The 57,671-nt window shown below is 70.1% G+C and carries 45 protein-coding genes and 2 tRNA genes (3 of these 47 cut by a window edge); 39 read left to right on the forward strand and 8 right to left on the reverse strand.

All coding sequences use genetic code 11. The annotated features are described in order from the left end of the window. Window positions 1-89, forward strand: the final stretch of a protein-coding gene (locus ABZY45_RS01950; RefSeq protein ID WP_356735106.1) for a DNA-formamidopyrimidine glycosylase family protein. Its footprint begins 733 nt before the window's first position; the window shows 89 of its 822 coding nt (coding positions 734-822); the start codon falls outside the window, past its left edge; its stop codon occupies window positions 87-89. 19 nt (window positions 90-108) lie between these two features. Here the strand turns inward: ABZY45_RS01950 and ABZY45_RS01955 are convergent, their stop codons facing one another. Continuing rightward, the gene (locus ABZY45_RS01955; RefSeq protein WP_356735108.1) at window positions 109-1,341 is read right to left on the reverse strand and encodes a GNAT family N-acetyltransferase; all 1,233 of its coding nucleotides are present in this window, start codon (window positions 1,339-1,341) and stop codon (window positions 109-111) included. A gap of 105 nt (window positions 1,342-1,446) precedes the next feature. Between ABZY45_RS01955 and ABZY45_RS01960 the strand changes: the two genes are divergently transcribed. Then, window positions 1,447-2,592, forward strand: coding sequence for a PP2C family protein-serine/threonine phosphatase (locus tag ABZY45_RS01960; RefSeq protein WP_356735110.1), 1,146 nt, complete (start codon window positions 1,447-1,449; stop codon window positions 2,590-2,592). Between the two features lie 255 nt (window positions 2,593-2,847). Here ABZY45_RS01960 and ABZY45_RS01965 read toward each other — a convergent pair whose 3' ends face one another. Continuing rightward, window positions 2,848-4,026: a cation:proton antiporter gene (locus tag ABZY45_RS01965; RefSeq protein WP_356735112.1), complete on the reverse strand. Its 1,179-nt coding sequence runs from the start codon at window positions 4,024-4,026 to the stop codon at window positions 2,848-2,850. Window positions 4,027-4,188: 162 nt separating this feature from the next. Between ABZY45_RS01965 and ABZY45_RS01970 the strand changes: the two genes are divergently transcribed. Continuing rightward, window positions 4,189-4,689 carry an HD domain-containing protein gene (locus ABZY45_RS01970; RefSeq protein ID WP_356735114.1) on the forward strand — a complete coding sequence of 167 codons (501 nt, stop codon included), beginning with the start codon at window positions 4,189-4,191 and terminating at the stop codon, window positions 4,687-4,689. Window positions 4,690-4,737: 48 nt separating this feature from the next. Here ABZY45_RS01970 and ABZY45_RS01975 read toward each other — a convergent pair whose 3' ends face one another. After that, window positions 4,738-5,901 (reverse strand): acyltransferase family protein, encoded by a 1,164-nt coding sequence (locus ABZY45_RS01975; RefSeq protein ID WP_356735116.1) that lies wholly within the window; start codon window positions 5,899-5,901, stop codon window positions 4,738-4,740. Window positions 5,902-6,390: 489 nt separating this feature from the next. Between ABZY45_RS01975 and ABZY45_RS01980 the strand changes: the two genes are divergently transcribed. Continuing rightward, window positions 6,391-6,585 carry a hypothetical protein gene (locus tag ABZY45_RS01980; protein WP_307127038.1) on the forward strand — a complete coding sequence of 65 codons (195 nt, stop codon included), beginning with the start codon at window positions 6,391-6,393 and terminating at the stop codon, window positions 6,583-6,585. A 226-nt stretch (window positions 6,586-6,811) separates the two neighbouring features. Further along, the gene (locus ABZY45_RS01985) at window positions 6,812-7,159 is read left to right on the forward strand and encodes a DUF1330 domain-containing protein (protein WP_356735118.1); all 348 of its coding nucleotides are present in this window, start codon (window positions 6,812-6,814) and stop codon (window positions 7,157-7,159) included. A gap of 100 nt (window positions 7,160-7,259) precedes the next feature. Here the strand turns inward: ABZY45_RS01985 and ABZY45_RS01990 are convergent. Next, window positions 7,260-7,333 (reverse strand) — tRNA-Gly (locus ABZY45_RS01990). Between the two features lie 188 nt (window positions 7,334-7,521). Here ABZY45_RS01990 and ABZY45_RS01995 point away from each other — a divergent pair. From ABZY45_RS01995 to clpX, 5 genes are all read left to right on the forward strand, one after another. After that, window positions 7,522-7,598: transfer RNA gene (locus ABZY45_RS01995), tRNA-Pro, on the forward strand. Between the two features lie 150 nt (window positions 7,599-7,748). Continuing rightward, entirely contained in the window at window positions 7,749-9,146 is a 1,398-nt protein-coding gene (gene tig / locus ABZY45_RS02000) for a trigger factor (RefSeq protein ID WP_356735120.1), read from the forward strand. Window positions 9,147-9,454: 308 nt separating this feature from the next. Continuing rightward, window positions 9,455-10,060, forward strand: coding sequence for an ATP-dependent Clp protease proteolytic subunit (locus ABZY45_RS02005; RefSeq protein WP_030625849.1), 606 nt, complete (start codon window positions 9,455-9,457; stop codon window positions 10,058-10,060). A 67-nt stretch (window positions 10,061-10,127) separates the two neighbouring features. Further along, the gene (locus ABZY45_RS02010; protein WP_104785645.1) at window positions 10,128-10,811 is read left to right on the forward strand and encodes an ATP-dependent Clp protease proteolytic subunit; all 684 of its coding nucleotides are present in this window, start codon (window positions 10,128-10,130) and stop codon (window positions 10,809-10,811) included. 156 nt (window positions 10,812-10,967) lie between these two features. Continuing rightward, entirely contained in the window at window positions 10,968-12,263 is a 1,296-nt protein-coding gene (gene clpX / locus ABZY45_RS02015) for an ATP-dependent Clp protease ATP-binding subunit ClpX (protein ID WP_145801542.1), read from the forward strand. Between the two features lie 73 nt (window positions 12,264-12,336). Here clpX and ABZY45_RS02020 read toward each other — a convergent pair whose 3' ends face one another. Next, entirely contained in the window at window positions 12,337-13,341 is a 1,005-nt protein-coding gene (locus ABZY45_RS02020) for a hypothetical protein (RefSeq protein ID WP_356735123.1), read from the reverse strand. 136 nt (window positions 13,342-13,477) lie between these two features. Between ABZY45_RS02020 and ABZY45_RS02025 the strand changes: the two genes are divergently transcribed. The 18 genes from ABZY45_RS02025 to ABZY45_RS02110 all read left to right on the forward strand — a co-directional run bounded on the left by ABZY45_RS02025 (window position 13,478) and on the right by ABZY45_RS02110 (window position 41,441). Next, window positions 13,478-16,099, forward strand: a complete 2,622-nt coding sequence (locus ABZY45_RS02025) for a valine--tRNA ligase (RefSeq protein ID WP_356735125.1) — start codon at window positions 13,478-13,480, stop codon at window positions 16,097-16,099. A gap of 122 nt (window positions 16,100-16,221) precedes the next feature. Then, on the forward strand, window positions 16,222-17,745 hold the full coding sequence (locus ABZY45_RS02030) for a folylpolyglutamate synthase/dihydrofolate synthase family protein (RefSeq protein WP_356735127.1): 1,524 nt from the start codon (window positions 16,222-16,224) through the stop codon (window positions 17,743-17,745). Between the two features lie 3 nt (window positions 17,746-17,748). Next, window positions 17,749-18,117, forward strand: coding sequence for a DUF4233 domain-containing protein (locus ABZY45_RS02035; protein WP_356735129.1), 369 nt, complete (start codon window positions 17,749-17,751; stop codon window positions 18,115-18,117). Window positions 18,118-18,202: 85 nt separating this feature from the next. After that, window positions 18,203-18,616, forward strand: a complete 414-nt coding sequence (gene ndk, locus ABZY45_RS02040) for a nucleoside-diphosphate kinase (RefSeq protein ID WP_014156293.1) — start codon at window positions 18,203-18,205, stop codon at window positions 18,614-18,616. A gap of 293 nt (window positions 18,617-18,909) precedes the next feature. Beyond that, complete coding sequence (locus tag ABZY45_RS02045) at window positions 18,910-19,929, forward strand: rod shape-determining protein (protein WP_145801547.1); 1,020 nt, start codon at window positions 18,910-18,912, stop codon at window positions 19,927-19,929. Between the two features lie 97 nt (window positions 19,930-20,026). Next, window positions 20,027-21,085, forward strand: a complete 1,059-nt coding sequence (gene mreC, locus ABZY45_RS02050) for a rod shape-determining protein MreC (protein WP_356735132.1) — start codon at window positions 20,027-20,029, stop codon at window positions 21,083-21,085. Between the two features lie 11 nt (window positions 21,086-21,096). Further along, a complete protein-coding gene (mreD, locus tag ABZY45_RS02055; protein ID WP_356735134.1) occupies window positions 21,097-21,759 on the forward strand; it encodes a rod shape-determining protein MreD in 663 nt (220 codons plus the stop codon). 103 nt (window positions 21,760-21,862) lie between these two features. Further along, window positions 21,863-24,040 carry a penicillin-binding protein 2 gene (gene mrdA / locus ABZY45_RS02060; RefSeq protein ID WP_356735136.1) on the forward strand — a complete coding sequence of 726 codons (2,178 nt, stop codon included), beginning with the start codon at window positions 21,863-21,865 and terminating at the stop codon, window positions 24,038-24,040. Beyond that, window positions 24,040-25,230 (forward strand): rod shape-determining protein RodA, encoded by a 1,191-nt coding sequence (rodA, locus tag ABZY45_RS02065; protein ID WP_356735138.1) that lies wholly within the window; start codon window positions 24,040-24,042, stop codon window positions 25,228-25,230. Before mrdA ends, rodA begins: the two co-directional genes overlap by 1 nt. Window positions 25,231-25,281: 51 nt before the next feature. Beyond that, window positions 25,282-26,808 carry a CYTH and CHAD domain-containing protein gene (locus tag ABZY45_RS02070; protein WP_356735140.1) on the forward strand — a complete coding sequence of 509 codons (1,527 nt, stop codon included), beginning with the start codon at window positions 25,282-25,284 and terminating at the stop codon, window positions 26,806-26,808. A 50-nt stretch (window positions 26,809-26,858) separates the two neighbouring features. Further along, the gene (locus ABZY45_RS02075) at window positions 26,859-28,784 is read left to right on the forward strand and encodes a TIGR03960 family B12-binding radical SAM protein (protein WP_356735142.1); all 1,926 of its coding nucleotides are present in this window, start codon (window positions 26,859-26,861) and stop codon (window positions 28,782-28,784) included. Between the two features lie 437 nt (window positions 28,785-29,221). Further along, window positions 29,222-30,001 (forward strand): TIGR03936 family radical SAM-associated protein, encoded by a 780-nt coding sequence (locus tag ABZY45_RS02080; protein WP_356735144.1) that lies wholly within the window; start codon window positions 29,222-29,224, stop codon window positions 29,999-30,001. Window positions 30,002-30,230: 229 nt separating this feature from the next. Continuing rightward, window positions 30,231-34,484 carry an Rne/Rng family ribonuclease gene (locus tag ABZY45_RS02085; protein ID WP_356735146.1) on the forward strand — a complete coding sequence of 1,418 codons (4,254 nt, stop codon included), beginning with the start codon at window positions 30,231-30,233 and terminating at the stop codon, window positions 34,482-34,484. A 341-nt stretch (window positions 34,485-34,825) separates the two neighbouring features. Continuing rightward, window positions 34,826-35,944: a DegT/DnrJ/EryC1/StrS family aminotransferase gene (locus ABZY45_RS02090; protein ID WP_356735148.1), complete on the forward strand. Its 1,119-nt coding sequence runs from the start codon at window positions 34,826-34,828 to the stop codon at window positions 35,942-35,944. Further along, on the forward strand, window positions 35,941-36,960 hold the full coding sequence (locus tag ABZY45_RS02095; protein WP_356735150.1) for a Gfo/Idh/MocA family oxidoreductase: 1,020 nt from the start codon (window positions 35,941-35,943) through the stop codon (window positions 36,958-36,960). The genes ABZY45_RS02090 and ABZY45_RS02095 overlap by 4 nt, the downstream gene beginning before the upstream one ends. Further along, window positions 36,950-38,533 carry a glycosyltransferase family 4 protein gene (locus tag ABZY45_RS02100; RefSeq protein WP_356735152.1) on the forward strand — a complete coding sequence of 528 codons (1,584 nt, stop codon included), beginning with the start codon at window positions 36,950-36,952 and terminating at the stop codon, window positions 38,531-38,533. Before ABZY45_RS02095 ends, ABZY45_RS02100 begins: the two co-directional genes overlap by 11 nt. Next, window positions 38,530-40,161 carry a glycosyltransferase gene (locus ABZY45_RS02105; RefSeq protein WP_356735154.1) on the forward strand — a complete coding sequence of 544 codons (1,632 nt, stop codon included), beginning with the start codon at window positions 38,530-38,532 and terminating at the stop codon, window positions 40,159-40,161. Before ABZY45_RS02100 ends, ABZY45_RS02105 begins: the two co-directional genes overlap by 4 nt. Continuing rightward, on the forward strand, window positions 40,158-41,441 hold the full coding sequence (locus ABZY45_RS02110) for a nucleotide sugar dehydrogenase (RefSeq protein ID WP_356735156.1): 1,284 nt from the start codon (window positions 40,158-40,160) through the stop codon (window positions 41,439-41,441). Before ABZY45_RS02105 ends, ABZY45_RS02110 begins: the two co-directional genes overlap by 4 nt. A 259-nt stretch (window positions 41,442-41,700) precedes the next feature. Here ABZY45_RS02110 and ABZY45_RS02115 read toward each other — a convergent pair whose 3' ends face one another. Next, window positions 41,701-42,303, reverse strand: a complete 603-nt coding sequence (locus ABZY45_RS02115) for an acyltransferase (RefSeq protein ID WP_356735158.1) — start codon at window positions 42,301-42,303, stop codon at window positions 41,701-41,703. 379 nt (window positions 42,304-42,682) lie between these two features. On the opposite strand from ABZY45_RS02115, the gene rplU reads away from it, so the two are divergent. The 6 genes from rplU to ABZY45_RS02145 all read left to right on the forward strand — a co-directional run bounded on the left by rplU (window position 42,683) and on the right by ABZY45_RS02145 (window position 50,484). Beyond that, the gene (gene rplU / locus ABZY45_RS02120; RefSeq protein ID WP_014045903.1) at window positions 42,683-43,003 is read left to right on the forward strand and encodes a 50S ribosomal protein L21; all 321 of its coding nucleotides are present in this window, start codon (window positions 42,683-42,685) and stop codon (window positions 43,001-43,003) included. Between the two features lie 14 nt (window positions 43,004-43,017). Next, entirely contained in the window at window positions 43,018-43,275 is a 258-nt protein-coding gene (gene rpmA / locus ABZY45_RS02125; RefSeq protein ID WP_014045902.1) for a 50S ribosomal protein L27, read from the forward strand. A gap of 138 nt (window positions 43,276-43,413) precedes the next feature. Next, window positions 43,414-44,850, forward strand: coding sequence for a GTPase ObgE (gene obgE, locus ABZY45_RS02130; RefSeq protein WP_356735161.1), 1,437 nt, complete (start codon window positions 43,414-43,416; stop codon window positions 44,848-44,850). Window positions 44,851-45,129: 279 nt separating this feature from the next. Beyond that, the gene (locus ABZY45_RS02135) at window positions 45,130-46,629 is read left to right on the forward strand and encodes a bifunctional cytidylyltransferase/SDR family oxidoreductase (RefSeq protein ID WP_356735163.1); all 1,500 of its coding nucleotides are present in this window, start codon (window positions 45,130-45,132) and stop codon (window positions 46,627-46,629) included. Window positions 46,630-46,853: 224 nt separating this feature from the next. Beyond that, window positions 46,854-48,953, forward strand: a complete 2,100-nt coding sequence (locus tag ABZY45_RS02140; protein ID WP_356735165.1) for a hypothetical protein — start codon at window positions 46,854-46,856, stop codon at window positions 48,951-48,953. Window positions 48,954-49,254: 301 nt separating this feature from the next. Continuing rightward, window positions 49,255-50,484 carry a glycosyltransferase family 2 protein gene (locus ABZY45_RS02145; protein ID WP_356735167.1) on the forward strand — a complete coding sequence of 410 codons (1,230 nt, stop codon included), beginning with the start codon at window positions 49,255-49,257 and terminating at the stop codon, window positions 50,482-50,484. Window positions 50,485-50,504: 20 nt separating this feature from the next. On the opposite strand, the gene ABZY45_RS02150 is transcribed toward ABZY45_RS02145, so the two are convergent. Next, window positions 50,505-51,929, reverse strand: a complete 1,425-nt coding sequence (locus tag ABZY45_RS02150; RefSeq protein WP_356735169.1) for a polysaccharide pyruvyl transferase family protein — start codon at window positions 51,927-51,929, stop codon at window positions 50,505-50,507. A gap of 296 nt (window positions 51,930-52,225) precedes the next feature. Here ABZY45_RS02150 and proB point away from each other — a divergent pair, with 296 nt between their 5' ends. The 5 genes from proB to ABZY45_RS02175 form a co-directional block, all read left to right on the forward strand. After that, the gene (gene proB, locus ABZY45_RS02155) at window positions 52,226-53,344 is read left to right on the forward strand and encodes a glutamate 5-kinase (RefSeq protein WP_356736546.1); all 1,119 of its coding nucleotides are present in this window, start codon (window positions 52,226-52,228) and stop codon (window positions 53,342-53,344) included. 129 nt (window positions 53,345-53,473) lie between these two features. Then, complete coding sequence (locus ABZY45_RS02160) at window positions 53,474-53,959, forward strand: hypothetical protein (RefSeq protein ID WP_356735171.1); 486 nt, start codon at window positions 53,474-53,476, stop codon at window positions 53,957-53,959. Window positions 53,960-54,120: 161 nt separating this feature from the next. Further along, the gene (locus ABZY45_RS02165; protein WP_356735173.1) at window positions 54,121-55,404 is read left to right on the forward strand and encodes a glutamate-5-semialdehyde dehydrogenase; all 1,284 of its coding nucleotides are present in this window, start codon (window positions 54,121-54,123) and stop codon (window positions 55,402-55,404) included. A gap of 75 nt (window positions 55,405-55,479) precedes the next feature. Continuing rightward, window positions 55,480-56,085, forward strand: coding sequence for a hypothetical protein (locus ABZY45_RS02170; RefSeq protein ID WP_356735175.1), 606 nt, complete (start codon window positions 55,480-55,482; stop codon window positions 56,083-56,085). Between the two features lie 487 nt (window positions 56,086-56,572). Continuing rightward, window positions 56,573-57,671, forward strand: partial view of a hypothetical protein gene (locus ABZY45_RS02175; protein WP_356735177.1) — the 5' portion only. Its footprint extends 26 nt past the window's final position; the window shows 1,099 of its 1,125 coding nt (coding positions 1-1,099); it begins with the start codon at window positions 56,573-56,575; the stop codon falls past the right edge of the window. Further along, window positions 57,627-57,671, reverse strand: the 3' end of a protein-coding gene (locus tag ABZY45_RS02180; protein ID WP_356735179.1) for a M48 family metallopeptidase. Its footprint extends 1,098 nt past the window's final position; the window shows 45 of its 1,143 coding nt (coding positions 1,099-1,143); its start codon lies off the right edge, out of view; its stop codon occupies window positions 57,627-57,629. The two genes, ABZY45_RS02175 and ABZY45_RS02180, sit on opposite strands and share 71 nt — an antisense overlap.

Consider the following 57,671-nt stretch of genomic DNA (forward strand, 5'->3'; position numbering starts at 1 on the left):
TCTGCGGTACGGAGATCCGCACGGCGGACCTGGCCGCGCGCAACCTCTTCTGGTGCCCCGGCTGCCAGCCCTCCGCCACGGGCCGGTAGCCGGGCCGGGGGACACCCGTCAGAAGCCGTGCGGGCACCACGGCTGCACGTCCGAGGAGAAGGCCAGGGCGGCCCTCGCCAGCGCGCCGGGCCGCAGTTCCCGCACCAGCCCGGCCGCCGCGAGCGTCGTCAGTGACACCCCGCCCAGATAAGCGGCCCCCAACTCGTTCGCGGAGAGCGCCAGTTCGGGCTCGTCCGCCGTCCGGCGGCAGGTGGGCGCGCCCTGCGCACCGGCGGTCAGCCGCCAACGGCCCGCGTTCCAGGGGCAGAAGGCGTCCTCCACCTCCAGCACCACGTCCACCGGGGCCCGGTAGGCACGCGCCTCCAGGGCCGCGTCCAGGGAGACCAGGCGCACGTACAGCCCGTCCCGCAGCCGGACGTCGCAGCGCCTGACGTCGGAGACCAGCCGGAGCACGGCGTCGTCCGCCGGCCGGTTGCGGCACTCGACGAACGAGGTCAGGTCGACCCCGGCCAGGAAGCGCCACAGGGCCGCGTACGAAGCGGGGTCGAGCGCCGCCAGGTCACGCACCGCCACCGTGCCCCGTGGACCGGCGTCGTCCCAGGCGGGCCTGAGGTGGAACGTGGCGTACCCCGTGACACCGCCGTCCCGCTCCGCGAGGACGCACTGCAAGGGGGAGCCGCCGTGCCGGCGGCTCTCGGGGTCGTTCACGGGCACCCGCTCCCAGCCGGGCTGCCGCAGCGGGGTGCCGGGCCGGTCCGCCGCCAGCCGCGCGTAGACCGCCTCACAGGCGTCGAGGGCCTGCTCCGGTGACGACCTGCGCACCCGGACCTCGTCCGTCCCCGGGGGCAGCGTCAGGCCGACCCGGGAGGTGTCGACGCGCAGGTTCATCTCCGCGGTGGCGGCCCCGTACCCGAACCGTCCGTAGATGCCGGGCTCCGAGGCCAGCAGCACGGCGACCGGCTCGCCCCAGGAACGGACGTCTTCCAGCTGGCGCCGCATCATCGATGTCAGCAGGCCCTGTCGGCGGTGGGTCGCGGCGACACTCACCGCCGTGACGCCCGCGGCCGGCACGGCGGCCCCGCCGGGCACGGTCAGCCGGAAGCTGTACGCCCCGGCCGTCCCCACGCAGTCCGCTCCGTCCCAGTGGCCGAGGGACCGGTGCGGCTCGGCCAGCGCGGCGTACATCTCGCGGCTCTCAGGGGGGAAGGGGACGCCGCCGAAGGCCAACTCGACGCAGCCGAACCAGGAGTCCCATTCCGAGGCGGACAGTGCCCGCAGTTCAGTGGTCATGTGCCCTGCTTACCAGCGCTCCGCCATCCGGGCGACTCCGGTCTCGAACACATTGTCACCGGGTCCCCCTGCACCGGAGGCCTCCGGGTGGATAAGGTCCCGACAATGGCACGTCGCGGAGGAGCAGACACCTACACCGCCCGGTGGCGCAGATCGGCGCACCGGGCGCGTATCGCGCTGCGCCGCTCCGGCGTCGACTACTTCCGCGGTGACGGGTCCGACTGGATAGCCCTGGCCGGTCTGCTGGTCGTCATTCCGGTGATCACCTGGATCACTCTGCTGAACCCGGTCTGGTGCTCACCGGCCGCCCTGGCCCTACCGATCGTCGCGGGCGGTCTGCTGCTGCGGCCGGCCAGTCTCCTCAGCCTCTACGCGACCGCCGCCGCGGCCCTCATCGTGGAGTCCATCGCCCTGGGGCCGTACGCGGAGGGGCCCGCCCGGGTCACGCCCGGCACCGTCCTGGTCGTCGCCGCCTGCGGGTTCTTCGGGCTGGTGCTCGCCCAGTTCCGGGCCAGGGTCGGGGTGCCGTGGCGACGCGGCGGCACGATGCTCTTCGACCTGCGCGAACGGATCCGGGTGCAGAGCGCGCTGCCACCGCTCTCCGACGGCTGGCACCGGGAGATGGCCCTGCGCCCCGCAGGCGGCCAGTCGTTCTCCGGTGACTTCGTCGTCGCGGCCCGTACCAACGGAGGGCGCACCCTGGAGGTCGTGCTCACCGACGTCTCCGGCAAGGGCATGGACGCGGGCTCCCGCGCCCTGTTGCTGTCCGGAGCCTTCGGCGGCCTCCTGGGCTCCCTGCCGCCGCACGGCTTCCTGCCCGCGGCCAACGGCTATCTGCTGCGCCAGGACTGGGACGAGGGCTTCGCCACCTCCATCCACCTCGTCCTGGACCTGGAGTCGGGCGACTACGAGCTCCTCTCGGCCGGACATCCTCCCGCGCTGCAACTGCACGCGGGCAGCGGTCGGTGGGAGGAGAAGGCAGCCGAGGGACCACTCCTCGGGGTGTACGACGGCGCGCAGTTCGACGCGGTGAAGGGTTCGCTGGCGCCCGGGGACGTCCTGATGCTCTTCACGGACGGACTGGTGGAGGCCTCCGACCGGGACATGTCCGACGGCATCGACCGGCTGACGGGCGAGGCCGACCGCTATGTCGCCACCGGCTTCGAGGGCGCGGCCTGGCACCTCATCGAGGCCTGCGCGAAGGACGTCAACGACGACCGCGCGCTCCTGCTGCTGTCCCGCCGCGCCTGAACCGTACGGAAGCGGCACAAACCGCTCGGACGTCAACCAGGGCGTCCACCAGTCACCCGAACGTGAAGTGTGCCGGGTGCGCCGGTTCTGCCCCGCCGCAAGTTGCTCCGGGAGTCCCTGTTCTCGCCCCCGGTGAGCCGTTCCGGGAGTCCGTGTTCTGCCCCCGGTGAGTTGTTCCGAGACCGCGGGTTCCGCTCCGTCGTGAGCCTCTCGGGTGCGCGGGCCCTGCCCCGCGCACCCGGGCCTCACGGTGCCTCAGACCGGCACCGGCTCCTTCTCGGGCTCCTGGTCCCGCGAGCGCCCTCCGGGCAGGATCCTGGCGAGCCAGTGCGAGCGGCCGGCCGCCAGGGGCGACAGCACGGCGAGCAGGAGGACGTATCCGGCGATGAAGGGCGAGAGCCGTTCGTCCAGCCCCGCGCCCGCCGCCATCGTGGCGAGGATCAGCGCGAACTCGCCGCGCGCCAGCAGGGTGGTGGAGATGTTCGCCGTGGCCTTCGGGCCGAAGGTGTAGATCTTCGCCGTGGCCATCCCGGCGAAGACGTTCATCGCCACGGTCACCGCGACGGCAGCCAGCACCGGCCACACGACACTCGGCAGGTCACCGGGGTTGATGGACAGCCCGAACGCGAAGAAGAAGATCGCGCCGAACGCGTCCCGCAGGGGGTGGACCAGCTTCAGGATGCGAGGGCCCGAGGTGGTGCTGCCCAGCATCAGCCCGACCATGAAGGCGCCGATCGCGTCGGCGACCCCGAACCACTCCGAGACCCCGGCCATGAAGACGGCGACGCCGAGGAAGGAGATGACGAGGAGCTCGTCGTCCTTGGTGTTCATCAGCTTGCCGACGAGCTTCGTGCCGAACCGGGCCATCAGGGCGAGCAGCAGCAGGAAGCCGAAGGCCTTCCCGCCGTCGAGCACCGCCGCGCCGAGGCTGTCTGCGCCGGAGAGGATCGGTTGCAGTGCCGCCAGGTACAGGGCGAGGAAGACGTCCTCGACGACGATGATGCCGAGGATCGGCCGCGTCTCCGGATTGCCGATCCGGCCGAGGTCGACCAGGACCTTCGTGACGATGGCCGACGACGAGATGCCGAGCACACCCGCGAGCACGAGCGCTTCCGAGGTGCCCCAGCCCAGCGCGAAGCCGAAGCCGAGGCCCGCGCCGACGTTGAGGGCGAGATAGGTGCCGCCCGCGAGCGCCATCTTGCGCCCGCCCTTCTTCAGGTCGTCGAGATGGAACTCGAGCCCCAGGTAGAAGAGCAGCAGCACCAGACCGAGCGCGGAGAGCATCTCCAGGTCGTGAGGATCGTCGAGGAGGACGACCCCGGGCGTGTGCGGGCCGAGAAGGATCCCGGCGAGGATGAACAAGGGGATGGTCGGCAGTCCGATACGGCCGCCCACGCGGGCGAGAACGGCAGCGGCGAGGAACGCGCCTCCCATGGCGATGAGCGTGTCTGCGTGTCCGATGAGCCCGTCTCCTTCGTTGGGTCAAGAGTGCGTCAAGGAATCGTCAGTAATTAGTTTACCGAACGATTACCTGTGCTCCCGTGGACCCTTCGAGGACACGTCGGGCGGCGGGGGAGGGCCGCGTACAGTCGCCCCATGCCGACCTCGTATCTGACCCTGGCCCAGGTGGAGACGATCGCCCGCGAGGCCCATCGCGCCCAGACCGACAAGGCGGGCCGGCCGTACGCCGAGCACCTCGCCGCGGTCGCCGAAGGCGTACGGCTGCGTGGGGGCAGCGAGGATCAGATGGCCGCCGCCTGGCTCCACGACGCGGTCGAGGACGGCGTGCTCTCCCCGCAGTGGCTGGACGAGGCGCCGCTGCCCCGGCCGGTCAAAGAAATGGTCCTCGCCGTCACCAAGCGGGACGGCGAGGACCTCTTCGCGTACACCGGGCGGATTCTCGCCACGCCCGGAGCGCTGCTGATCAAGGAGTCGGATCTGGCGCACAACGCCGACCCGGACCGGCTCGCGGTCCTGGAGCCGGCGATCCGTACCCGGCTGGCCGAGAAATATGCGCTGGTACGCGGGCTGTTGGGGCTCGACGGAGGTCGGAGGCCCACCGACCGGCGGGATCCGGCCAACCCCGCCGAGGGCTGACCCCCGGACGGCGCCGTCCCCGCCGGGAGGGAGCCGATCCGGACAGCCTCAGCGCCCGGCGGGGCTCCGGCGGAACGCCCACTTCATGTCCGGCTCGGTCGCGAAGCGCAGTACGCGCCGCACCGGCGGGGCACACAGGAGCGTCACGGCCACGGCGGCCACGAGCGAGACGACGACCAGCCCCACGGGGCTCGTGAGCCACTCGTAGCGGTCGAACAGGCCGTAGTAGCCGGCGCCCTTCACCAGGAAGCCGTGGAGCAGATAGCCGCAGATCGTTCCGGCGCCCAGCGCGGTGAACCACATGGGGCGGCGCGGCACCCAGGCGAGGAACGCGACAGTGAGCAGCAGAGCGCAGGCGAACATGGCGAGGGTCATCACGGGTCCCGCCCACCACTGGAAGTCCATCTCCTGGGCGCTGTTGCTGCGGTAGAACCAGCCGAGCCCGATGCGGGGGGAGACCCAGTAGGCGAAGAGCAGGGCCCCTGCGGCCAGCGGCAGGGACAGCATCCGTACCTCACGCCGCCGGATCATCTGGAAGTGCTCGGGCTTCATCAGCAGGCCGAGCACGAAGAACGGCAGGAGCTGGCAGATGCGTTGAAGGTCCAGGTCGTCGGTGATGCCCGGCGTCACCGAGGCGAGCGCCGCGATCGCGAGGGCGACCGGGAGCGGGTGGCGCAGCGACTGCCACAGCGGGGTGGTGACCCGCCAGATGAAGAGAGCGATCAGGAACCAGGTGAGGAACAGCGGGTCGAGCAGGGTGATCGGGGTGTCGTCCACGCCGCCCGCGTACCGCTTGAAGAGCGAGTAGGCGGTCTCGAAGAGCACGTAGGGCACGACAACCCCGGTGACCAGGCGCTTCACCTTGGCCGGACTCATGTCGAACGACCGCGAGAAATAACCGGAGACGAGGATGAAGGCGGGCATGTGGAAGGTGTAGACGACCATGTACAGCGCGCGGGTCGTGCGGCTGCCGTCCATCACCGGCTCCCAGGCGTGGGCCACGGCGACGAGGACGATCGCGAGGTACTTCACGTTGTCGAAGTACGCGTCCCGGCGCTTGGCCGGAGCAGGCGCCGGGGTGCGGGCCGGAGCGGCCTTCGTGACCGTGGACGGCGCCCCCGAGGCCGTCGGGGTCCGCTCGTGTCTGGGCTCCGCCTCCCTGCTCTCGGGGGTGATCGGGGCCCTCTGAATATCGCTCGGAGCTTTGGACATCTCATGCACCTTAGACCCGTTGATCGGTATGCGTAAATCTCTCAAGAGATATCGCGTGTTCCCGCTGATTCGAAAACGAAACTACCGACAACTGCCCGTTACGTAGGCATTCATCCCCCTTAAATGGGGCATATCGGCGGGTGGTTGGTGAGAGTGAATTTCGTCGCACGAACTCCTCGTAAATCGCTGTGAATGAAGTGTGGGGATATGGAAACGATCACACCGGCGATTATTCGAACTGCCGCGCACACAGCGGGCGCACAGTTTTCGCGCACGCCCCGCCGTGCCCGTGCCAGGCCCCGGGGGAAGGCGTTCGCGCCTGCGCCGCACCGGGCGCACGCGGGCGCGAGGTTGGCGTGATCCGGTTGTTTCCCGCCATCACCCGGCAGCAGGTGCAGGGGAGTTGGTGGCACGATGGACGCGACGGAGGTGTGCCGGGCCGCATGCCACCGGGCCGGCAAGGCGGACCGACCAAGGGTGTGATCAGTCGTGGCCATTTCACTGTCTGTGGTGCTTCTGCTGGGGATCGTCCTGGTGGTGCTGATCCGCGGCGGGTCCCTCAAGGGAGGGCCGGCGGTGGTCGCCGTGCTCTTCGGGTTCTTCCTGGCCTCGACGGGCATGGCGCCGTCGATCAACAGATTCATGAACTCGATAGCGGAAACGATCAACCAGATCAGCTTCTGAGAGCCGCGCGGAAGCGCACGGCCCGGCAGGCGGCAGCCCGTCGGGTCACACGCACGGGCGGGGTACGGGTGCGCGAGCATCCCGAACGCCCTTCTCCGGCACGGCCGTTCCCGCGGCGGGCCGGGCCTCCCCGCCGGGCGGCGGCCCTTACCCCTGGGGTAATCGAACCCGGTACGCGGACGTGCCATGCTCCGGCTCGACGGAGCCCAGCCGACCGGAGGACGCCATGACCGCCTATGCGATAGCTCACCTGCAGGACGCCGCGCCGCACCCGGAAATCGCCGAATACGTCGAGCGGCTCCCCGCCACGTTCGCGGCGCACGGGGGCCGTTTCCTGGTGCACTTCGCGCAGCACGAGGTGAAGGAGGGAGCCTGGCCGGGGAGTGTCGTGGTGCTCGCCTTCCCGGGCATCGCCGAGGCGCGCGCCTGGTGGGACTCTCCCGCGTACCAGGAGATCGCGCCGCTGCGCTCGCGCCACATCGAGGGCGACATCATCCTCGTCGAGGGTGTTCCCGAGGGCTACGACCCGGCCGCCTCGGCCCGGGCGGTGCGGGACGCGGTGCCTCCCGCGTAGCCGGCCGGCGTCGCGCCCTCGGGGGCCCGCAGGTGAGAGGCGTCACGAAAACACCCAGGGCCGGATCCGGAGAAGATTCTCGGACCCGGCCCTGAGCCGTTGGAGCGGGCGACGGGAATCGAACCCGCGTAGCTAGTTTGGAAGACTAGGGCTCTACCATTGAGCTACGCCCGCAAGCACCGCGGAACCGGTCGGGAAGGCCCGGCGGATCTCGGTACGCACAGCATCGTAGCGGTTCCGGGAAGGTGCGCGCACACCCGTATCGCTGTGCCGTGTGACGGCCTTGGCGCCGGCCCGGGTGACGGCCCGTGCAAAGCGGCCGACGCGGGGCTCTTCTGCATGTACCCTACGTGTCGCACCGACGGGGTGTGGCGCAGCTTGGTAGCGCGTCCGCTTTGGGAGCGGAAGGTCGTCGGTTCGAATCCGGCCACCCCGACCACCAGCAAGATCGCATTGTGGGAGTCCTCCCCCTTGCCGTTACTATGCAAATTGCGTGCCCGTGTGTCTGATGTACCGGGCTCGATCCGCGAAGCCGCCTCTCGGCGGCCCAGCAGAACCCCAAGAAGTCAGCCACCAAGGAGACCGAACCGTGAAGAGCGCCGTGGAGACCCTGAACCCGACTCGGGTTCGGCTCAGCATCGAGGTGCCCTTCGAGGAGCTCAAGGACAGCCTCGACGCGGCGTACAAGAAGATCAACCAGCAGGTCACGGTGAAGGGCTTCCGTAAGGGCAAGATCCCCAACCGGGTCATCGACCAGCGGTTCGGCCGTGGTGCTGTGCTGGAGGAGGCCGTCAACGACGCCCTTCCGAAGTTCTACACCGAGGCTGTCAACGAGGGTGAGCTCAACGTTCTGGGCCAGCCCGAGGTCGACATCACCGAACTCAAGGACGGCGAGCTGCTGGCCTTCACCGCCGAGGTGGATGTCCGTCCCGAGATCGAGATTCCGGACTACTCCGGCATCGAGGTCACCGTGGACGCACTCGAAGTGACCGACGAGGACGTCGAGAAGGCCGTGGAGCAGCTCCGCGAGCGCTTCGCGTCGACCAACCCGGTCGAGCGCGCCGCCGCCGAGGGCGACGTCGTGACGATCGACCTGGAGGCCAAGGTCGACGGAGAGGTCCTCGAGGACGGCGTGGCCGCCGGTGTCTCGTACACCATCGGTTCCGGCGAGCTCCTCGACGGCATCGACGAGGCCGTGACCGGCCTGGAGGCCGGTGGCGAGGCCACCTTCACCTCCGAGCTGAAGGGTGGCTCCGCCGAGGGCAAGGAAGCGGAGGTCACCGTCAAGGTCACCGCCGTCGCCGCCCGCGAACTGCCCGAGCTGGACGACGACTTCGCGCAGATGGCCAGCGAGTTCGACACGCTCGCCGAGCTCCGCGAGGACAGCCGCAAGCGCCTCGAGAACACCAAGCAGTACGACCAGGCCACCCAGGCCCAGGAGCGCGTCCTCGACGAGCTGCTGAAGCTGGCCGAGGTCCCGATCCCCGAGAAGCTGCTCGCGGACGAGGTCCAGACCCGCAAGCACAACCTCGAGCACCACCAGCTCGGCCAGATGGGTCTCGACCTCGAGAAGTACCTCGAGATCCAGGGCAAGACGCTGGAGGAGTTCGAGAACGAGACCTCCGAGCAGGCCATCAAGGGCATCAAGACCCAGTTCATCCTCGACGAGCTCGTCAACAAGGAGAAGCTGAACGTCAACCAGGAGGAGCTCACCGAGCACCTCATGCGGCGTGCCGCTTCCTCCGGCATGAGCCCCGACCAGTTCGCCCAGGCCGTCGTCGAGGGCGGCCAGGTTCCGATGCTCGTCGGCGAGGTCGCCCGCGGCAAGGCGCTCGCCGTGGTCGTCGAGGCCGCCAAGGTCGTCGACACCAACGGTGAGATCGTCGAGCTCGAGGACGACGAGGAGGCCGAGGAGGCCACCGAGACGGTCGAGGCCGCCGAGGGCACCGAGGCAGCCGAGGAGAAGGACGGGAAGAACGAGGCCTGAGCCTCGTCCCGACCGCTGATCTGATCCGCACGGCGGGCTCCGGACGTACCGCGTCCGGGGCCCGCCGTCGTATCGGCCCACGCCCGGTGACGCCCCCGGGAGGGCGCCCCGCGCGCCCCCGGGACCCTTGTGCCCACTGGCTTACCTTGCGCTCCCAGCGAACAGTTGGGGAAGCGGGATGGCGTTGTCCCACCTGCGCGTTAGGGTCCATGAAGAGGAAGGGTCGGGTAGTCCCGGCCCACCCGGTACGAAGACGCTGAGACGGCCGGAGCCGTCAGAGACGAGCAGGTGGATACGTGACGAATCTGATGCCCTACGCCGCCGGAGAGCCGTCCCTCGGTGGAGGCCTCGGTGACCAGGTCTACAGCCGACTGCTCGGCGAGCGCATCATCTTCCTCGGTCAGCAGGTCGACGATGACATCGCCAACAAGATCACCGCACAGCTTCTGCTCCTTGCCGCCGACCCGGACAAGGACATCTACCTCTACATCAACAGCCCCGGCGGTTCGGTGACGGCCGGCATGGCGGTCTACGACACCATGCAGTACATCCCGAACGACGTGGTCACCATCGGTATGGGCATGGCGGCCTCGATGGGCCAGTTCCTGCTCACCGGAGGCACGGCGGGCAAGCGCTTCGCCCTCCCGAACACCGACATCCTCATGCACCAGGGTTCGGCCGGCATCGGCGGTACCGCCTCGGACATCAAGATCCAGGCCGAGTACCTGCTCCGTACGAAGACGCGGATGGCCGAGATCACCGCCCACCACTCCGGCCAGACCGTGGAGACGATCATCCGCGACGGCGACCGCGACCGCTGGTACACCGCCGAGGAGGCCAAGGACTACGGCCTCATCGACGAGATCATCACGTTCGCGTCGGGCATCCCGGGCGGCGGCGGCACCGGCGCCTGATCCGGGCGTGCACCACCCCGCACCCTCTCGTACGCCGAGACCTCCAGCCCACAGATACGCCACCAGGATGGTGAACACCCACATGAACAACCTCTCCGGCGCCTCCGCGAGCGGCCTCTACACCGGCCCGCAGGTGGACAACCGCTACGTCGTCCCGCGCTTCGTGGAGCGCACCTCGCAGGGTGTGCGTGAGTACGACCCGTACGCGAAGCTCTTCGAGGAGCGCGTGATCTTCCTGGGCGTCCAGATCGACGACGCCTCGGCCAACGACGTCATGGCGCAGCTGCTGTGCCTGGAGTCGATGGACCCGGACCGTGACATCTCGATCTACATCAACAGCCCCGGCGGCTCGTTCACCGCGCTCACCGCGATCTACGACACGATGCAGTTCGTGAAGCCGGACATCCAGACGGTCTGCATGGGCCAGGCCGCTTCCGCCGCCGCCGTCCTGCTGGCCGCGGGTACGCCGGGCAAGCGCATGGCGCTCCCGCACGCCCGTGTCCTGATCCACCAGCCGTCCTCGCAGACCGGCCGTGAGCAGCTCTCCGACCTGGAGATCGCGGCCAACGAGATCCTGCGCATGCGCACCCAGCTGGAGGAGATGCTGGCCAAGCACTCCACCACCCCGCTGGAGAAGATCAGCGAGGACATCGAGCGCGACAAGATCCTTACCGCCGACGACGCACTCGCGTACGGTCTGGTGGACCAGATTGTCTCCACCCGTAAGACCACGGCAGGCGCGTCCGTCTGACGTCGGTCTTTCCCCTTGGCACATCCCGTTCGCACGGCCCCGGCCGTGTGAACCGTGCCAAGGGGGGCCCGAACGGGGGGCCAGGCAAGGTACCGTCGGATAGAGGCACCAGGAGCCGCTGAACCAGGCTGCTCCCAGGCGAAGGGGAAGCACCTCGTGGCACGCATCGGTGATGGCGGCGACCTGCTCAAGTGCTCGTTCTGCGGAAAGAGCCAGAAGCAGGTGAAGAAGCTCATCGCGGGACCCGGTGTGTACATCTGCGACGAGTGCATCGATCTCTGCAACGAGATCATCGAGGAGGAGCTCGCCGAGACCTCCGAGGTGCGGTGGGAGGAGCTCCCCAAGCCGCGCGAGATCTACGAGTTCCTCGAGGGGTACGTCGTCGGTCAGGAGCCGGCGAAGAAGGCCCTCTCGGTCGCTGTGTACAACCACTACAAGCGGGTCCAGGCCGGGGAGAACGGCGGCGGTAATCGCGACGACGCGATCGAGCTCGCCAAGTCCAACATCCTGCTGCTGGGCCCCACGGGCTCGGGCAAGACACTGCTCGCGCAGACGCTGGCCCGCATGCTCAACGTCCCGTTCGCCATCGCCGACGCGACGGCGCTGACGGAGGCCGGCTATGTCGGCGAGGACGTCGAGAACATCCTGCTGAAGCTGATCCAGGCCGCTGACTACGACGTCAAGAAGGCCGAGACCGGGATCATCTACATCGACGAGATCGACAAGGTCGCCCGCAAGAGCGAGAACCCGTCGATCACCCGCGACGTCTCGGGCGAGGGCGTCCAGCAGGCCCTGCTGAAGATCCTGGAGGGCACCACCGCCTCCGTGCCGCCGCAGGGCGGACGGAAGCACCCGCACCAGGAGTTCATCCAGATCGACACGACGAACGTGCTGTTCATCGTGGGCGGCGCCTTCTCGGGTCTGGAGAAGATCATCGAGTCGCGGGCCGGCGCCAAGGGCATCGGCTTCGGCGCGACGATCCGCTCCAAGCTGGAGATCCAGGCGAGCGACCAGTTCCAGGAGGTCATGCCGGAGGACCTGGTGAAGTTCGGGATGATCCCCGAGTTCATCGGCCGCCTCCCCGTGCTGACCTCGGTCCACAACCTGGACCGCGAGGCGCTGCTCCAGATCCTCGTCGAGCCGCGTAACGCACTGGTGAAGCAGTACCAGCGCCTCTTCGAACTCGACGGCGTGGAGCTGGACTTCGAGCGCGAGGCGCTGGAGGCCATCGCCGACCAGGCGATCCTGCGCCAGACCGGCGCGCGCGGTCTGCGCGCCATCATGGAGGAAGTCCTCCAGTCAGTGATGTACGAGGTGCCGTCCCGCAAGGACGTGGCCCGCGTGGTCATCACGCCGGACGTGGTCCGCAACAACGTCAACCCGACGCTGGTCCCGCGCGAGCCGCGCACGATCGGCAAGAACGACGGCGGCCGTCACGAGAAGTCCGCATAGCGGCGACGAAGACGACGCGCACGCGAAGGGGCGCCCGGCCACCGGCCGGGCGCCCCTTCGCGTGGAGCCGCGATCAGATCTTGGTGCGTGAGGTGTTGTAGAGCTTGGCGGCCAGGCCCGACACCTCTTCCTGCGTCATGGACTTGTTGGTCATGGCCGCGCCGATGTCGAAGCCGATGACCGCCCCGACCGTGCTGTAGTCGGCCCAGATGCAGACCGGCATGACCATTTCCTTGGGGCCGCCCGCAGCGGTCCCGTCCGCCTTGTCGTTGACCATCTTCATGTCCTGGCACTTCATGAGCGCGCCCTCGAAGCCGGCCGGCGTGACTGCCTCGGGACTGCCGACCAGCGAGGTCTTGGCGTCATCGCTCTCGGCCATTCCCGCCTTGGCCTGCGCGAACATGCCGTTCAGGGCCTTCTCGGGGTCGCTGACCTCACCCCAGTTGCCGTAGAGCATCAGCATCTTGGTGGTGAGGGGGTTCTTCTCCATGTCCCCGCTCATGTACTGCGCCTCGGCCTTCTGGGGGTTCTTGATGCCCAGGGCCTCGGCCTCCGCCTTCTCCTTGCTCGTCGGCGCACCCGAGGCGGCCTTGCCCTTGTCCAGCTTGTAGGTCTCCACCGAGGCGGCCGGTGTCAGCTTGTACCCCTTGGTGGAGTCGGCGACGTCGCTCCCGCCGCCCCCGCCCGAGGTCATGAAGTACACCCCGCCCGCGATGACCGCCAGCGCCACCACGGCGCCGCCGATGATCAGGCCCGTCTTCTTCTTCGGGGCGCCCGGCTGCGGCGGCATTCCCGGGTACGCCTGCTGGCCGCCGTACGGCGGGGTGGGCGGCTGCTGGCCGTACGGGCCGGGCTGCTGGCCCTGCGGGTAGCCGTAGCCCTGCGGGGGCTGCTGCTGCGGCGGGACGCCCTGGGGGGCCTGCTGCGGGTAGCCGTAGCCGGGCTGTCCGCCCTGGGGCGGCTGCTGACCGTAGGGGTTCGGCTGCTGGCCGTACGGACCCGGCTGCTGGCCGTACGGTCCGGGCTGACCCTGGGGCGGCTGCTGCCCGCCGTACGGGCCCGGCTGGTTGTAACTCATGGCGCTGTCCCCTCCGAATGCTTATGCGTTCCGAACATCCTGGCGGACGCGGCGCTCACATAGGCAATCCGCACGTACACCGTTACTGAACAAACCGGTTTCAGTGCATGACTGTGACGCCCCTAAACTGTGTGCCGTGACCGAGAACGCAGCGCAGCAGCCAGCCAGCACCCCCGAACTGCCGACCCAGTACGCGCCGGCCGAGGTAGAGGGGAAGCTGTACGAGCGCTGGGTGGAGCGCGGTTACTTCACGGCGGACCCGCAGAGCGAGAAGCCTCCGTACACGATCGTCATCCCGCCGCCCAACGTCACCGGTTCCCTCCACCTGGGGCACGCATTCCAGCACACGCTGATGGACGCCCTCACCCGCCGCAAGCGGATGCAGGGGTACGAGGCGCTGTGGCTGCCCGGCATGGACCACGCCGGTATCGCCACCCAGAACAAGGTCGAGCAGCAGCTCGGCGAGGAGGGCAAGTCCCGCCACGACCTGGGCCGCGAGGAGTTCGTCCAGCGCGTCTGGCAGTGGAAGGAAGAGTACGGCGGGAAGATCCTCGGCCAGATGCGCCGCCTCGGCGACGGCGTCGACTGGTCCCGTGAGCGCTTCACCATGGACGAAGGGCTGTCCGCCGCCGTCCAGACCATCTTCAAGCGGCTCTACGACGACGAGCTGATCTACCGCGCCGAGCGCATCATCAACTGGTGCCCCCGCTGTCTCACCGCGATCTCCGACATCGAGGTCGACTACCAGGACGACGACGGCGAGCTCGTCTCCATCCGGTACGGCGAGGGCGAGGAGTCGCTGGTCGTCGCCACGACCCGCGCCGAGACGATGCTCGGTGACACCGCGGTCGCCGTCCACCCGGACGACGCGCGCTACACGCACCTCATCGGCAAGCGGATCAAGCTGCCGCTGACCGACCGCACCATCCCGGTCGTCGCCGACCACCACGTCGACCCCGAGTTCGGTACCGGCGCCGTCAAGGTGACCCCGGCGCACGACCCGAACGACTTCGCGATCGGCCAGCGCCACGGCCTGGAGTCGATGACCGTCATGGACGAGCGGGGCGTCATCACCGTCGCCGGCCCGTTCGAGGGTCTCGACCGCTTCGAGGCCCGTTCCGCGATCGTCGGCGCGCTGCGCGGACAGGGCCGGATCGTCGCCGAGAAGCGCCCGTACGTCCACTCCGTCGGCCATTGCTCGCGCTGCCGCACGACCGTCGAGCCCCGGCTGTCGCTCCAGTGGTGGGTCAAAGTCGAGACCCTCGCCAAGGCCGCCGGTGACGCGGTCCGCGACGGCCGGGTCGCGATCCACCCCAAGGAGATGGAGAAGCGGTACTTCGACTGGGTCGACAACCTCAACGACTGGTGCATCTCGCGCCAGCTCTGGTGGGGCCACCGCATCCCCGTCTGGTACGGCCCCGAGGGCGAGGTCGTGTGCGTCGGCCCCGACGAGCAGCCGCCCACCGGTGAGGGCTGGACGCAGGACAACGACGTCCTGGACACCTGGTTCTCGTCCGGTCTGTGGCCGTTCTCGACGCTCGGCTGGCCCGAGGAGACCCCGGACCTCAAGAAGTTCTATCCGACCGACGTGCTCGTCACCGGTCACGACATCATCTTCTTCTGGGTCGCCCGGATGATGATGTTCGGCCTGTACGTCATGGACGGCGAGGCCCCGTTCAAGAAGATCGCGCTCACCGGGCTGGTCCGTGACGAGCGCGGCAAGAAGATGTCGAAGTCCTTCGGCAACGTCGTCGACCCGCTGGACTGGATGGACACGTACGGCTCCGACGCCGTCCGCTTCACCCTGGCCAGGGGCGCCAACCCCGGCACCGACGTCCCGATCGGCGAGGACTGGGTCCAGGCCTCCCGTAACTTCGCCAACAAGATCTGGAACGCCACCCGCTTCGCGATGATGAACGGCGCGACGGTCGAGGGCGAACTCCCGCCCGCCGAGCAGCTGTCGGCCACCGACCGGTGGATTCTGTCGCGGCTGAACAAGACCGTCGCCGACGCCGACGCGTTCTACGAGGACTTCCAGTTCGCCAAGCTCAGCGACGCGCTGTACCACTTCGCGTGGGACGAGGTCTTCGACTGGTACGTCGAGCTGTCGAAGACCACCTTCTTCGCCGGCGGCGAGCAGGCCAAGGTGTCCGCACGGGTCCTCGGCGAGGTCCTGGACGTCACCCTGCGGCTGCTGCACCCGATCGTCCCGTTCGTGACGGAGCAGCTCTGGACCACGCTCACCGGCCAGGAGTCCGTCGTCGTCGCCGACTGGCCCAAGGACAGCGGCTTCCGCGACGACGCGGCCGAGAAGGAGATCGAGCTCGTCCAGCAGGTCGTCACCGAGGTCCGCCGCTTCCGCTCCGACCAGGGCCTCCAGCCCGGCCAGAAGGTCCCGGCCGAGCTGACCGTCACCGGCACGGTGCTTGCCCCGCACGAGGCCGCCATCCGCCAGCTGCTGCGCCTGCAGCCCGCGGAGGAGGGTTTCCACGCCACGGCCACCCTTCCGGTCGCGGGTGCCACGGTCGCCCTCGACCTGTCGGGCACGATCGACGTCGAGGCCGAGCGCAAGCGCCTCACGAAGGATCTGGGCGCCGCCGAGAAGGAGAAGGCCCAGGCCACCGGCAAGCTCGGCAACGAGGCCTTCCTCGCCAAGGCACCGGACAACGTGGTCGACAAGATCCGTGGCCGGCTCGCCAAGGCCGAGGAGGACATCGAGCGGATCACCGCCCAGCTGGCGAACCTGCCGCAGGGCTGATCACCTGAAGCCGGAGCCCCCGCACCCCCGACCGACCGGGAGTGCGGGGGCTTCGCCGTACGGGTGAGGGCTCGGCCCCGGGCGCTGCGCACGATGTCCGTGCCCATCCGTAGACTGGCCCTGTGAGTGAGCCCCGCCCTTCAGACCGGCACGACGCGTCAGATCCCGACGACACCTTCGCGGAGATCGTCGGCGAAGAGACCCAGCGCGACCCCGACCTGGCGGTGATCGAGGCCGGGAGCCGGACGCTGCGCACCCAGTCGGGACCGCCGCAGGGTGAGGCCGTCCCCGACCGCCCCGCCGACCCCGAGACCGACCGGGCGCTGCGCGCGGTGGAGCAGGAGCTCGCGGGCCGCTGGGGCGAGACCAAGCTCGAGCCGTCGGTGACCCGTATCGCGGCCCTGATGGATGTGCTGGGCGAGCCCCAGCGCGCGTATCCCTCGATCCACATCACGGGGACGAACGGCAAGACCAGCACGGCCCGCATGATCGAGGCACTCCTGGGCGCCTTCGAGCTCCGGACCGGCCGCTACACCTCGCCGCACGTCCAGTCGATCACCGAGCGGATCAGCCTCGACGGCTCCCCGATCGACGCCGAGCGCTTCATCGAGACGTACAACGACATCAAGCCGTACGTCGAGATGGTCGACGCCCAGCAGCCCTACCGCCTCTCGTTCTTCGAGGTGCTGACGGGCATGGCGTACGCGGCCTTCGCCGACGCGCCGGTCGACGTCGCCGTCGTCGAGGTCGGCATGGGCGGCACCTGGGACGCGACGAACGTCATCGACGCTTCGGTCGCCGTCGTCACCCCGATCTCGCTGGACCACACCGACCGCCTCGGCTCCACCCCGGCCGAGATCGCGGGCGAGAAGTCCGGCGTCATCAAGCAGGACGCGACGGTGATCCTGTCCCAGCAGCCGGTGGACGCCGCGCAGGTGATGCTCAAGAAGGCCGTCGAGGTGGACGCCACGGTGGCCCGGGAGGGCATGGAGTTCGGGGTCGTCTCCCGCGAGATCGCGGTCGGCGGCCAGCTGCTGACCCTGCGGGGCGTCGGCGGTGAGTACGACAACGTCTTCCTCCCGCTCTACGGGGCGCACCAGGCCCACAACGCGGCCGTGGCGCTCGCCGCCGTCGAGGCGTTCTTCGGCATCGGCGCCGAACAGGCCCGGAGCCTGGACGTCGAGACGGTGCGCAAGGCCTTCCTCTCGGTGCTCTCGCCGGGCCGGCTGGAGGTCGTGCGGGCCAGCCCGACGGTCGTCCTGGACGCGGCGCACAACCCGGCAGGAGCCCGCGCGGCCTCCGAGGGCGTGTCCGAGGCTTTCAGCTTCTCCCGGCTGATCGGTGTCGTCGGCGCGAGCGACGGCAAGGACGTCCGGGGGCTCCTCGAGGCCTTCGAGCCGATCTTCGCCGAGATCGTCGTCACCCAGAACTCCAGCCCGCGCGCCATGGACGCCGACGCCCTCGCCGCGATCGCCGTCGAGGTCTTCGGCGACGAGCGCGTCCAGGTCGAGCCGCGTCTCGACGACGCACTGGAGGCGGCCATCACCCTCGCGGAGGAAGAGGCCGAATACGCGGGCGCCGGAGTCCTTGTGACCGGGTCCGTGATCACGGTCGGCGAGGCCCGGCTGCTCCTCGGAAGGCGCTGACCTGTGCGTACCCTCTGTGCATCGACGCTGATCGGTGAATTCTTCGTCATCGGCTTCGCCGGGCTGGTCGCGATGAAGTCCGACGACCTGTCCATGGGCACGGTCTGGACGGTCTGCGGCATCGGCATGCTGCTCTCCGTGCTGCTCTGCGGAATGATCACCCGACCGGGCGGTATACAGCTCGGCTGGGCGCTCCAGGTCCTGCTCGTGCTGAGCGGGTTCTTCGTCCCGATGATGTACATCCTGGGCGTGATCTTCGGCGCCCTGTGGTGGGCATCGGTCCATTACGGCCGCAAGATCGACGAGGCCAAGGCGCGATGGGCGGCTCAGGCCGAGGCGCAGGAGAGCGCGCAGGCTCCGGCCCAAGGATGACGCAGCGTGAGCCCGGGCGTAGGCCCGTCGGCGTACCCCTGTAATCTCGCCCCCACCCGCACCGAAAGTCTGCAAGGAGCCGCACATGACTCAGCGCACCCTCGTCCTTCTCAAGCCCGACGCCGTCCGGCGTGGGCTGATCGGCGAGATCGTCGGCCGCATCGAACGCAAGGCCGGCTGGACGATCACCGCGCTGGAGCTGCGCACGCTCGACCAGGAGACCCTGGAGCAGCACTACGGCGAGCACAAGGGCCGCCCCTTCTACGAGCCGCTCGTCGAGTTCATGGCATCCGGCCCCGTCGTCGCCCTGGTGGCCGAAGGCGAGCGGGTGATCGAGGGCGTCCGTGCCCTGGCCGGCCCCACCGACCCGATCGCCGCCGCGCCCGGCTCCATCCGCGGTGACTTCGGCACCATCACCCGGGAGAACCTCATCCACGCCTCGGACTCCGAGGAGTCCGCAGAGCGAGAACTGAAGCTTTTCTTTCCCGGACTTTCCTGACTTCGGCTCGGCCAATCAGCGCTCATGACCTGGGGCGACCGAAGTAATTCGGTCGCCCTTCGGCATAGGGTCTCGTATCGCGGGAACGCATCCCTCCGACGTAACGTCACCATGGGTGGAACGGGCAGCCGTTCCACTCGTCATGGCGAAGGACCCTCGCGCTGTGTCCGTGCATACGGCACTACGATGGAAGCTTCCACGCCCGCAGCGCCAACCCTCGCCTACTCAAATCAAGCCATTCTTCGCTTCTTGGGAAGGCCCGACGCATCCTCATGGGGAACAAGGGGAACTCAATGTCGTTCATCGGCCGTGACATGGCTATCGACCTCGGGACTGCCAACACGCTGGTGTACGTCAGGGGGCGCGGCATCGTCCTGAACGAGCCGTCCGTCGTGGCCATCAACACCAACACCGGCGGAATCCTGGCGGTCGGCTCCGAGGCAAAGAAGATGATCGGCCGCACACCGGGCAACATCGTTGCCGTGCGGCCCCTGAAGGACGGCGTGATCGCCGACTTCGAGATCACGGAGCGCATGCTCCGCTACTTCATCCTCAAGATCCACAAGCGGCGCTACCTCGCCCGCCCGCGGGTCGTCGTCTGTGTGCCCTCCGGCATCACAGGGGTCGAGCGACGCGCCGTCATCGAGGCGTCGACGCAGGCCGGTGCGCGCCAGGTGCACATCATCGAAGAGCCCATGGCCGCGGCCATCGGCTCGGGCCTGCCGGTCCACGAGGCCACCGGGAACATGGTCGTCGACATCGGTGGCGGCACCACCGAGGTCGCCGTGATCTCGCTCGGGGGAATCGTCACCGCCCAGTCGATCCGGGTCGCCGGTGACGAACTGGACAACGCGATCATCCAGCACATCAAGAAGGAGTACTCCCTCCTCCTCGGTGAGCGCACCGCCGAACAGATCAAGATCACGATCGGCTCGGCGTACGAGATGGAGAAGGACGAGCACACGGAGATCCGCGGACGCGACCTGGTCTCGGGCCTGCCCAAGACCGTCGTCATCTCCGCGACCGAGGTCCGCAAGGCCATCGAGGAACCGGTCAACGCGATCGTCGACGCCGTGAAGACGACGCTCGACAAGTGCCCGCCCGAGCTCTCGGGCGACGTCATGGACCGCGGCATCGTCCTCACCGGCGGCGGCGCTCTCCTGCGCGGCCTCGACGAGCGGCTGCGGCACGAGACGGGCATGCCGATCCACATCGCCGAGGACCCGCTGGACTCGGTGGCGCTCGGATCCGGCAAGTGCGTCGAGGAGTTCGAGGCGCTCCAGCAGGTACTGGACGCCCAGCCCCGACGGTAGAACACGGCGTTCCGCCGTACGGGCGCTGCCGCCCCGTGCGGCGGAACGTTGGTATACAGGCACGAACATTCCGACGAGGAAGGCACGGCCGCCGCACGTGAGGGACACACGAGAGAGCCGGCTGCTCCTGGTGCTGCTGATCGCCATCGCATTCGCCTTGATCACGGTGGATATCCGCGGTGGCGAGGAGTCACCGGTGGACGGGGCCCGGCAGGCCGCCGCCACGGTCTTCGGACCGGTCGAGAACGGCGTCGCGGCCGCGGTGGACCCGGTGGGCAATGCCATCGGCGCCGTACGGGACTCCGGTGACCGGCACGACCGGATCGCGGCCCTGGAGCACGAGAACGCCGAACTGAAGACCAGGCTCGGCAGCGACGACCGCAACACCAGCAAGGTGCGCCAGCTCGACACCATGCTGAAGAGCGCCGGGGCGGGCCAGTACGGCATCAAGGCCGCCCAGGTCATCGCCATAGGAGCGGCCCAGGGCTTCTCCTGGACCATCACCATCGACGCGGGGGCCGACGACGGCCTCAAGCGCGACATGACCGTACTGAACGGCGAGGGGCTCGTCGGCCGGATCACCACCGTCGGCCCCCACACCGCGACCGTCCTGCTGGCCAACGACCCCGACTTCACCGTCGGCACCCGGCTGGAGAAGACCGACGAGCTCGGCTTCGCCACCGGACAGGGGTCCCGGCCGCTCTCGGTCCAGTTCCTCAACGGCAAGGCCGACGTGAAGAAGGGCGACCGGCTGGTCACCTTCGGCTCCAGCAAGGACAAGCCCTTCGTCCCGGGCGTTCCCGTCGGCGAGGTCGTCCGTGTCGACCCGTCGGGCGGCGACCTCACCCGGACGGTCTACGTCAGGCCGTTCGTCGGCTTCACCAAGCTCGACATCGTGGGCATCGTCGTCCAGGCGCCTCGTGAGAACCCTCGCGACATGGTCCTGCCGGCGCAGCCCAAGAAGCCGGAGAAGCCCAAGCCGACCCCGACCGTCACCGTCACCGTCCAGCCGAACGGCGACCTCGTCGACGGCAGCGGGAAGGTCGTCGGGAACATCAACGAGAAGCCCGGTTCATCCGCCTCCCCGGGTGCTTCCCCGGACGCCGCGGGCAACGCCGACACGGCCGCCGGTGACGCGGCGAACGAGCAGGAATAGAGCTGATCCCCATGCGCTTGAACAGGACTCTGCTCTCCGTCGCCCTGGTCGTGGTCGCCCTCGTCATCCAGGTCTCCGTCCTCGCCCGCCTCCAGCTCCCCGGGGCGACCCCGGACCTGCTGCTCCTCGTCGTCCTCGGACTGGCGTTCGTGTACGGGCCCGTCAGCGGCACCGTCATCGGCTTCGGCGCGGGCCTCCTCGCCGACCTGGCACCGCCCGCCGACCACGCCGCCGGGCGCTACGCCCTGGTCCTCTGCGTGATCGGCTACCTCGCCGGAATGGCGCGCCCCGAGAACGGCCAGCTCAAGTCGGCCTTCACCCCGATGGCCTTCGTCGTCGTCGCCGCGCTCGGATCGACCCTGCTGTACGCCGGTGTCGGCTCCCTGGTCGGCGACACGGCCGCCCGCCATGTGGGCCTGGGCAGCCTGCTGTTCACCGCCGTGGTGTACGACCTGCTCCTGGCGCCGTTCACCGTTCCGCTGATCATGGCGCTCGCCAGACGCACCGAGAACGACCCGGTCGCCGACAGTTCCGCCGGTGCGGACGTGGCCGCCGGCTGGCTGGCATCGGGGACCGGGCTGCGTATCGGGAACCAGCGAGGCGGGATGCGCCTGAGGGCGGCCCGCAGCCGCGCCGCACGCGCGGGAAGGATCAAGGGGGTCAAGCGACTGTGAGGCCGTACCGGCGCCGGACGAGCACCGGCCGCCACCCCCGTACCCCCGGCCGACCCACCACCGACGCGGGCAACGGCCGACCCACCACCACCGGGGGCGCCCCGTGAGCAACATTCCGGAGACGGGACGGACCCAGCGGGTCCAGATCCGTCTCGTCGTCATCCAGGTCCTCGTCCTCTCCCTCCTCCTGACGCTCGGCGGCCGGCTCTGGTACCTCCAGATCCGCAACGGTCAGGAGTACACCGACGAGGCGAAGAACAACCACGTCCAGCAGGTCGTGCAGCCCGCCGTGAGGGGTTCCATCCTCGACGCGCGCGGCGTGCCCCTCGCCGACAACGAGACCCGCCTCGTCGTCTCCGCGAGCCGCACCGAGCTGATGAAGATGAAGGACGACGGGGTCGCCGTCCTCACCCGTCTGGCCGACGTCTTGGACATGAAGCCCAAGGACGTCCAGGACAAGGTCCGGCTCTGCGACGCCAAGACCCCGCAGCCCTGCTGGAACGGCTCGCCCTACCAGCCGATCCCCGTCACCGACGAGGCCACCACCCAGCAGGCCCTGACGATCCGCGAGCGCGCCGAGGACTTCCCCGGCATCACCGCCGAGCCCACCGCCGTACGCCGCTACGCCGCACCCGGCAAGGCCAACACCGCGCAGGTCCTCGGTTATCTCTCGCCCGTCACCGACGAAGAGGTCACCAAGGCGCAGGACACCGACTCGCCGTACCTCCGCTCCGATCAGGTCGGCCGCTCCGGCCTGGAGCGCACGTACGACAAGGAGCTGCGCGGCAAGGCGGGCGTGACCCGCTACGAGGTCGACAACCTGGGCCGCGTCATCGGCCAGGCGCAGAACGACGAGGCCGAGCCCGGGGCCAGCGTCGTCACCTCCATCGACGCCCGGGTCCAGGCCGTCGCCGAGTACGAACTCAACAAGGCGATGGAGACAGCCCGCAAGGAGATGGACCGCAACACCAACGAGCTGTACAAGGCCGACTCCGGAGCGGTCGTCGTCATGGAGGCCAAGACCGGACGCATCGTGTCGATGGCCTCCCTGCCGACCTACGACCCCAACGCCTGGATCGGCGGCATCTCCGCCAAGGACTACGCGAAGCTCACCGGGAAGAAGTCCAACTTCCCGCTGCTGAACCGCGCGATCCAGGGCACCGCCGCCCCCGGCTCGATCTTCAAGGTGATCTCCTCGACGGCCGCGGTCAACGCCGGATACGACTTCGACGGCAACTACCCGTGCCCGAGCTCGTACTCGATCGGCGGGCAGGTCTTCAAGAACTTCGAGTCCCAGGGCTACGGCAGCATCAACCTCGGCCGCGCCCTCGAGGTCTCCTGCGACACCGTCTACTACGGCCTGGCGCACAAGGAGTGGGCGAAGGACGGCGGCAACAAGCCGAAGAAGAACCCGGCGGACTGGTTCTACAAGACCGCCCACCAGTTCGGTCTCGGCAAGGAGACCGGCATCGACCTCCCCAACGAGGTCGCCGGCCGCGTCCCCGACCGCAAGTGGAAGCAGGACTTCTACGACGCCAACAAGGCCGCCTGGTGCAAGCAGGGCAAGAAGGACGGGACGTACGTCGAGAAGATCGCGTACGAAGGCTGCCTCGAAGGCAACAAGATGCGCGCCGGTGACTCCGTCAACTACTCCATCGGCCAGGGCGACACGCTGGTCACCCCGATCCAGATGGCGACCATCTACGCCGCGATCTCCAACGGCGGCACCCTGTACGACCCCACCGTCGGCAAGGCGATCGTCAGCGGCGACGGCAAGACCGTCCAGGAGATCGAGCCGCAGGCCCACGGCAAGCTCCCCTTCAAGGGAGACACGCGCGACAAGATAGACGATGCCCTCGCGGGAGTCGCGACCCGGGGCAGCGCCGCCTGGAGGTTCGGCGGCTGGCCCCAGGACAAGATCCCGATGCACGCCAAGACGGGCACGGCCGAGGTCTACGGCAAGCAGACGACCTCCTGGTTCGCCACGTACACCAAGGACTACTCGATCGTCATGACGATCTCCCAGGGTGGTACCGGCTCCGGTGCCTCCGGGCCCGCCGTGCGCAACATCTACAACGCGCTCTACGGGCTGGACGCCGAAGGCAAGCAGGACCTGAAGAAGGCGCTGCTGCCCAAGCCGCAGAAGGCCCTGCCCACGATCAAGCCCGACGGCCAGATCGTGTCGCCCAAGATCAAGCCGTACGTCCCCGAGCCGCCCGCCGAGGACGGCACGCAGGCACTCGCGGGGGCTCTTCCCGGAACGCTGGGGAGGCGGGACTGATGGCAGGCTTCTCCGTCTCGCGCTACGCCCCCGAGCGTTCCGCCTGGGCCAAGCTCACCGCCCGCGACTCCGTCGTACGGCGGCTGGACTGGCCCCTGCTGGGATCGGCCCTCGCGCTGTCCTTCGTCGGCTCGCTGCTGGTCTGGTCGGCGACCCGTGGCCGTGAGTCGCTCACCCACGGCGACCCGTACTACTTCCTGTTCCGGCACGCGCTCAACACCGGCATCGGCCTGGCGCTGATGATCGGGACCATCTGGCTCGGGCACCGCACCCTGAGGGGAGCGGTGCCGGTCCTCTACGGCCTGTCGGTCCTGCTCGTCCTCGCGGTCCTCACCCCGCTCGGCGCCACCGTCAACGGCGCGCACGCCTGGATCCTGCTTCCCGGCGGCTTCTCCCTCCAGCCCTCCGAGTTCACGAAGATCACGATCATCCTCGGCATGGCGATGCTGCTCGCCGCCCGCGTCGACGCGGGCGACCAGCTGCACCCCGACCACCGGACCGTGGCCAAGGCGCTCGGCCTGGCGATCATCCCCATGGGTGTCGTCATGCTGATGCCCGACCTCGGCTCCGTCATGGTCATGGCCGTCATCGTCCTCGGTGTGCTCCTCGCCTCCGGGGCGTCCAACCGCTGGATCTTCGGACTCCTCGGCGCGGGCACGGCGGGCGCCCTGGCCGTCTGGCAGCTCGGCGTGCTCGACGACTACCAGATCGCCCGTTTCGCGGCCTTCGCCAATCCGGCGCTCGACCCGGCCGGCGTCGGCTACAACACCAACCAGGCCCGCATCGCGATCGGCTCCGGCGGCCTCACGGGCACCGGGCTCTTCAAGGGCTCCCAGACGACGGGCCAGTTCGTCCCCGAGCAGCAGACCGACTTCGTCTTCACCGTGGCGGGGGAGGAGCTCGGATTCCTCGGGGCCGGGCTGATCATCGTCCTGCTCGGCGTCGTCCTCTGGCGCGCCTGCCGGATCGCCCGTGAGACGACCGAGCTGTACGGGACGATCGTGGCCGCCGGCATCATCGCCTGGTTCGCCTTCCAGTCCTTCGAGAACATCGGGATGACCCTGGGGATCATGCCGGTGGCCGGGCTGCCGCTGCCGTTCGTGTCGTACGGAGGGTCGTCCATGTTCGCCGTCTGGGTGGCGATCGGTCTGCTCCAGTCGATCAGGGTGCAACGGCCGATAACTGCCTGAGCACTTCGCTCCGCCCTGCATGTTTGCGTACATCGCGGATAGATTCGACATATGGCGGACTCGAAGCGTGAGGTCGAGCGGAAATACGAAGCGACTCCCGAAACCCGGCTGCCCGATCTGACCCGTGCGGCCGGGGTCTCGGCGGTCGTCCCCAGAGGAGTGACCGAGCTCGACGCCGTCTACTACGACACCGAGGACTTCCGGCTGGCCGCCGCGTCCCTCACGCTCCGCCGCCGGACGGGCGGGGGCGACGCCGGGTGGCACCTCAAGATCCCCGTCTCCGCCGGCGTACGCGACGAGATCAGGGCTCCCCTCACCGAGGCCCTGCCACCCGAGCTCACCGGCCTGCTCCGCTCCCGCGTACGCAACACCCCTGTGGTCCCTGTCGTGCGCATCCTCTCCGCCCGCGACGTCCACCACCTCCTCGACGAGGACGGCGGTCTGCTCGCCGAACTCAGCGTCGACGAGGTGCTCGCCGAGCGGCTCACCGAGGAAGGTCACGGCGCCACCTCGGCCTGGACCGAGCTGGAGGTCGAGCTGGCCGACGACGGCGACCCCGCCGTACTCGACGCCGTCGAACGGCGCCTGCGCAAGGCCGGTGTCCTGCCCTCGTCCGCCGCGTCCAAGCTGGCCAGGGCACTGGACGAGACGGCTCCGGGGAAGCGGCCGAAGCCCAGGAGGGCGGCTGCCCCGCGCACCGCCGGGGACCATGTGCTCGCCTACGTACGCGCCCAGGTCGAGGCCCTCGTCGAGCTGGACCCCGCCGTCCGCCGCGATCTGCCGGACAGCGTGCACCGCATGCGGGTCGCCACCCGCCGGCTGCGCAGTGCTTTCAGGACGTACCGCACGGTCCTCGACCGGACCGTCACCGACCCGGTCCGCGAGGAGCTGAAGTGGCTCGCCGGGGAGCTGGGGGTCGACCGGGACCAGGAAGTCCTGGACGAGCGGCTCCGCTCCCGCGTCGCCGGGCTGCCCGCCACCCTCGTCCTGGGACCCGTGGGCGCCCGGCTGAAGCTCACCTTCGTCGCTCGCCGCACCGGCGCGCGGCGCAGGGTCGCCTCCGTGCTCGACGGCGACCGCTATCTCGCCCTGTTGGACACCCTGGACGCCCTCCTCGCCGAGCCGCCGCTGCTCCGCGCCGCCGGAAAGGCACCGCGCGACGTCCTGCCCCGCGCAGTGCTCAAGGACTACGGCCGCCTCGCCAGCCGTATCGGTCACGCCCTGGAGCAGCCGCCGGGCGAGGAGCGCGACGTGGCGATGCACGAGGCGCGCAAGGCCGCGAAGCGGGTCCGCTACGCGGCCGAGGCCGCGAAGCCGGCGCTGGGCAAGCCCGCCAAGAAGTTCGCCGAACGGATGAAGTCCGTGCAGTCGGTGCTCGGCGACCACCAGGACAGCGTCGTGGCCCGGGAAGCCCTGCGCTCCCTGGCGGTACAGGCCCACGCGGCGGGGGAGTCCGCGTTCACCTGGGGACTGCTGTACGGCCAGGAGGAGGCCGCAGCGGCCGAACGGGAACGCGAACTGCCCGAAGCCTGGGCGCGGGCTTCGCGCCCCCGGTTCCGGGCGGCGCTGAAAGGCTGAGCACCGGGTTACGCTTGATGGTCACCCCTGCCAGCTACGAAGGTCCACAGATGTCTGCCGAGTCGGTCTTCCCGCAGCTCGAAGCTCTGCTCCCGCATGTGCAGAAGCCCATCCAGTACGTCGGCGGTGAGCTGAACTCCACCGTCAAACCGTGGGACGAATGCGACGTCCGCTGGGCACTCATGTACCCCGACGCCTACGAGGTCGGACTGCCCAACCAGGGCGTCATGATCCTCTACGAGGTGCTCAACGAGCGCGAGGGCGTCCTCGCCGAGCGCACCTACAGCGTGTGGCCGGACCTCGAGGAGCTGATGCGCGAGCACAAGGTGCCCCAGTTCACCGTGGACAGCCACCGGCCCGTCGGCGCCTTCGACGTGTTCGGCCTCAGCTTCTCCACCGAGCTCGGCTACACCAACATGCTCACCGCCCTGGACCTCGCGGGCATCCCGCTGGAGTCCAAGGACCGCACCGTCGATCACCCGATCGTGCTGGCGGGTGGCCATGCCGCGTTCAACCCGGAGCCGATCGCGGACTTCATCGACTGCGCGGTCATCGGCGACGGCGAGCAGGCCGTCCTGGAGATCACCGAGATCATCCGCGCCTGGAAGGCCGAGGGCAGCCCCGGCGGACGCGAAGAGGTGCTGTTCCGTCTCGCGCGCACCGGCGGGGTCTACGTCCCCGGCTTCTACGACGTCGAGTACCTCCCCGACGGCCGCATCGGCCGTGTGGTGCCGAACAGGTCCGGTGTGCCGTGGCGCGTCTCCAAGCACACCGTCATGGACCTCGACGAGTGGCCCTACCCGAAGCAGCCGCTCGTCCCGCTCGCCGAGACGGTCCACGAGCGGATGTCCGTCGAGATCTTCCGCGGCTGCACCCGCGGCTGCCGTTTCTGCCAGGCCGGCATGATCACGCGCCCCGTGCGGGAGCGAAGCATCACCGGCATCGGCGAGATGGTCGAGAAGGGGCTGAAGGCCACCGGCTTCGAGGAGGTCGGCCTGCTCTCGCTCTCCTCCGCCGACCACACCGAGATCGGTGAGATCGCCAAGGGCCTCGCCGACCGGTACACCGACGACAAGATCGGCCTCTCGCTGCCGTCCACCCGCGTCGACGCCTTCAACGTCGACCTGGCCAACGAGCTGACCCGCAACGGCCGCAGGTCCGGCCTCACCTTCGCCCCCGAGGGCGGCTCCGAGCGCATGCGCAAGGTCATCAACAAGATGGTCTCGGAGGAGGACCTGATCCGTACGGTCGCCACGGCGTACGGCAACGGCTGGCGCCAGGTGAAGCTCTACTTCATGTGCGGCCTGCCCACCGAGACCGACGAGGACGTCCTCCAGATCGGTGACATGGCGGTCAACGTCATCGCCAAGGGCCGTGAGGTTTCCGGGCAGAACGACATCCGCTGCACCGTCTCCATCGGCGGCTTCGTCCCCAAACCGCACACCCCCTTCCAGTGGGCCCCGCAGCTCAGCGCCGAGGACACCGACGCGCGGCTGAAGAAGCTCCGCGACAAGATCCGCGACGACAAGAAGTACGGCCGCTCGATCGGTTTCCGCTACCACGACGGCAAGCCGGGCATCGTCGAGGGCCTGCTGTCACGCGGCGACCGCCGCGTCGGCTCCGTCATCCGCGCGGTGTACGAGTCGGGCGGCCGCTTCGACGGCTGGCGCGAGCACTTCAGCTACGACCTCTGGATGAGGAGCGCCGAGAAGACGCTGCCCGGCTTCGGGGTCGACGTCGACTGGTACACCACCCGCGAGCGGACGTACGAGGAGGTCCTGCCCTGGGACCACCTGGATTCCGGTCTGGACAAGGACTGGCTCTGGGAGGACTGGCAGGACTCGCTCGACGAGACCGAGGTCGAGGACTGCCGCTGGACGCCGTGCTTCGACTGCGGGGTCTGCCCGCAGATGGACACGAGCATCCAGATCGGCCCCACCGGCAAGAAGCTCCTGCCGCTCACGGTCGTGAAGTAGCCGGTACCGGCGCGGCGGCTCGGAGGATCGTCCCGGCCGCCCGGTAGGTGCGAGGTGTGGAGAGGCGTCCGGACGAACCCGTCCGGGCGCCTCTCGGCGTTCCCGGAACCGGTCCGCGCGGACAAGGCCATGACCGGACCATTTGGATGAGGGCCGGAGGTGGGGCGCGCCCTGGTCGAAACGCCGCAGGTCACGGATGCGCGGGAACTCGAAGGGTCCGCTGCGCGTACCCTGGGTAGGACAACGACTGTCCCCAGCGCGGCGCCCGCGTCCGAGATCTCCCTGCCTGCCGGCAAAAACGTCAGGCGGGGGTGAGCCGGAACGGCACCCCGGGGCACCCTGTACTTCGTGGGCGGCACGCCACCGCGACCGCCCCGCACCGAGGAGAAGAACCACTGGGCAAGCGACAGCCCGAAGGCCCGCCGCCCGCACCGGCGGTGCAGCGCATCAGACTGCGCTACACCAAGCGGGGCCGCCTCCGGTTCACCAGTCACCGTGACTTCCAGCGTGCCTTCGAGCGAGCGCTGCGCCGCTCCCAGGTACCCATGGCCTACTCGGCCGGCTTCACCCCGCACCCGAAGGTGTCGTACGCCAACGCCGCCCCCACCGGTACGGGCAGCGAGGCCGAGTTCCTGGAGATCGCCCTCACCGAGGCGCGGGATCCGGACGTCCTGCGCGAACTGCTCGACGCGTCGATGCCCGACGGCCTCGACGTCGTCGACGCCGTGGAGGCCCGCACCTCAGGCCTCGCCGACCGGCTGACCGCCTCCGTCTGGGAGATGCGGCTGGACGGGGTCGCCGTACAGGACGCGCAGAAGGCCGTGGCCGCCTTCCTCGCGGAGGAGACCGTCGAGGTCCAGCGCCGAGCGAAGAACGGCATGCGGAGCTTCGACGCCCGGGCGGCGGTGGCCGGTCTGCAGGCCCTTGATCCACAGCCTGATAGGTCCGGGGACAGGCCCTGTGCGATACTGCGGCTGGTAGTGCGGCACGTGACACCTGCCGTGCGACCCGACGACGTCCTGTCCGGTCTCCGAGCTGTGGCCGACCTAACGCCGCCGGTCCCCGCAGCGGTGACCAGGCTGGCGCAGGGGCTCTTCGACGAGGAGTCCGGCACGGTGACCGACCCGCTCGCGCCCGACCGCGAGGCAGCCCCGGCCGTTTCCACGGCCGATCCGGCCGCCGCCGCGACGGCGCCGGAAGGTGCAGGTTCCGCGTAAGGCGGTCGTTGTAGCGCAGCCCTCGGACTCGGGAGCCACCTGGGTCGGGCCGCGCACCGCCCCATAAGACTTTCGCCAGGCCGTACGCAGCGCGTACGGAACCGGCGAGCCAGACATCAGCTCCCGTGCGGCGCCCGCGCCCCGGACGGCGGTATCGCGCACATCACGCGAATCGCGTCGGACCGGACCCAGGTGTGGCGCCCGGGAGCGCGACGGGAGAACCGCCCGCATGCACGAGCCGAACGAACCCGGTACCACCGGAAACCTCGCGAACACAGAGGACAACAACGCCCCCGGCGACAAGTTGCCGCCGCGCCGCAGGCGCCGCGCGGCCTCCCGTCCCGCAGGACCGCCGTCGGGCGCGCCCGGGGCCGTCACCGAGGACGTCACGTCGGCCACCACGGCCGCCGCCGAGGCCCCCGAGCCCGCTGCGGAGGCCGCGCCCCCGGCGCGTCCCCGTCGCCGCGCGGTCCGCAAGGCGACCGCTCCGGCCGGTGCGCCGCAGGCCGCCGAGGCCGTCGAGTCCGCAGCCGAGGCCCCGGCCGCCGAGCCGGTGACCGCGGCCGAGCCCGCTGCCGAGCCCGTCGAGGCCGCGCCTCCGGCGCGTGCCCGTCGCCGCGCGGTCCGCAAGGCCACGGCTCCCGCCGGTGCGCCGCAGGCCGCCGAGGTCGTGGAGCCGGTCGTCGAGACCGCCCCGGACGAGGAGCAGGCCGAGGAGACGGAAGAGGCCGCCGAAGCAGCCGTGGCCGAAGCGCCGGTCGTCGAGGCCCCCGCCGTCGAGGCCCCCCGTGGCCGTCGCCGGGCGACCCGTAAGGCGACCGCCCCCGCGGGCAGCCCGCAGACGGCCGAGGCCGTCGTGCAGGAGGCCCCCGTGGCCGAGCCGGAGCAGGCCGACGAGCCCGCAGCCGAGCCCGCACCCGCGGCGGAGCCCGCCGCCGCCCCGCGTGGCCGCACCAGGCGCCGTGCGTCTGCCCCGGCCGGTGCGCCCGCCACGCAGAGCGGCACCGGGACCCCGGCCGCCGTTGCGGCCGAGTCCGTTGCCGAGCCCGCCGCTGAGCCCGCCGCCGAGTCGGGCCGGACCGAGGAGCCTGCCGAGGCCCCCGCTGTCGAGGCCCCGCGTGGCCGCCGCCGTGCCTCGCGCAGGGCAGGCGCCCCCGCAGGAGCCCCGCAGCCCGTGGAGGAGATCGCCGAGGCCGTCGCCGAGACGGGTGAGAGCCTTCCCGCCGCCGTGGCCGAGGAACTGGCCACCGAGAGCGAGCAGGTCGAGGAGGCCGCCCCGCGTGGCCGCCAGCGCCGCCGGGCCACCGCCGCCGCCGGCCGCCCGGAGTTCACCGGCAAGGCCGAGGAGCCGGCCCGCAAGGGCCGCCGCGCGACGCGCCCCGCCGTTGCCGTGTTCCAGGCCCCGGTCTTCGCCGAGCCGATGTTCCAGACCCCGGAGACCGCTGCCGCCGCCGCGGCAGCCGCCGGGACCACCTCGCCGTACGACGAGGGCGACGACTTCGAGGAGCAGAAGCCCTCGGACCGCGCATCGCGCAAGGCCGAGGCCGGGCAGGCCGTCGAGGCCGCCGCACCCGAGGCCGCCGAGGCCGCGCCGCAGGGCGGCTCGCGCCGTCGGCGCCGCCGTCGCGGCGAGGCCGTCGAGACCGAACCGGCCGCGGCCCCGATCACCCTTCCGGCCGAGGAGCCCGCCCCCGCGGCCTCCACTGCCGTCGAGGACGAGCACGAGGCCGAGCCGGAGACGGAGGCCGAGCACGAGGGCGACGAGTCTGACGAGTACGGCGACCGTCCGTCGCGCCGTCGCCGTCGCGGTGGCCGTCGCCGCCGTCGCGGCGAGGCCGGCGACACGGACGACGTCGAGCAGAGCGACGACGCCACGGACCGTGCCGACCGTTCCGACGAGGAGCCGCAGCAGGCCCACGACGACGAGGACGAGGAGGACCACGAGTCCTCCGCCGGCTCCAGCAGCAGCCGTCGCCGTCGCCGTCGCCGTCGCCGCAGCGGGGACGCGTCCGGCGAGGACACGGCCACGGGCACGGACGACCCGGAGCGTACGGTCGTCAAGGTCCGCGAGCCGCGTGAGCGCCGCAAGGACGCCGCCGACCGTGAGCTCGGCACCGGCTTCGACGAGGTCCAGTCCATCAAGGGCTCGACCCGTATGGAGGCCAAGAAGCAGCGCCGCCGCGAGGGGCGTGAGCAGGGCCGCAGGCGCGTCCCGATCATCACCGAGGCCGAGTTCCTGGCCCGTCGCGAGGCCGTCGAGCGCGTCATGGTCGTCCGCCAGAGCGGCGAGCGCACCCAGATCGGCGTCCTCGAGGACAACGTGCTCGTCGAGCACTACGTCAACAAGGAGCAGGCCACCAGCTACGTCGGCAACGTCTACCTGGGCAAGGTGCAGAACGTACTGCCGTCCATGGAGGCCGCCTTCGTCGACATCGGCAAGGGCCGCAACGCCGTCCTGTACGCCGGCGAGGTCAACTTCGAGGCGCTCGGCATGGCGCACGGACCGCGCCGCATCGAGACCGCGCTCAAGTCCGGCCAGTCCGTCCTCGTCCAGGTGACGAAGGACCCGATCGGCCACAAGGGCGCCCGCCTGACCAGCCAGGTCTCGCTGCCCGGCCGTTACCTGGTCTACGTGCCCGAGGGCTCGATGACCGGCATCAGCCGCAAGCTGCCCGACACCGAGCGTGCCCGGCTGAAGACCATCCTCAAGAAGATCGTTCCCGAGGACGCGGGCGTCATCGTGCGCACCGCGGCCGAGGGGGCGAGCGAGGACGAGCTGCGCCGTGACGTCGAGCGGCTGCAGGGCCAGTGGGAAGAGATCCAGAAGAAGTCGAAGAACACCAGCAGCTCCAACGCGCCGACGCTGCTCTACGGCGAGCCGGACATGACCGTCAGGGTCGTCCGGGACATCTTCAACGAGGACTTCTCGAAGGTCATCGTCAGTGGTGACGACGCCTGGGACACCATCCACGGCTATGTCTCGCACGTGGCGCCCGACCTCACGGACCGGCTGTCGCGCTGGACCTCCGAGGTCGACGTCTTCGCGACGTACCGCATCGACGAGCAGCTGATGAAGGCGCTGGACCGCAAGGTCTACCTGCCGAGCGGCGGTTCGCTGGTGATCGACAAGACCGAGGCGATGGTCGTCGTCGACGTCAACACCGGCAAGTTCACCGGGCAGGGCGGAAACCTCGAGGAGACCGTCACCAAGAACAACCTGGAGGCGGCCGAGGAGATCGTGCGCCAGCTCCGGCTGCGCGACCTCGGCGGCATCGTCGTCGTCGACTTCATCGACATGGTGCTGGAGTCCAACCGCGACCTCGTGCTGCGCCGTCTGCTGGAGTGCCTGGGACGCGACCGTACGAAGCACCAGGTCGCCGAGGTCACGTCGCTCGGCCTGGTCCAGATGACCCGCAAGCGGGTGGGCCAGGGGCTCCTGGAGTCCTTCTCCGAGACCTGTGTCCACTGCAACGGGCGCGGCGTCATCGTTCACATGGAGCAGCCGACGTCCGCCGGTGGCGGCGGTGGCAAGCGGTCCAAGAAGCGCCGCGGCGGCGCCGGGCACGACCACGACCATGAGCACGCCGAGCAGCACGCCGAGCCGGAGACCGAGGCCGAGCTGGCCGCGGAGGTCGCCGCCCCTGTGGCGCTGCCCGAGCCGGAGTTCGTCGCCGACGAGGAGCTGTACAGCAGCCCCGCCGAGGCCGAGGCGGCCGCGTCCCGCGGCCGTGGCCGCCGGCGCGCGACCCGCAAGGTCACGGCTCCGGCCGGTGCCCCCGTGGCGGAGCCCGCTCCGGCCCCGGCCGCCGAGGAGCCGCAGCCCGAGCCGGCGGCCGAGACCCCGGTGGCGGCTCCGGCCGCGCCCGAGGCCGAGGCACCCGCGCCCGAGGCCGCACCTCCGGCGCGCACGCGCCGCAGGGCGACCCGGAAGGCGACCGCTCCGGCGGGCTCGCCCAAGTCGGCAGATGTGACGCCCCCGGTCCAGCCGGCCGAGCCCGCGGCGGAGCCCGTCGCGGTCGAGGACCCGGTCGTCGAAGCCCCGGCGCCCGCCGCATCGGAGGCACCCGCCGCCGAGCCGGTCGCGCCCGAGGCCCCGGCGGCCGGCGAGGAGTCCGCTCCCGCCGCTCCGCCGCGCGCACGCCGTCGGGCGACCCGCAAGGTCACCTCTCCGGCCGGTTCGCCCGCCGGTGCCGAAGAGGCCGCGGTCGTCGTGGTCACGGGCACCGATTCCGACACGCCCGAGGCCACGGAGGCCGAAGCGGCGGAGCCGGAGGCGCCGGTCAAGAAGACGGCGGCGCGCAAGACCGCGAAGAAGGCGACGGCGAAGAAGACCGCCGCCAAGAAGACGGCCGCCAAGACGGTCGCGAAGAAGACCGCCGCGAAGAAGACGACCACGAAGAAGGCAGCGGCGAAGAAGACTGTCGCGGCCGAGCAGTCGTCGCCTTCCGTGACGGCTTCGGCTTCCGCCGCCGACTCCGAGTGAACCGCCGGCCGAGCCTTTCGTAACCGGTTGTTCATCGTCTCGTGTCCCGCCCCGAAGACTTCGGGGCGGGACACGAGCTTTGTTTCAGAACTGATGCATGGGTGGGTTAACGGGCCCGAAATCAGCCAAGAAATCCCTGATAATGTGACGGCGGTCGCTGGCTGTGAAGTTCCTGGACGGGAACTACGGTCGGTGACCGGTCCGGTTCAGGACAGACCGGTCCCAGTTTCCTCGGTAGGGCGTCGGCATTCTGCCGGTGGGGTTTGCGCGGCCTCGTGAGACGTCCCGCATCCCAGACCTCTGCCTGTGAAGAGCTCTTGCGGTGTTCAAGGAGGACGTCCATGACGAGCATCAACGAGCAGCCGATTCCTGCTGCCCGCCCTGTCATCGGTGAAGAAGAGATCGAGGCAGCCGTACGTGTGCTGCGCAGCGGTCGTGTGGTGCAGGGCCCGGAGGTCGCGGCCTTCGAGGAGGGCTTCTCCGAGCTTGTCGACGGCCGCCACTGCGTCGCCGTCAACTCCGGTACCTCCGCTCTGCACATGCTGCTGCTCGCCCTCGGCATCGGCCCCGGCGACGAGGTGATCGTTCCTTCCTTCTCCTTCGCGGCCTCCGCCAACGCGGTCCGGCTGGTCGGCGCCGACGTCGTGTTCGCCGACATCGAGCCCGGAAGCTACGGCCTGGACCCGGCTGCCGTCGAGGCGGCCGTCACGCCGCGCACCGCCGCCGTCATGCCGGTGCACCTCTACGGTCACCCGGCCGCCATGGACAAGCTCATGCCCATCGCGGAGAAGCACAAGCTCGCTGTCGTCGAGGACGCCTGCCAGGCCCACGCCGCCGCTCTGAACGGCACCCCCGTCGGTGCGTTCGGTGCGGGAGGAACGTTCAGCTTCTACCCGACGAAGAACATGCACTCCCTCGAGGGCGGCATGGTCACCACGGCCGACGCCGAACTCGCCCGCACCCTGCGCCTGCTGCGCAACCAGGGCATGGAGGCGCGGTACGCCAACGAGATCGTCGGCGCCAACATGCGCATGACGGACGTGGCCGCCGCCGTCGGCCGCGTACAGCTCACCAAGGTCGGTGGCTGGACCGAGCAGCGCCGCGCGAACGCCGCGTACCTCGACGCGCACATCACCGCCCCGAACGTCACGACGCCGCCGGTCGCCGAAGGCGCCCGCCACGTCTACCACCAGTACACGATCCGGGTGCAGGGCGACCGCGACGCCGCGATGGCCAAGCTCACCGAGGCGGGTATCGGCAACGCCGTCTACTACCCGACCCCGATCCACCGGCTCAAGCCGTACTGGGAGCCGGACCAGAAGGCCGGCCGCACCTGGGACCTGCCGGAGACCGAGCGGGCCGCCGCCGAGGTCGTCTCGCTCCCCGTCCACCCGTCGCTGAGCGAAGGCGACCTGGCGCGCATCGCCGACGCCGTCAACTCGCTGGGGGAGAACCTGTGACCGCCGTACTGAGGGCAGGCCTCATCGGCCTCGGTTCCATGGGACGCAACCACGCCCGGGTCCTCGCGGGGCTCGAAGGCGTGACCCTGGTCGGCGTCGTCGACCCGATGGGCGACAAGAACGGCTGGGCACAGGGTGCCCCCGTCCTCTCGACCGTCGAGGAACTCATCGCGCTCGGCATCGACTACGCGGTCGTGGCCTGCCCGACCGCCCTGCACGAAGAGGTCGGTCTCCAGCTGGCCGACGCCGGGGTGTGCGCCCTGATCGAGAAGCCGCTCGCCGACACCGTGGAGGGCGCCCGCCGCCTCGTCGAGGCCTTCGAGTCGCGCGGTCTCGTCGCCGGAGTCGGTCACATCGAGCGCTGCAACCCGGCGCTGCGCTCCCTGCGCAGCCGCCTGGAGGCCGGCGAGCTCGGTGACGTCTTCCAGGTCGTCACCCGCCGCCAGGGACCCTTCCCCCACCGCATCGCCGACGTCGGTGTGGTCAAGGACCTCGCCACGCACGACATCGACCTGACGGGCTGGGTGACCGGCCGGACGTACAGGTCGATCGCCGCCCACACGGTGTCCAAGTCGGGCCGCCCCCATGAGGACATGGTCTCCGCGGTGGGCCAGCTCTCCGACGGCACCATGGTCAACCACCTGGTCAACTGGCTGAGCCCGCTCAAGGAGCGCTTCACGTCGGTCACCGGCGAACGCGGCTGCTACATCGCCGACACCCTCACCGCCGACCTCACGTTCCACTCGAACGCGGCCGTGACGACCGAGTGGGAGGCGCTGCGCGCGTTCCGCGGGGTCTCCGAGGGCGACATGATCCGCTACGCCATCCCGAAGCGCGAGCCGCTGCTGGTCGAGCACGAGCTCTTCCGGGACGCCGTGCGGGGCGAGTCCGCCGACATCTGCACTTTGCGGCAGGGCCTGCGTACCGTTGAGGTGGCGGCTTCGGTTCTTGAATCGGCACGAAGCGGCCGGACCATTGTTCTTGAGACAGGAGAGCCCGCTCATCATGGCGGTTGAGAGTTCGGTGGCGGGGGCGCAGCGCAGCTCCCGCGGCAAGATCGTCATGCTGGTCGACAACGGCGTGAACGGCGACTCACGGGTCCAGAAGGAAGCGCGCTCCGCAGCCGCTGCCGGCTGGGACGTGGTGCTGCTGGGCAAGTCGCCGACGAAGAAGGGCCAGCGCTGGCACCTCGGTGATGCCCAGGTCCGTCTGCTGCACGTCCCGACGCCCATGCACCGCAGGCGTCACGAGTACCGGCGGGCCATCCTCCGCGCGCCGCTGGCCTACAGGCCCGGCCCGCTGGCCGCGTACCGCAGGCAGCGGATGAAGGCCTGGCGTACGGAGCTGAACATCCGGCTCATCGAGGCCGGGCGCCGGGGGAAGGCCGTCGACAAGCTCAAGCTGCTCCCGCCGAGGCTCGTCTCCAAGGTGATGAGCAAGTGGGTCGGGCTGCGGGCCAAGCAGACGAACGCCCTGGAGCAGCGGCGCAAGGACATGAACTCCCCGCTGGACCGCTTCACCACGGCGTTCTGGCTGCGCACGATGGGGGACCGCGCCTGGCGCCGCCTCGATCCCGCGCTGTGGGACATGGAGCTGGCGTACGGCAAGGTCATCGACTCGCTCGAGCCCGACCTGATCCACGCCAACGACTTCCGCATGCTCGGTGTGGGTGCGCGGGCGAAGCTCAGGGCCGAGGCCAAGGGCCGCACGGTCAAGCTCGTCTGGGACGCCCACGAGTTCCTGCCGGGCATCAAGCCCTGGAACCCGCATCCGCGGTGGCACGTCGCCCAGTGCGCGTACGAGCGTGAGTTCTCGAAGTACGCCGACGCCGTGACGACGGTCTCCGAGACCCTCGCCGAGATGCTGGCCGACCGGCACGGTCTCAAGACCAAGCCGGAAGTGGTGCTGAACGCGCCGGACGCGGAGATCTCGCCCGAGCAGGCCGCCGAACCCGTCCCGGACCTGCGCGAGTTGTGCGGGATCGGACCGGACGTGCCGCTCAGCGTCTACAGCGGTGCCGCCGCCCCGCAGCGTGGGCTCGACATCATGGTCGAGTCGCTGCCGCAGCTGCCCGGGACGCACGTCGCGTTCGTCGTCCTGCGGCCCACGTCGGACTACATGAACCAGCTGACCGCGCGGGCCGTGGAGCTCGGTGTGTCGGACCGGCTGCACATCCTTCCGTACGTCCCGCACTACCAGGTGGTGCCGTTCCTGTCCTCGGCGGACGTGGGCGTCATCCCGATCCACCACTGGCCGAACCACGAGATCGCCCTGATCACGAAGTTCTTCGAGTACTCCCACGCCCGTCTGCCGTTCGTCGTCAGTGACGTCAAGACGATGGGCGACATGGTGGCGCAGACGGGGCAGGGCGAGGTGTTCAAGGCGGAGGACGTCGCGGACTACGTCCGCGCGGTCAAGGCCGTGCTCGCCGACCCCAAGAAGTACCGCGACGTCTACGAGGACCAGGGGCTGCTCGACGAGTGGACCTGGGAGGCGCAGGCCGAGGTGCTCGACGGCGTCTACACCCGCGTGCTCGGCGGCAGCAGCCGCCAGAGGACCCCGGCGAGTGTTGCCCAGGTGGTGGCATGAGCGGAAGACCTGATGTCACGGTCGTCGTGGCCGTCTACAACACGATGCCCTACCTGACGGAGTGCCTGAACTCGCTCGTCGGGCAGAGCATCGGTCTCGACCGCCTGGAGGTCGTGGCGGTCGACGACGGATCGACGGACGAGAGCGGTGCGGAGCTCGACCGCTTCGCCGAGCGCTACCCCGGTACGTTCAAGGTCATCCACCAGGCCAACTCCGGTGGCCCCGCCGCGCCCAGCAACAGGGCGCTGGAGGTGGCCACCGGCCGGTTCGTCTACTTCATAGGGTCTGACGACCACCTCGGCGAGGAAGCCCTCGAACGCATGGTGGCCTACGCCGACGAGCACGGCTCCGACGTGGTGGTCGGCAAGATGGTCGGCACGAACGGCCGGTACGTCCACCAGAAGCTCTACAAGAAGAACGACCCCGACGTCAGCCTCTACCACTCCAGCCTGCCCTTCACGCTGGCGAACACCAAGCTCTTCCGCCGCGAGCTGGTGGAGAAGCACGGGCTGCGCTTTCCCGAGGACCTGCCGGTCGGCAGCGATCAGCCGTTCACCATCGAGGCGTGCGTCCGGGCCCGGAAGATCTCGGTCCTCTCGGACTACACGTTCTACTACGCGGTGAAGCGCGGGGACTCCAGCAACATCACCTACCGGGCCGATCACCTGTCCCGGCTGCGCTGCACCGCAGCGATCATGAAGCACGCCGCCTCGCTCGTCGAGGCCGGACCCGACCGGGACGCGCTCTTCGAGCGGCACTTCACCTGGGAACTCGCCAAGCTGATCCAGGGCGACTTCCCCACGCTCGACGCCACGACCCGGCAGCAGGTCTGCGAGGGGATCGCCGCCCTCGCGGACGAGTACCTCACCGACGCGCTCAGGGACTCCCTGGACGTCAAGCGCCGGGTCCGCATCTGCCTCGCGCAGGCGGGTGCCGTGGACGAACTGGTCCGCGCCATCACCGAGGAGGCGGAGCACGGGGCCCCGCCCTTCCACCTCGAGGACGGCCGGGCGTTCGCGATGTACCCCGGTTTCCGCGACGAGGCCCTCGGCCTCCCCGACCGCGTCTACGAGCTGGTGGGCGAGGCCGTCCCCGGGCGGCTGGCGCAGGGGACCGAGCTGGTCGAGGCCGAATGGGACCAGAGCGGTGACGACCTGGCCCTCGTCCTCGCGGCCCGGATCGGTGTCCTGGGCGACACCGGCTCCGTGACCGTGCGCCTCGCCAAGGGCGCCATGCCGAAGAGCGCGGACAAGCCGGGCGCGCGCCGGCTGCCCGCCGACCACACGCTCCCCGCCGTCGAGGGGAAGCTCGTCCGTACGACGGCCGAGGACGGCAGGGCGACCGTCGTGCGTGGCCGGATCCCGGTCCAGGCCGTCAAGGCGAAGCTCGGCGTCCGCGTCTACGTGGACGTGGCAGGCTCGACGTACGAGATCCCCGTGCGGACCGGGGGAAGGCCGCTGCCCCTGGCCCGCCGCTGGCGGCAGGCCGTCCCGTACAGGGTCAGCGCGAACCAGAACCCGAAGGGCCGGCTCGTCATCACGACGGCCCCCCTGTGGGAGATCGAACCCGGTGCGGGCAAGCGGCTGCGCCACATGCTGTCCAGGCTGAAGAGGAAAGTAACCCGATGAACATCTGTGTAGTCGCGCTCGGCAAGATCGGCCTTCCGCTCGCCGTGCAGTTCGCGGCCAAGGGCCACAAGGTCATTGGCGCGGACGTCAACGCGAAGGTCGTCGAGCTGGTCAACGCGGCCACCGAGCCGTTCCCCGGCGAGCACGACCTGGACGTCAAGCTCAAGGAGACCGTGGGCGCGGGCCTGCTCTCCGCGACGACGGACACCACGGCCGCGGTCGCCGCGTCCGACGCCGTCGTGGTCGTCGTCCCGCTCTTCGTGGACGCCGAGGGCACCCCGGACTTCGGCTGGATGGACGCGGCCACCAAGGCGATCGCCGCGGGCCTGAAGCCGGGCACCCTCGTCAGCTACGAGACCACCCTCCCGGTCGGCACCACCCGCACCCGCTGGGCGCCGATGCTCGCCGAGGGCTCCGGTCTCACCCCGGGCCGCGACTTCCACCTCGTCTTCTCCCCGGAGCGCGTGCTGACCGGCCGGGTCTTCGCCGACCTGCGCCGCTACCCCAAGCTCGTGGGCGGCATCGACGAGGCGTCCTCGCAGCGCGGTGTGGAGTTCTACGAGGCCGTGCTCGACTTCGACGACCGTGAGGACCTGCCGCGCCCGAACGGCGTCTGGGACCTCGGTACGGCGGAGGCCTCCGAGCTCGCCAAGCTCGCCGAGACGACCTACCGCGACGTCAACATCGGTCTGGCCAACCAGTTCGCCCGGTTCGCCGACAAGAACGACATCGACGTCAAGAAGGTCATCGAGGCCTGCAACAGCCAGCCCTACAGCCACATCCACCAGCCCGGCATCGCCGTCGGCGGCCACTGCATCCCGATCTACCCGCGGATGTACCTCTGGAACGACCCGGAGGCCACCGTCGTGCGCTCGGCCCGCGAGGCCAACGCCGCGATGCCCGAGTACTCCGTCGACCTGCTGGCCGCCGCCTACGGCGACCTGGACGGCGTCGGGGTCCTGGTCCTGGGCGCCGCCTACCGCGGTGGGGTCAAGGAGACCGCGTTCTCCGGTGTCTTCGGTGTGGTCGAGGCCCTGAAGGCGCGCGGCGCGGTGCCGTTCGTCTCGGACCCGATGTACACCGCCGAGGAACTGACCGCGCACGGCCTGGTGCCGCACGAGGGCCAGACGGTCACCGCCGCGATCCTCCAGGCCGACCACGCCGAGTACCGTGAGCTCGCCGCCGCCGACCTGCCGGACGTCCGCGTCCTGGTCGACGGCCGCCGTACGACCGACCCCGCCAACTGGGAGGGCGTCCGCCGCGTCGTCATCGGCGGCTGACCGCTCCGAGACAGGAGGAAGGCCCCGTCCGCGATGCGGGCGGGGCCTTCCCTGTGCACTGTGAAGGGCCGCCGGGGCCCTGGGGCTCCGGCAGGCGCCCGGTCGCACGGTCCGGGCCCGGAGCGGGGAGTCCCGGGCTTCCAGGGGCCCGCGGTGTCCTCCGTGGGCCCGTGCCCGGAGCATCCTCGCCTTCCCCGGGCCACGGGCCTCTCGAAGCGCGTGGGCCCGGAGCCTCTCGGTTCTCCCGGCTCGGAGCGCTTCAGGCCGCGCGCTCCGTGAGCACACCGTCCGCCTCGTCGTGCAGCGCGCCCGTCTGCGGGCACTCCCAGACGCCCGGCTCGTCCGCCCGCTCGACGAGCTTGACGCCGCTGCGGCCCACCCAGCCGATCCGGCGCGCCGGGACGCCCACGACCAGGCCGAAGTCCGGGACGTCCTTGGTCACCACGGCGCCGGCCGCGACCATGGCCCACCGGCCGATCCGTACCGGGGCGACGCACACCGACCGCGCACCCAGCGAGGCGCCCTCGGCGACCTTCACGCCCACGGCCTCCCAGTCGCCGCCGCGCTTCTGCTTGCCCTCGGGGTCGACGGAGCGCGGGTTGTGGTCGTTGGTGAGCACCACGGCAGGACCGACGAAGACGCCGTCGCCGAGCTCGGCCGGCTCGTAGACGAGGGCGTAGTTCTGCAGCTTGACGTTGTTCCCGATCTGGACGCCGGTGCCCACGTACGCGCCGCGCCCGATCACGCAGCCCTCGCCGAGCTTTGCGCCCTCACGGATCTGTGCGAGCTCCCAGACGCTGCTGCCGTCCCCGATCTCGGCGCTCTCGTCGACCTGGGCGGTGGGCTGGACCCTGTAGTTCACGTCGTGTGCCTTCCTGGCGGGCGGAGTTGCCAGGAGAGCATACGAGTTCCGGGGGAGGCGTCCGTGAACGGCCGCCTCCCGGCAGGCAAGGGGGTTCTCCTGACCCGTGAGACCCGTGAGACCCGTGAGACCCGGGCGACGTCTGCCGCTTCCCGGAGGCCGTGGCGGCGCGACCGGGGGACCGGGGCCGGTTTGACCCCCCGCATCCCGCCCCGTAGCCTTGACCCTCGGCGTATTTCTGTGCGCCTACCCCCTGAGCACATCCCTCCCGGTGATCCGTCCCCGGGGGAGGCCGCTCATCCTTCCGGACTGTCGTGGGCTCCGGCCCGCGCGGGCGGCTGGCATCAGGGGATCCGTTCCGAGTGAGAGAGAGATCCGCGTGTACGCCATCGTGCGCAGCGGTGGTCGCCAGCACAAGGTTGCTGTCGGCGACATCGTTGAGGTTGACAAGATTTCCACTGCCAAGGTTGGCGACACGGTCGAGCTCTCGACCCTGCTCGTTGTCGACGGTGACGCCGTGACCAGCGACCCCTGGGTCCTGGACGGCATCAAGGTCCAGGCCGAGGTCGTGGACCACCACAAGGGCGCGAAGATCGACATCCTTCGCTACAAGAACAAGACGGGTTACCGCCGTCGTCAGGGTCACCGCCAGCAGTACACGGCGATCAAGGTCACCGGTATCCCCGCGGCTGCGAAGTAAGGGACTGAGGAGACATGGCACACAAGAAGGGCGCATCGTCCACTCGGAACGGGCGCGATTCCAATGCTCAGCGGCTCGGCGTGAAGCGCTTCGGCGGTCAGGCCGTCAACGCCGGTGAGATCCTGGTCCGCCAGCGCGGTACCCACTTCCACCCGGGCACGGGCGTCGGCCGTGGCGGCGACGACACGCTGTTCGCGCTGACCGCCGGTGCGGTGGAGTTCGGTACCCACCGTGGCCGCAAGGTCGTGAACATCGTTCCCGTCGCTGCCTGATCCAGGCAACGGCTGAACGTCACAGCACCTTCCGAGGGCGGATCTCAGCTTTCCCGGTAACCGGGGAAGCGGGTCCGCCCTCGGCGCGTTACGTCAAAGACAATTCCGTATTTTTCCGTAGTACCTGGAGGCCCCACCATGACCACCTTCGTGGACCGCGTCGAGCTGCATGCCGCCGCGGGTAACGGAGGCCACGGCGTGGCCTCCGTACACCGTGAGAAGTTCAAGCCGCTGGGCGGCCCCGACGGGGGCAACGGCGGGCGTGGCGGCGATGTGATCCTCGTCGTCGAGCAGTCCGTCACCACGCTGCTGGACTACCACCACCACCCTCACCGCAAGGCCACGAACGGCCAGCCCGGCGCGGGTGACAACCGTTCCGGCAAGGACGGCCAGGACCTCGTGCTGCCCGTCCCGGACGGCACCGTCGTCCTGGACAAGGCCGGCAACGTGCTGGCCGACCTCGTGGGACAGGGCACCACCTTCGTCGCCGGCCAGGGCGGCCGCGGCGGCCTCGGCAACGCGGCACTGGCCTCCGCCCGCCGTAAGGCGCCCGGCTTCGCGCTGCTCGGCGAGCCGGGGGAGAGCCGGGACATCGTCCTGGAACTCAAGACCGTCGCCGACGTCGCGCTCGTCGGCTACCCGAGCGCGGGCAAGTCCTCGCTCATCTCGGTGCTCTCCGCGGCCAAGCCCAAGATCGCGGACTACCCGTTCACGACCCTCGTGCCCAACCTGGGCGTCGTCACCGCGGGCTCCACCGTCTACACCATCGCCGACGTCCCCGGCCTCATCCCGGGCGCCAGCCAGGGCAAGGGCCTCGGCCTGGAATTCCTGCGCCACGTCGAGCGCTGCTCCGTCCTCGTGCACGTGCTGGACACCGCGACGCTGGAGTCGGACCGCGACCCCGTCTCGGACCTCGACATGATCGAGGAGGAGCTGCGGCTGTACGGCGGCCTGGAGAACCGCCCGCGCATCGTCGCCCTCAACAAGGTCGACATCCCCGACGGCCAGGACCTCGCCGACATGATCCGCCCCGACCTGGAGGCCCGCGGCTACCGCGTCTTCGAGGTCTCGGCCATCGCGCACAAGGGCCTCAACGAGCTCTCCTACGCCCTCGCCGGAATCATCGCCGAGGCACGCGCCACCAAGCCGAAGGAGGAGTCGACCCGGGTCGTCATCCGCCCCAAGGCCGTCGACGACACCGGCTTCACCGTGACCCTGGAGGACGACGGCATCTACCGCGTGCGCGGCGAGAAGCCCGAGCGCTGGATCCGCCAGACCGACTTCAACAACGACGAGGCCGTCGGCTACCTCGCCGACCGGCTCAACCGCCTCGGCGTCGAGGACGAACTCCGTAAGGCCGGCGCCCAGGCCGGAGACGGCGTGGCCATCGGCCCCGAGGACAACGCGGTCGTCTTCGACTGGGAGCCGACCATGGCCGCCGGCGCCGAGATGCTCGGCCGACGCGGCGAGGACCACCGCCTGGAAGCCCCCCGCCCCGCCGCGCAACGCCGCCGCGAGCGCGAGTCCGAGCGGGACGACGCGCAGCGCGAGTACGACGAGTTCGACCCCTTCTAACCGCCGCGCCGGGCGCCCCCCCGCAGACCGGGGGGCGCCCGGATCCACAGCGAACTGCCAGGTAGCGGGCGGTCGGGCGGCCTGCGATGTGCGGATTGCGTAGACGTCTGTGGAGTCCGTCACTCCGGGTGCGGGCCCATGAGGGCCCAATCTGCCTGGCCAGGCGGTGAACTGCGGGTTTCCCCGGGGGGAGCAGCAATAAACGTCCGCCTTGCGAGACGGTCACGGAGAGTGCGACCATCACACTGTTCCCCCCTGTCATCGCAAGGTAGGTCGTCTGTGTCTGTGCCGCATGAAGCCAAGCTCCGGACCACAGCGGTCGTGCTCGCCGGTGGAACCGGTCAGCGTGTGGGACTGGCAATCCCCAAGCAGCTGCTGAAGATCGCCGGTAAGGCCGTCATCGAGCACACGCTGAGCATCTTCGAGAACGCCGCGGGCATCGACGATGTCATCGTGCTGATGGCGCCCGGCTTCGTGCCGGACGTCGAGAAGATCGTCGCCAAGGCCGGCCTGACCAAGGTCACGAAGATCATCGAGGGTGGCAACACCCGGAACGAGACCACCGAGCGGGCCATCGCGGCCCTCGGTGAAGGGCTCGCGGAGGGCGAGGACCGGAACGTCCTCTTCCATGACGCGGTGCGCCCCCTGCTGTCACAGCGCGTCATCAACGACTGTGTCGAGGCGCTGGAGCGCTACCAGGCGGTCGACGTCGCCATCCCGTCCGCGGACACGATCATCGTCACCCGCACCCACGGCGAGGACGGCGAGTTCATCACCGACGTCCCGGACCGGTCCCGGCTGCGCCGCGGCCAGACCCCGCAGGCGTTCAAGCTGTCCACGATCCGCAAGGCGTACGAGGTCGCGTCCGGCGACCCCAACTTCCAGGCCACCGACGACTGCTCGGTCGTCCTGCGGTACCTCCCCGACGTGCCGATCTATGTGGTCGCGGGCGACGAGTACAACATGAAGGTGACTCAGCCGGTCGACGTCTTCATCACCGACAAGCTCTTCCAGCTGGCCTCCACGGCGGCCCCGCGCCAGGCCGACGAGGCCGCCTACCGCGACCTGCTCTCGGGCAAGACCCTGGTCGTGTTCGGCGGTTCCTACGGCATCGGCGCCGACATCGCCACGCTGGCCGAGCAGTACGGCGCCAGCGTGTACGCGCTGGGCCGCTCCACCACCGGTACGCACGTCGAGAACCCGGAGCACATCGACGACGCGCTGTCCAAGGCGTACGCCGAGACCGGCCGCATCGACTACGTGATCAACACCGCGGGCGTCCTGCGCATCGGCAAGCTGGCCGAGACGGACAACACGACGATCCAGGAAGCCCTGAACGTCAACTACCTGGCACCGGTGCAGATCGCCCGCGCCTCGTACAAGTACCTGGCGGAGACCCAGGGCCAGTTGCTGCTCTACACCTCCAGCAGCTACACCCGGGGCCGCGCCGAGTACAGCCTCTACTCCTCGACCAAGGCCGCGATGGTGAACCTCACGCAGGCGCTGGCCGACGAGTGGGCCGGCGAGGGCGTCAGGGTCAACTGCGTGAACCCGGAGCGTACGGCGACCCCCATGCGCACCAAGGCGTTCGGCCAGGAGCCGGAGGGCTCGCTGCTCTCCTCCGAGGCCGTGGCGCGCACCTCGCTGGACGTCCTCCTGTCCGAGATGACGGGTCACGTCATCGACGTACGGCAGCAGGACCCGACCCGTGACGTCACCGAAGCCTCGGGCTTCGAGCAGGCGCTGGCCTCGGTGTTGGACCGTCAGGAAGATGTGTAATAATTCTTGACAAATGTACTTTTACGGGCCTCTGCGATCATTTCGGTGATTGCAGAGGCCCGAGTGCGTGAAGCCGCACCTTCACAATTCCCTCCATACGTGAAACAACCGGCACCCCCTGGAGCAGGTCCTTCGTGATTTCGACAGCCATCCGCCTGGCCCGTGTGGGCAGTCGGTCAGAACTGGCGGCAGCAATACTGATGATGCTGGGTTATCCCTGCGTCATGATCGCCGCCCTTCTCCCCGATATCTGGTTCTTCGCGGCGGCCACGGCTGTCACGTACGTCGCGGACTGGTACCTGCACCAGCGCGGCAGTTACCTGGTCAACAGGCTCGGCAAGGTGCGGGCGGGACTCTCCATCCGCTTCCTGCTCCGCCAGCTGATGATCATCCTCCTGCTGGCCCGGCTGGACCTCGCCGAGGAGCCGCTCTTCTACGCGGCCGTCGCCTGCTTCCTCCTCTTCTACGGTCTACAGGCCCCGCACGGCGCGCTCACGACCCTGATCCGGCTCCGCCGCACCCTGCCGATCGTCACCCGGAACGTGGACCTGCACGCCGTCCGCATCCCGGACGCCCCGCCGCGCGCCCTGCTGCACCGCTCCAGCGAGAAGATGCTGCACCTCGACCTGCCCGCGGTGGCGGGCGTCCTGGTCGCCGCAGGCACGGGTGTAGACCTGGCGGGTTACATCGGCGCCGGGGTGACGCTGCTGCTCGCCGCCCTCTACAACGCCCTGCTCGTCCCGTATCTGCGCCGGAGCCGGCGGGCGCCGTCGGCCCCCGCGGTGCTCAAGGCGCTGGACACCTGGCTGGGCGAGTACCAGCCGACCGTCGTGCTCTACTTCTCCGGCTCCAACGAGTCGGCCTACCAGGGCAACATGTGGCTGGACACGATGGCCGCCGTCGAGGGACGCCCGCTGATCGTCATGCGTGAGCGCAACCTCGTGGCGCAGCTCGCGGACACGTCCGTACCCGTCGTCTGCGTGCCCGCCGGCACCCACCTGATGAATCTGGACCTGTCCACCGTCCGTGTGTGCCTGTACCCGGCGAACGTCGGCAAGAACATCCACATGCTGCGGGTGCCGACCATGAAGCACGTCTTCATCGGCCACGGCGACAGCGACAAGCTCGCCAGCGTGAACCCGTACTCCAAGGTGTACGACGAGGTCTGGACGGCCGGCCGTGCGGGCCGCGACCGCTACGCCCTGGCCGACGTCGGCATCCGTGACGAGGACATCGTCGAGGTCGGCAGGCCGCAGCTGGCCCCGATCGAGAGCTGGACCGGGACCACGAAGAACCCCATCCCGACGGTGCTGTACGCCCCGACCTGGGAGGGCTGGGACGACAACCCGGGCAACACCTCGCTGCTGCTGGCCGGCGAGAACATCGTCAGCCGCCTCCTGAAGGCGGACAGCCCGGTCCGGGTCATCTACAAGCCGCACCCGTTCACCGGCATCCGCAGCGCCAAGGCCAAGGCCGTCAACGCCCGGATCAAGGCACTGATCACCAAGGCCGCCCAGGAGCGCGCCGCGGACCCGCGCTGGGCGAAGGAGGCCTCGGCCGCCGCTGCCGGCCAGAGCGCCGCCAAGGCCGAGCTGTCCCGCATCGAGGCCCGTCTGGCCGAGCTGGCGACGCCCGGACGTGCCGGGGGCGACGAGTCGGAGGAGTCGCGGGTCGCGCTCGCCGACCCGGCACGCCAGGCCGAGATCGCCACCCTGCGCGCCGAGTGGAACGACGCCTACTGGCGTTCCTTCGGATGGTGGGAGCACAAGACGGTCTCCGGCTCGCAGCCGAAGCTGTACGACTGCTTCAACCAGTCGGAAGCCATGGTCTCGGACATCTCCAGCGTGGTCTCCGACTTCATCGCGAGCGGCAAGCCGTACGCGGTCACCGACTCGGCGAAGCTGGGCGTCGAGGAGTTCAAGCGCCAGAACACCGCCGTACGGGCGGCCGTCATCCTCTCCAACGACGCGGCGGAGATCGACGAGCTGCTGAGCGCCGTCGCGGACCCCGCGACGGACCCGCTGGCCGGGGCGCGGCACGAGCTGAAGACCTACCTGCTCGGTCCGGACGAGCCGACCTCCATGGAACAGTTCAACGCCGCCGTACGGGCGCTGACGGCCAAGGCCGAGGCCCGCAACGCGGGCGTCGCCCAGCGCGTGGGCGGACAGCAGCCCGCCCCGCTGCCCGACCCCGAGGCCGCGACCAGCGGCGTCGGCGACGGAGCGGCCGAGGTCGTCGCCGAGGCCGAGGCGGCGGTCGACCCCGACGTGCCCTTGCCGGAGGCCGACGCGGAGATCGGCGCGGGCCCCTCGGCGCTGCGCTGACGACAGCGCGTCCGGCCGCACGCGGGAAGTGACGCGGGGCGGCCGGACGAGCCGGTCGCCGACCATGAGCCGGTGGCCGGACTGTGAGCGGGTGACAGTGACGGCCCTGTGTAATCCGGCCGTCATCCAGATGTTCGAAAAGCGTCCGGTTCTCGACGCAACCCTCTCAACGGCCCGTCCGTCTTCCTCCTGGGGAGGGGGAACGTACGGGCCGTTCGGTGTGTCCGTGCACGGAGCACGGCATGCGCCGTCGTTTCATCGTTTCTCCTGCTCAATGCAGGTATGTAAGAACCGGGGAGAGATGAGCAGCAGTACACCAGACGTGACCGTCGTCATCGGCGCGTATGAAGCGATGCCCTATCTGATCCGCTGCCTGGAGTCCGTCGAGGCGCAGACGCTTCCGGCCGGGCGCATGGAGATCGTCGCCGTGGACGACGGGTCGACCGACGGCACGGGGGAGTACCTCGAGGAGTTCGCCGCGCGGACGGACATCGCCATGCGGGTCGTCCGCCAGAAGAACTCGGGCGGACCGAGCGGCCCGCGCAACGTGGGCCTCGGGCTCGCCCGCGGCCGGTACGTCTTCTTCCTCGACGCGGACGACTACTTCGGCGAGGAGGCCCTGGAGCGCATGGTCGCCATGGGCGACCGCGCGGGGACGGACGTGGTGCTGGGGAAAGTCGTCGGTGTCAACCGGGGCGCGGCGAAGTCGATGTGGAAGGAGACGGTCGAGCGCGCGGACCTCTACTCCTCCAACATCAAATTCACCCTGAGCGCCCAGAAACTCTTCCGGCGGGACCTCCTCGTCCGGCTCGGGATGACCTTCGACGAGGAGCTCAGGACGGGTGAGGACGCCCTCTTCACGATGGAGGCGTACCTCCGGGGCAACGGCGTCTCCGTCGTGGCCGACTACACCTGCTACTACCTGGTGGGCCGGGACGACGGCAAGCACGTGACCAAGAGCGGCAGTTACCTGCTGCGCTTCGATTCGGCCCGCGCCCTGATGAAGCTCATCGCCGCGCACGTCCCGCCGGGGCCGAAACGGGACGCCCTGATGGTCCGTCCCTTCGTGATCACCCTGCTCCCGCAGTTCGGGCCCGGCCTGCTGCGGCAGTCCGAGGAGGTGCGGCAGAGGAAGATGGAGCTGGCGGCACCCCTGCTGGAGGCCTACTGGACACCCGGCCTGGCCCGTCGCCTCAAGGTGCACGAGCGGCTCCGGCTGATCTGCATCGCGGAGGGCAGGCTGGATCTGCTCCTGGACATCCTGCGGTTCATGCACGAGAAGAAGAAGCCCCGGTCGGTCCGCAAGGGGCTCCGGGGCCGGCTGTATCTCGTCTACCCCCACTTCGGCGAGGGCACGGTGCTGCCGCTGTCGGCGTACGAGCTGACCGTCACCGAGTGGATCGGCCGGAAGCGGATCGAGGTTCCGGGGCGTCAGTCCACTGCCGCCTTCCTGCGGAGGCTGGTCCGCAAGGCACGCAGAACGGCCAGGGCGGCCGGTCTGCACCTGCCCCGCAGGGCCCACAGGGCCTGAGGCGGCAGTGGACGTGATCCCTACTGTTCGGGACGCAGCAGCCTGCGGACCGGGCGCCCCACCACGCGCCGGGCGCGGCGGTAGGCGGACGGCCAGGCCGTCGGAGCGTCGCTCGCCTGCACCTTGACGCTGACCTGACGGGCCCTCTTGTCGAGCTGGCTGCGCAGCAGGGCGTTCTGCGAGGACAGCTCCTCCATCCGGCTCTGCATCCAGCCGAAACGGCTGCTCAGGGAGTCCGGGTCGGTCTCGGTCCAGGGGCGGACGGCCGGCGGCAGAGAGAGCTTGGCCATCCGGGCGTCGAAGTCCTTGCCACCGTCACCGTGGTGGAAGGTGTTCTCCAGGCCGTTCTTCTCCATGAAGCCGGCGAAACGGAGGAAACGCTCCTTGTGCCCGTTCACGAGCTCGCCGAAGTCGGCCGCCTCGTACAGCTCGGCGGGGTCGATGTTCTTCGGCGTCTCCGAGATCTTGCGGTGCGGGATGCCGAAGTACCGGCAGAGCTCCAGCGTCCGGGAGTCGCTGCAGAGCACGGTGCTCGGGACCCCGGCCAGCAGCGCCGCGATGTTCCCGTGGATGCGCGAGCCGAAGGAGAAGTCGAACGCGCGTAGTTCGTCGATCCAGGTGGCCGGGTCGATGTAGAGCCGGACCTTGCCCTCGCGGTACATCGGGTGCGACGGGTGGGTCGGCATCGAGGTCTGGGCGCCGAGCGGGTTCGCCGTCTCCCGCCAGTGGAGCAGCTGGGCCTCGAGGAGGTTCTGCCCGACGAAGCGCAGGTTCGGATAGCGCTCGTGGGCCTGCCTGATGATGGCGTCGAGTCCGTGCGAGCGCACGGCGCTGTGCGAGCCGTTCACCGAGATCAGGGAGTCGCGGGTGAGCGCCTCGGTCTTCCGCTCGAGCGTGAAGGTCTCGCCGTTCATGAACATGGAGGGGCAGCCGATGACCTCCACGTCCCGGAAGCCCATGGCCTTGAGGTACTGCTCGGTGAACTCGCCGCGCACCCCGATGGACGCGCTGCGGTTGAGGACCTCCGTGACGAATTCCCTGACCGTCGGCTCCATCGGCTTCAGCCTGGAGGCGTCGTACTTCAGGTCGGCCTGCGCGCCCACACCCAGGACGACGACCGGGATGCGCAGCTTCTTGATCAGCTGCGTCATCCGCTTCAGGGGCCGCTCGAACGTCGGGCGGAACGCGTTGGCGAGGGGCACGACGAAGACGTCGTACTCCTCGTTGATGCGGGCCGCCGCCGCTGGGTCGGTGCGGATGCCGTTCGAGAAGACCGCCGCCCGCGGAGTCGTCAGAATCTTCTGCGCCGCGTCACTGAAGATCAGGTTGCCGGCGTTGGTGGCGAAGACGTCTCTGTGGAGGGACTCTTCGACTGATGCAACATCGAAGGGGCTTTTGCCCGATCTGAGCAAAATGCGCTTCTGGCGGGTCGGTTCATCTGTCACATACACGAGGGTAGCCCGATGAATGGCCGGTGGAGATTACGTAAATGCCTCCATTCAGTCGCATGTCGGAACGTGACTCGGGGCGGCCCGTCCGCCGGCCTGTCTCCCCGTCGTGACAGCAGATGAGACGGCCCGGTGCCGCCGCGGCCCCTCGCGTAGATTGAGGAGTACCGAGCAGGACGACGTGATGGGGACGGGCGTACGTGTCAGGGGCAAGGGAATCCGAAGGCGCGGCTGTGGAATCCGGAGGTGTGCTCCGCACACCCCCGGCCGACGGCGCCGTCCGCAGGCCGGGAGTGACCGACGCCCGCAGGATCGTCGTCAAGGTCGGATCCTCCTCGCTCACCACGGCGGCGGGCGGTCTCGACGCCGACCGGGTGGACGCCCTCGTCGATGTGCTCGCCAAGGTGCGGAGCGGCGGGGAACGGGAGATCGTCCTCGTCTCCAGCGGCGCCATCGCGGCAGGCCTCGCTCCCCTCGGGCTCGTACGGAGGCCCAAGGACCTGGCCCGTCAGCAGGCCGCCGCCAGCGTCGGCCAGGGGCTCCTTGTCGCCCGCTACACCGCGTCCTTCGCGCGCTACGGCGTACGGGTCGGCCAGGTGCTCCTCACCTCGGACGACACCAGCCGGCGGGCCCACTACCGCAACGCCTACAGCACACTCGGCCAGCTCCTGGAGATGGGCGCGTTCCCCGTCGTCAACGAGAACGACACCGTGGCCACCGACGAGATCCGCTTCGGTGACAACGACCGGCTTGCCGCGCTCGTCGCCCACCTGGTCCACGCCGACCTCCTCGTTCTCCTCTCCGACATCGACGGCCTCTACGACGGCGACCCGAGCACGCCCGGCACCTCCCGCATCGCGGAGGTGAGCGGCCCGGCCGACCTGGAGGGTGTCGCCATCGGCAGCGCGGGCAAGGCGGGCGTCGGCACCGGAGGCATGGTCACCAAGGTCGAGGCGGCCCGGATCGCCACCGCCGCGGGGATCCCGGTCGTCCTCACCTCCGCCAGCCATGTCGCCGACGCGCTCGCGGGGCGCGACACCGGCACGTACTTCCACCGCACCGGACGCCGCTCCGCCGACCGGCTGCTCTGGCTCGCCCACGCCTCGACCCCGCAGGGCGCGCTCACCCTCGACGAGGGAGCGGTGCGCGCCGTCGTCGAGCGACGCAGCTCCTTGCTGCCGGCCGGGATCAGCTCGGTCGAGGGCGAGTTCTCCGCCGGGGACCCCGTCGAACTGCGGGACCCCGCGGGCACGGCCATCGCCCGCGGGCTGGTCAATTTCGACGCCAAGGAGATGCCCCAGCTGCTCGGCAGATCCACCCGCGACCTGGCGCGCGAACTCGGGCCGGCCTACGAGCGGGAGGTCGTACACAGGGACGATCTCGTCGTTCTCACGCCCCAACCGGCCCCCTGAAACGGCTGAAAGTCCAGCCTTCGGGCGGAGACCTTCACGAAAACCGCCCCACGCCTGGCCCTGGGCTGGTCAACTTTGTCGGAGGGATACAAAGGGGTCAGCAAGCTACGCATTCACAGGAGGCCGCCGGTGAGACGAGCGCGCCCGGGGGCGCTGCCCCGCGGAACGGGCAGCCGCGCCCTGACCAGCGTCGGAGCGGGGGCCGACTTCGTCGGTGCCCCGACCGACCAGACGCTTGAGCAGGATCCGGTGGTGACGGAGGAGGAGCGGACCCCGTCCAGGCTGTGGCACATCACGCTCAGCGTCTCCGGCAGCGAGACACCGCTGAAGGAGGTCAGGCGAGGACTGGAGCAGCTGGCGCATGATCACCCCTTCCTCCTGACCAGCCGGTACGCCAACGACCACGCGGAGATCCGCTACTGGGAAGAGGCCCGGGACCTCCACGACGCCGCGGCGGTGGCGCTCCGGCTCTGGGGTGAGCACCGGTCCAGCGCGAAACTCCCGCCCTGGGAGATCGTCGGCCTCGAGGTCATCGACCGGGAGACGTACCACCTGCGCGTCGCCGAGGGCTACGGCCCGCCGCCGGCGGCCCCGGTGGGGGTGCACCCGTACTGAGAACGTCCCGCCGCGCGGTCAGGGCGGGCGGGGCGGCCGTGCCCGCCGTCCGGACCCGCCGGTTCCCGCGCCGCCCGAGCGCGTGTGCGGGTGGCGGGACGGCCGTCTCGCATCACGGGATACGTGACGGATGCCCGCAGTGTGCGCATTACCCTGCGGGCATGACCACGCTTTCGCCGTACGACAACATGTCCCCGGTCGCCCAGGCGGCCTACCGGGCACGCGCCGCAGCCGACGACATCGCGCCACTCCCGCGCGCGGCGAAGGACGACGCCCTGCTGGCGATCGCGGACGCGCTCGAGGTGCGCACCAGCGAGATCGTCGAGGCCAACGCGAAGGACGTCGTCCGCGCCAGGGAGGCAGGCACGAGTGAGTCCGTCGTCGACCGGCTCACCCTCACCCCGGAGCGGATCCGCGCGATCGCGGCGGACTGCCGCGACGTCGCGGCACTGCCCGACCCGGTCGGTGAAGTGGTCCGCGGCTCGACCCTTCCCAACGGCATCGACCTGCGTCAGGTACGTGTCCCGCTGGGCGTCGTCGGCATCATCTACGAGGCCCGGCCCAATGTGACGGTCGACGCCGCGGCCCTCTGCCTGAAGTCGGGCAACGCGGTGCTGCTGCGCGGCTCGTCCTCCGCGCACGCCTCGAACAGCGCGCTCGTGCGGGTGATCCGTGACGCGGTGGGCGGTTCCGGCCTCCCGGCCGACGCCGTGCAGCTCGTACCGGGCGAGAACCGGGACTCGGTCCGGGAACTGATGCGGGCCCGCGGCCTCGTCGACGTCCTGATCCCGCGCGGCGGCGCCTCCCTGATCCGCACGGTCGTGGAGGAGTCCACCGTCCCCGTGATCGAGACCGGCACCGGCAACTGCCACGTGTACGTCGACGCGCAGACCGATCTCGACATGGCCGTCGACATCCTGGTCAACTCCAAGGCCCAGCGTCCGAGCGTCTGCAACGCGGCCGAGACCCTCCTCGTCCACAAGGACGTCGCGGCGGACTTCCTGCCGCGCGCCCTGGACGCGCTGGCCGAAGCCGGAGTGACGGTGCACGGCGACGAGCGGGTGCTCGGGTACGCCGAGGGTTCCAAGGCCACCGTGGTGGCGGCGACGGCGGAGGACTGGGAGACCGAGTACCTCTCGTACGACATCGCCGCCGCGGTCGTGGAATCGCTCGAAGGGGCCGTGGCGCACATCCGGCTCTGGTCGTCCGGTCACACCGAGGCGATCGTCACCACCTCGCAGGCGGCGGCCCGCCGCTTCACCCAACTGGTGGATTCCACGACGGTCGTCGTGAACGCGTCCACCCGCTTCACGGACGGCGGACAGTTCGGATTCGGCGCCGAGATCGGTATCTCCACGCAGAAACTGCACGCCCGGGGCCCGATGGGGCTGCCGGAACTGACCTCGACGAAGTACATCGTCACCGGCGACGGTCACATTCGATAGCCGGATGCTTCCGGCGGGGCGGGCGAATCTGCGGGCTCTCTGCCCAAATCGCCCCGCCGGGGCTACGCTGAATCCGTGCCGGACGACGTGGGGGGCAGGCCGTTCCCGGACGGCTGGGAGCCCGACGACGACCGCGGAGGCGCGGACGAGGACTTCGCCGCCGTGGTGTTCGACGAGGACTTCGTGCGGTCCGCCCAGATCCATGAACCCACCGCGGTCGAGCGACTGGTCGCCGCCGCGCAGGCCCGCGCCGAAGCCGAGGCGAGCAGGGCGCGCTCGGGTGGCGGCGCCCTGGACGACGACCGCCACGAAGAGGGCTACGACGCAGACGGCTTGTACGGCCGCGAGAGGCCCTTCGGCGATGCCTACGACCCGGACGACCCCGACAGCCTGTACGGGGACGACAGCGGCCCCTACGGGCGCCACGGCGGTTCCTTCCGCCCTTACCGTGGCTCGGCGCGCTGGCACCGGCCGGTGGCGTGGCTGCTCGCCCTGCTGATGGGTATCGGGATGGTCGCGCTGGCCTTCAGTGCCGTCTACCGCGGTGCCGCCGGCAACCGGCAGGACCAGGTGCCGCCTCCCGTGACGAGCGGCGTCGACAAGCCGGGCGCGGCCCCTTCCGCCTCCGTCTCTGCCGACTACTCCCGTCCGGCCGTCTCCGCGGTACCCCGCACCCCGTGAACTCGCGCCGGGCTTCGTCCCGGCCGCGCTGACCCCGTCCGGGCCGGCGTGTGCCCCGGTCCGGGCGTCGGCCGGGCCTCAGGCCCGCGTGTGTCCCGGTGCCGGCCCGTCCGCGCCGCGGATCGGCGTGTGTCCTGGTGCTGGCCCTCCGGCCCGGCGTGTGTCCCGGTCCGAGCCGCGGTCGGTGTGCCGTCCCGGCCCGTAGCCCGAGCCCGGGCCCGGGCCTGGGCCCGGTTGCCGTTCCTGCCGTGCGCCTCCTGGACGCGCTCCACCTGCGCTCCCACCTGCGGGGCGTTTACCGTGAAGACGATCGACCCACTCTGAAGGTATGACCCTGTGACCCCTCCTCCCGTCCCCGTCTCCGGGGAGAGGGGCAGTTACGTGTCGATGTGTCGAGCCCGTGACGGACAGGTCCGCCCGAGGCCAAGCGGCCGGGGCGGTTCCCAGCGCCACTTCCCGCCGGTGGCGCGGAGGATCGGGAGAAGTCATGACAGGCCGCCGAGAACCGCCGGAAGGGCCGCCCGAGAACCCCTCGGGCGGGGATGACGAGTACCGCTCGCTCGTCTTCGACGAATCGTTCGTGCGCGCTGCCCGGCTCCAGGAGTTCTCCGCGCAGGAGCGGATGGGTGAGCATGCCCGCGCTGTGCGTTCCCTCCCCGGCCGGGGCACCCGCCGGCACCGCTCCAGGGCCGGCATAGCCCTCGTCGTCCTGATCGCCCTGGCCTTCGCCACCGCCGTCTACATCGGCTTCCGCAACCCGTACCCGACGCCCGTCGGCAGACGTGCCGAACCGCTGCGGACGACCGTCATTCCGCTCGCCCCCCAGGGGCCCGTGCCCGGAGGAACCGCCGAAGCGCTGCTCGCGGACGGCCCGGCGGCGGACGACCGCTCCGGCGCCTCGGGGATCAATCTGCCGCCGGTCCGGCGGACGAAGAACTTCTCCGACAGCCAGGTGACCATCGCGCTGACCACGGTCAAGGACTACCTGGTGAACTCCTCCCTCGACCCCGACGTACTCACCGGGGGCGTGGTCCGCCCGGTGGGACGGCTGCTCGACCCGGACCAGGCCGCGCAGTTCGACCGGAGCATGGACTCACCGGCTGACGACGGCGAGCACGTCGCGACCGGCTGGCTGGTGCGCTTCGACCCGGCCCAGGTGGAGCTCGCCGACCCCGGGATCCGGGTGCAGGGCACCCTCACCTACGCGGAGGCGGGGGCGGACACCCTGGAGGTGGTGTCCGACCACACCTTCACGTACGCGCTGAGGCCCGCCGTGTCCGGCCCCCACCGGGCCGACGGAGCCTCGCTCTTCACTGTCCGACGCGTCCTGCACTTCCTCGTGGACCGCGAGGACATCCGGCTTCACCGGGTGGAGGTCCGCAACGCCTACGTCCAGGCGGGACCGCAGTCGTGTTCGGCCGACACGACGGGCACCCTGCGCCCACTGCTCGCAGGCGAGCGGGCGGACACCCGGGGCCCCCACGGCACGGACCCTTACGCCACGGGCGTGCCCACCGCGGGACTCTGCGGCACGCTGGAGATCAGCTCCCCGACACCGGCCCTTCCTCCTCCGGGCCAGGGCGCCG

This window comes from Streptomyces sp. NPDC006516 (genome assembly GCF_040611875.1).
Classification (GTDB): Bacteria; Actinomycetota; Actinomycetes; order Streptomycetales; family Streptomycetaceae; genus Streptomyces.

Coding starts and splice junctions, on each gene's coding strand:
- ABZY45_RS02020 (WP_356735123.1), bottom strand. CDS start 13,341: ATGAGTTACAACCAGCCGGGCCCGTACGGCGGGCAGCAGCCGCCCCAG.
- ABZY45_RS02070 (WP_356735140.1), top strand. CDS start 25,282: ATGGCGGACTCGAAGCGTGAGGTCGAGCGGAAATACGAAGCGACTCCC.
- ABZY45_RS02100 (WP_356735152.1), top strand. CDS start 36,950: ATGGCGGTTGAGAGTTCGGTGGCGGGGGCGCAGCGCAGCTCCCGCGGC.
- ABZY45_RS02110 (WP_356735156.1), top strand. CDS start 40,158: ATGAACATCTGTGTAGTCGCGCTCGGCAAGATCGGCCTTCCGCTCGCC.
- ABZY45_RS02045 (WP_145801547.1), top strand. CDS start 18,910: ATGTCGTTCATCGGCCGTGACATGGCTATCGACCTCGGGACTGCCAAC.
- ABZY45_RS01985 (WP_356735118.1), top strand. CDS start 6,812: ATGACCGCCTATGCGATAGCTCACCTGCAGGACGCCGCGCCGCACCCG.
- ABZY45_RS02090 (WP_356735148.1), top strand. CDS start 34,826: ATGACGAGCATCAACGAGCAGCCGATTCCTGCTGCCCGCCCTGTCATC.
- ABZY45_RS02005 (WP_030625849.1), top strand. CDS start 9,455: ATGCCCTACGCCGCCGGAGAGCCGTCCCTCGGTGGAGGCCTCGGTGAC.
- ABZY45_RS02010 (WP_104785645.1), top strand. CDS start 10,128: ATGGTGAACACCCACATGAACAACCTCTCCGGCGCCTCCGCGAGCGGC.
- ABZY45_RS01965 (WP_356735112.1), bottom strand. CDS start 4,026: ATGGGAGGCGCGTTCCTCGCCGCTGCCGTTCTCGCCCGCGTGGGCGGC.
- mreD (WP_356735134.1), top strand. CDS start 21,097: ATGCGCTTGAACAGGACTCTGCTCTCCGTCGCCCTGGTCGTGGTCGCC.
- ABZY45_RS01955 (WP_356735108.1), bottom strand. CDS start 1,341: ATGACCACTGAACTGCGGGCACTGTCCGCCTCGGAATGGGACTCCTGG.
- obgE (WP_356735161.1), top strand. CDS start 43,414: ATGACCACCTTCGTGGACCGCGTCGAGCTGCATGCCGCCGCGGGTAAC.
- ABZY45_RS02075 (WP_356735142.1), top strand. CDS start 26,859: ATGTCTGCCGAGTCGGTCTTCCCGCAGCTCGAAGCTCTGCTCCCGCAT.
- rpmA (WP_014045902.1), top strand. CDS start 43,018: ATGGCACACAAGAAGGGCGCATCGTCCACTCGGAACGGGCGCGATTCC.
- ABZY45_RS01970 (WP_356735114.1), top strand. CDS start 4,189: ATGCCGACCTCGTATCTGACCCTGGCCCAGGTGGAGACGATCGCCCGC.
- ABZY45_RS02165 (WP_356735173.1), top strand. CDS start 54,121: ATGACCACGCTTTCGCCGTACGACAACATGTCCCCGGTCGCCCAGGCG.
- ABZY45_RS01975 (WP_356735116.1), bottom strand. CDS start 5,901: ATGTCCAAAGCTCCGAGCGATATTCAGAGGGCCCCGATCACCCCCGAG.
- ABZY45_RS02105 (WP_356735154.1), top strand. CDS start 38,530: ATGAGCGGAAGACCTGATGTCACGGTCGTCGTGGCCGTCTACAACACG.
- rodA (WP_356735138.1), top strand. CDS start 24,040: ATGGCAGGCTTCTCCGTCTCGCGCTACGCCCCCGAGCGTTCCGCCTGG.
- ABZY45_RS01960 (WP_356735110.1), top strand. CDS start 1,447: ATGGCACGTCGCGGAGGAGCAGACACCTACACCGCCCGGTGGCGCAGA.
- ndk (WP_014156293.1), top strand. CDS start 18,203: ATGACTCAGCGCACCCTCGTCCTTCTCAAGCCCGACGCCGTCCGGCGT.
- ABZY45_RS02140 (WP_356735165.1), top strand. CDS start 46,854: ATGATCGCCGCCCTTCTCCCCGATATCTGGTTCTTCGCGGCGGCCACG.
- ABZY45_RS02145 (WP_356735167.1), top strand. CDS start 49,255: ATGAGCAGCAGTACACCAGACGTGACCGTCGTCATCGGCGCGTATGAA.
- ABZY45_RS02085 (WP_356735146.1), top strand. CDS start 30,231: ATGCACGAGCCGAACGAACCCGGTACCACCGGAAACCTCGCGAACACA.